Source organism: Alcanivorax sp. UBA3183, assembly GCF_002364155.1.
GTDB lineage: Bacteria > Pseudomonadota > Gammaproteobacteria > Pseudomonadales > Alcanivoracaceae > Alcanivorax > Alcanivorax jadensis.
This window is the reverse complement of the sequence record NZ_DEXN01000006.1, coordinates 197,966-252,218: the sequence shown is the minus strand read 5'-3', so window position 1 is coordinate 252,218 and position 54,253 is coordinate 197,966. Positions and strand designations below refer to the sequence as shown.

The 54,253-nt window shown below is 56.8% G+C and carries 52 protein-coding genes and 4 tRNA genes; 15 read left to right on the top strand and 41 right to left on the bottom strand.

The genetic code is table 11. The features are described from left to right. Window positions 1-42: 42 nt before the first annotated feature. On the bottom strand, window positions 43-1,587 hold the full coding sequence (locus tag B3Q33_RS02600) for an adenylate/guanylate cyclase domain-containing protein (protein ID WP_273008861.1): 1,545 nt from the start codon (window positions 1,585-1,587) through the stop codon (window positions 43-45). A 298-nt stretch (window positions 1,588-1,885) separates the two neighbouring features. On the opposite strand from B3Q33_RS02600, the gene B3Q33_RS02595 reads away from it, so the two are divergent. From B3Q33_RS02595 to B3Q33_RS02580, 4 genes are all read left to right on the top strand, one after another. Then, on the top strand, window positions 1,886-2,443 hold the full coding sequence (locus B3Q33_RS02595; protein ID WP_035246814.1) for a nitroreductase family protein: 558 nt from the start codon (window positions 1,886-1,888) through the stop codon (window positions 2,441-2,443). Next, the gene (locus tag B3Q33_RS02590) at window positions 2,440-2,883 is read left to right on the top strand and encodes a YiiD C-terminal domain-containing protein (protein ID WP_035246812.1); all 444 of its coding nucleotides are present in this window, start codon (window positions 2,440-2,442) and stop codon (window positions 2,881-2,883) included. Before B3Q33_RS02595 ends, B3Q33_RS02590 begins: the two co-directional genes overlap by 4 nt. A 128-nt stretch (window positions 2,884-3,011) precedes the next feature. Then, a tRNA-Ser gene (locus tag B3Q33_RS02585) sits at window positions 3,012-3,099 on the top strand. A 244-nt stretch (window positions 3,100-3,343) separates the two neighbouring features. After that, entirely contained in the window at window positions 3,344-4,822 is a 1,479-nt protein-coding gene (locus B3Q33_RS02580; protein ID WP_273008860.1) for an AbgT family transporter, read from the top strand. 147 nt (window positions 4,823-4,969) lie between these two features. Here the strand turns inward: B3Q33_RS02580 and B3Q33_RS02575 are convergent, their stop codons facing one another. From B3Q33_RS02575 to B3Q33_RS02545, 7 genes are all read right to left on the bottom strand, one after another. Further along, the gene (locus tag B3Q33_RS02575) at window positions 4,970-5,338 is read right to left on the bottom strand and encodes a DUF4870 domain-containing protein (RefSeq protein ID WP_273008859.1); all 369 of its coding nucleotides are present in this window, start codon (window positions 5,336-5,338) and stop codon (window positions 4,970-4,972) included. A gap of 39 nt (window positions 5,339-5,377) precedes the next feature. Next, on the bottom strand, window positions 5,378-6,217 hold the full coding sequence (gene queF / locus B3Q33_RS02570; RefSeq protein WP_273008857.1) for an NADPH-dependent 7-cyano-7-deazaguanine reductase QueF: 840 nt from the start codon (window positions 6,215-6,217) through the stop codon (window positions 5,378-5,380). A 55-nt stretch (window positions 6,218-6,272) separates the two neighbouring features. Beyond that, complete coding sequence (locus B3Q33_RS02565; protein WP_035246803.1) at window positions 6,273-7,046, bottom strand: ABC transporter permease; 774 nt, start codon at window positions 7,044-7,046, stop codon at window positions 6,273-6,275. Beyond that, window positions 7,043-7,975 (bottom strand): ABC transporter ATP-binding protein, encoded by a 933-nt coding sequence (locus B3Q33_RS02560; protein ID WP_273008856.1) that lies wholly within the window; start codon window positions 7,973-7,975, stop codon window positions 7,043-7,045. Before B3Q33_RS02560 ends, B3Q33_RS02565 begins: the two co-directional genes overlap by 4 nt. A gap of 44 nt (window positions 7,976-8,019) precedes the next feature. Then, on the bottom strand, window positions 8,020-8,691 hold the full coding sequence (locus B3Q33_RS02555; RefSeq protein WP_273008854.1) for a histidine phosphatase family protein: 672 nt from the start codon (window positions 8,689-8,691) through the stop codon (window positions 8,020-8,022). A gap of 204 nt (window positions 8,692-8,895) precedes the next feature. Beyond that, window positions 8,896-8,971: transfer RNA gene (locus tag B3Q33_RS02550), tRNA-Gly, on the bottom strand. Window positions 8,972-9,005: 34 nt separating this feature from the next. Then, window positions 9,006-9,081: transfer RNA gene (locus B3Q33_RS02545), tRNA-Glu, on the bottom strand. Window positions 9,082-9,258: 177 nt separating this feature from the next. Between B3Q33_RS02545 and B3Q33_RS02540 the strand changes: the two genes are divergently transcribed. Beyond that, entirely contained in the window at window positions 9,259-9,918 is a 660-nt protein-coding gene (locus B3Q33_RS02540) for a glutathione S-transferase family protein (RefSeq protein ID WP_273008853.1), read from the top strand. A gap of 145 nt (window positions 9,919-10,063) precedes the next feature. Here B3Q33_RS02540 and B3Q33_RS02535 read toward each other — a convergent pair whose 3' ends face one another. The 8 genes from B3Q33_RS02535 to ccmA all read right to left on the bottom strand — a co-directional run bounded on the left by B3Q33_RS02535 (window position 10,064) and on the right by ccmA (window position 16,555). Next, entirely contained in the window at window positions 10,064-10,567 is a 504-nt protein-coding gene (locus B3Q33_RS02535) for a GDYXXLXY domain-containing protein (RefSeq protein ID WP_273008852.1), read from the bottom strand. Then, the gene (locus B3Q33_RS02530; protein ID WP_273008851.1) at window positions 10,564-11,880 is read right to left on the bottom strand and encodes a DUF2157 domain-containing protein; all 1,317 of its coding nucleotides are present in this window, start codon (window positions 11,878-11,880) and stop codon (window positions 10,564-10,566) included. Before B3Q33_RS02530 ends, B3Q33_RS02535 begins: the two co-directional genes overlap by 4 nt. Before the next feature lie 237 nt (window positions 11,881-12,117). Beyond that, on the bottom strand, window positions 12,118-13,605 hold the full coding sequence (locus B3Q33_RS02525; RefSeq protein WP_035246790.1) for a RimK family protein: 1,488 nt from the start codon (window positions 13,603-13,605) through the stop codon (window positions 12,118-12,120). A gap of 232 nt (window positions 13,606-13,837) precedes the next feature. Further along, window positions 13,838-14,296, bottom strand: a complete 459-nt coding sequence (ccmE, locus tag B3Q33_RS02520) for a cytochrome c maturation protein CcmE (RefSeq protein ID WP_273008850.1) — start codon at window positions 14,294-14,296, stop codon at window positions 13,838-13,840. Next, on the bottom strand, window positions 14,293-14,481 hold the full coding sequence (gene ccmD, locus B3Q33_RS02515) for a heme exporter protein CcmD (protein WP_035246784.1): 189 nt from the start codon (window positions 14,479-14,481) through the stop codon (window positions 14,293-14,295). The genes ccmE and ccmD overlap by 4 nt, the downstream gene beginning before the upstream one ends. Further along, window positions 14,481-15,239 (bottom strand): heme ABC transporter permease CcmC, encoded by a 759-nt coding sequence (gene ccmC, locus B3Q33_RS02510; RefSeq protein WP_035246781.1) that lies wholly within the window; start codon window positions 15,237-15,239, stop codon window positions 14,481-14,483. Before ccmC ends, ccmD begins: the two co-directional genes overlap by 1 nt. Continuing rightward, entirely contained in the window at window positions 15,240-15,908 is a 669-nt protein-coding gene (ccmB, locus tag B3Q33_RS02505) for a heme exporter protein CcmB (protein ID WP_035246779.1), read from the bottom strand. It lies immediately after the preceding gene. Next, the gene (ccmA, locus tag B3Q33_RS02500; RefSeq protein ID WP_052042636.1) at window positions 15,905-16,555 is read right to left on the bottom strand and encodes a cytochrome c biogenesis heme-transporting ATPase CcmA; all 651 of its coding nucleotides are present in this window, start codon (window positions 16,553-16,555) and stop codon (window positions 15,905-15,907) included. Before ccmA ends, ccmB begins: the two co-directional genes overlap by 4 nt. A 268-nt stretch (window positions 16,556-16,823) precedes the next feature. Here ccmA and B3Q33_RS02495 point away from each other — a divergent pair, with 268 nt between their 5' ends. From B3Q33_RS02495 to B3Q33_RS02460, 8 genes are all read left to right on the top strand, one after another. Continuing rightward, on the top strand, window positions 16,824-17,375 hold the full coding sequence (locus B3Q33_RS02495) for a lipocalin family protein (RefSeq protein ID WP_273008849.1): 552 nt from the start codon (window positions 16,824-16,826) through the stop codon (window positions 17,373-17,375). Window positions 17,376-17,378: 3 nt separating this feature from the next. Further along, window positions 17,379-17,792 carry a DUF4279 domain-containing protein gene (locus tag B3Q33_RS02490; protein ID WP_035246772.1) on the top strand — a complete coding sequence of 138 codons (414 nt, stop codon included), beginning with the start codon at window positions 17,379-17,381 and terminating at the stop codon, window positions 17,790-17,792. Further along, a complete protein-coding gene (locus tag B3Q33_RS02485; RefSeq protein ID WP_286826745.1) occupies window positions 17,776-18,249 on the top strand; it encodes a CYTH domain-containing protein in 474 nt (157 codons plus the stop codon). Before B3Q33_RS02490 ends, B3Q33_RS02485 begins: the two co-directional genes overlap by 17 nt. After that, complete coding sequence (locus B3Q33_RS02480) at window positions 18,242-18,412, top strand: hypothetical protein (protein ID WP_286826743.1); 171 nt, start codon at window positions 18,242-18,244, stop codon at window positions 18,410-18,412. Before B3Q33_RS02485 ends, B3Q33_RS02480 begins: the two co-directional genes overlap by 8 nt. A 75-nt stretch (window positions 18,413-18,487) precedes the next feature. After that, window positions 18,488-19,333, top strand: a complete 846-nt coding sequence (locus B3Q33_RS02475) for a CHAD domain-containing protein (RefSeq protein WP_273008846.1) — start codon at window positions 18,488-18,490, stop codon at window positions 19,331-19,333. A 115-nt stretch (window positions 19,334-19,448) separates the two neighbouring features. After that, complete coding sequence (locus B3Q33_RS02470) at window positions 19,449-19,766, top strand: DMT family transporter (protein WP_035246767.1); 318 nt, start codon at window positions 19,449-19,451, stop codon at window positions 19,764-19,766. A gap of 95 nt (window positions 19,767-19,861) precedes the next feature. Further along, window positions 19,862-20,326: a DUF1456 family protein gene (locus B3Q33_RS02465; RefSeq protein WP_035246765.1), complete on the top strand. Its 465-nt coding sequence runs from the start codon at window positions 19,862-19,864 to the stop codon at window positions 20,324-20,326. A gap of 71 nt (window positions 20,327-20,397) precedes the next feature. Further along, window positions 20,398-20,784 carry a DUF6713 family protein gene (locus tag B3Q33_RS02460; protein ID WP_273008844.1) on the top strand — a complete coding sequence of 129 codons (387 nt, stop codon included), beginning with the start codon at window positions 20,398-20,400 and terminating at the stop codon, window positions 20,782-20,784. Between the two features lie 134 nt (window positions 20,785-20,918). On the opposite strand, the gene B3Q33_RS02455 is transcribed toward B3Q33_RS02460, so the two are convergent. After that, window positions 20,919-21,842 (bottom strand): LysR family transcriptional regulator, encoded by a 924-nt coding sequence (locus B3Q33_RS02455; RefSeq protein WP_286826740.1) that lies wholly within the window; start codon window positions 21,840-21,842, stop codon window positions 20,919-20,921. A 134-nt stretch (window positions 21,843-21,976) separates the two neighbouring features. On the opposite strand from B3Q33_RS02455, the gene metE reads away from it, so the two are divergent. Beyond that, on the top strand, window positions 21,977-24,268 hold the full coding sequence (gene metE, locus B3Q33_RS02450) for a 5-methyltetrahydropteroyltriglutamate--homocysteine S-methyltransferase (protein WP_286826738.1): 2,292 nt from the start codon (window positions 21,977-21,979) through the stop codon (window positions 24,266-24,268). A 123-nt stretch (window positions 24,269-24,391) separates the two neighbouring features. Here the strand turns inward: metE and B3Q33_RS02445 are convergent, their stop codons facing one another. The 7 genes from B3Q33_RS02445 to B3Q33_RS02415 all read right to left on the bottom strand — a co-directional run bounded on the left by B3Q33_RS02445 (window position 24,392) and on the right by B3Q33_RS02415 (window position 31,358). Then, complete coding sequence (locus tag B3Q33_RS02445; protein ID WP_273008841.1) at window positions 24,392-25,564, bottom strand: CmpA/NrtA family ABC transporter substrate-binding protein; 1,173 nt, start codon at window positions 25,562-25,564, stop codon at window positions 24,392-24,394. Further along, window positions 25,561-25,710 (bottom strand): hypothetical protein, encoded by a 150-nt coding sequence (locus B3Q33_RS02440; RefSeq protein ID WP_156964863.1) that lies wholly within the window; start codon window positions 25,708-25,710, stop codon window positions 25,561-25,563. Before B3Q33_RS02440 ends, B3Q33_RS02445 begins: the two co-directional genes overlap by 4 nt. A gap of 37 nt (window positions 25,711-25,747) precedes the next feature. Continuing rightward, window positions 25,748-26,335: an ANTAR domain-containing response regulator gene (locus B3Q33_RS02435; protein ID WP_035246751.1), complete on the bottom strand. Its 588-nt coding sequence runs from the start codon at window positions 26,333-26,335 to the stop codon at window positions 25,748-25,750. A gap of 172 nt (window positions 26,336-26,507) precedes the next feature. After that, window positions 26,508-27,686: an alginate export family protein gene (locus tag B3Q33_RS02430; protein ID WP_273008840.1), complete on the bottom strand. Its 1,179-nt coding sequence runs from the start codon at window positions 27,684-27,686 to the stop codon at window positions 26,508-26,510. A gap of 127 nt (window positions 27,687-27,813) precedes the next feature. Next, on the bottom strand, window positions 27,814-28,653 hold the full coding sequence (locus B3Q33_RS02425; RefSeq protein ID WP_272961924.1) for an ABC transporter ATP-binding protein: 840 nt from the start codon (window positions 28,651-28,653) through the stop codon (window positions 27,814-27,816). Window positions 28,654-28,954: 301 nt separating this feature from the next. Continuing rightward, window positions 28,955-29,956, bottom strand: a complete 1,002-nt coding sequence (locus B3Q33_RS02420; RefSeq protein ID WP_272980380.1) for an ABC transporter permease — start codon at window positions 29,954-29,956, stop codon at window positions 28,955-28,957. A gap of 28 nt (window positions 29,957-29,984) precedes the next feature. After that, complete coding sequence (locus B3Q33_RS02415) at window positions 29,985-31,358, bottom strand: CmpA/NrtA family ABC transporter substrate-binding protein (RefSeq protein ID WP_272974528.1); 1,374 nt, start codon at window positions 31,356-31,358, stop codon at window positions 29,985-29,987. Window positions 31,359-31,978: 620 nt separating this feature from the next. On the opposite strand from B3Q33_RS02415, the gene B3Q33_RS02410 reads away from it, so the two are divergent. After that, window positions 31,979-33,130: a YbfB/YjiJ family MFS transporter gene (locus tag B3Q33_RS02410; protein WP_272974527.1), complete on the top strand. Its 1,152-nt coding sequence runs from the start codon at window positions 31,979-31,981 to the stop codon at window positions 33,128-33,130. Window positions 33,131-33,157: 27 nt separating this feature from the next. Here B3Q33_RS02410 and B3Q33_RS02405 read toward each other — a convergent pair whose 3' ends face one another. The 17 genes from B3Q33_RS02405 to B3Q33_RS02325 all read right to left on the bottom strand — a co-directional run. Beyond that, the gene (locus B3Q33_RS02405; protein WP_273009405.1) at window positions 33,158-33,745 is read right to left on the bottom strand and encodes a hypothetical protein; all 588 of its coding nucleotides are present in this window, start codon (window positions 33,743-33,745) and stop codon (window positions 33,158-33,160) included. Window positions 33,746-33,879: 134 nt separating this feature from the next. After that, on the bottom strand, window positions 33,880-34,845 hold the full coding sequence (locus B3Q33_RS02400) for a type I restriction enzyme HsdR N-terminal domain-containing protein (protein WP_273009403.1): 966 nt from the start codon (window positions 34,843-34,845) through the stop codon (window positions 33,880-33,882). Between the two features lie 141 nt (window positions 34,846-34,986). Continuing rightward, window positions 34,987-35,751 carry a hypothetical protein gene (locus B3Q33_RS02395; RefSeq protein WP_273009402.1) on the bottom strand — a complete coding sequence of 255 codons (765 nt, stop codon included), beginning with the start codon at window positions 35,749-35,751 and terminating at the stop codon, window positions 34,987-34,989. 761 nt (window positions 35,752-36,512) lie between these two features. Continuing rightward, window positions 36,513-37,235 (bottom strand): endonuclease NucS domain-containing protein, encoded by a 723-nt coding sequence (locus tag B3Q33_RS02390; RefSeq protein ID WP_273009400.1) that lies wholly within the window; start codon window positions 37,233-37,235, stop codon window positions 36,513-36,515. Between the two features lie 195 nt (window positions 37,236-37,430). Continuing rightward, a complete protein-coding gene (locus B3Q33_RS02385; protein ID WP_273009398.1) occupies window positions 37,431-39,176 on the bottom strand; it encodes an ATP-binding protein in 1,746 nt (581 codons plus the stop codon). Continuing rightward, window positions 39,169-40,245: a dsDNA nuclease domain-containing protein gene (locus tag B3Q33_RS02380; RefSeq protein ID WP_273009397.1), complete on the bottom strand. Its 1,077-nt coding sequence runs from the start codon at window positions 40,243-40,245 to the stop codon at window positions 39,169-39,171. Before B3Q33_RS02380 ends, B3Q33_RS02385 begins: the two co-directional genes overlap by 8 nt. A gap of 202 nt (window positions 40,246-40,447) precedes the next feature. After that, the gene (locus B3Q33_RS02375; protein ID WP_273009395.1) at window positions 40,448-40,687 is read right to left on the bottom strand and encodes a hypothetical protein; all 240 of its coding nucleotides are present in this window, start codon (window positions 40,685-40,687) and stop codon (window positions 40,448-40,450) included. Window positions 40,688-41,168: 481 nt separating this feature from the next. Further along, complete coding sequence (locus B3Q33_RS02370; RefSeq protein WP_286826728.1) at window positions 41,169-42,167, bottom strand: DUF5924 family protein; 999 nt, start codon at window positions 42,165-42,167, stop codon at window positions 41,169-41,171. Between the two features lie 288 nt (window positions 42,168-42,455). Then, window positions 42,456-43,754, bottom strand: coding sequence for a sodium ion-translocating decarboxylase subunit beta (locus B3Q33_RS02365; protein WP_273009391.1), 1,299 nt, complete (start codon window positions 43,752-43,754; stop codon window positions 42,456-42,458). Beyond that, window positions 43,747-45,543, bottom strand: a complete 1,797-nt coding sequence (gene oadA, locus B3Q33_RS02360; RefSeq protein WP_273009389.1) for a sodium-extruding oxaloacetate decarboxylase subunit alpha — start codon at window positions 45,541-45,543, stop codon at window positions 43,747-43,749. Before oadA ends, B3Q33_RS02365 begins: the two co-directional genes overlap by 8 nt. 13 nt (window positions 45,544-45,556) lie before the next feature. After that, complete coding sequence (locus B3Q33_RS02355; protein WP_272962066.1) at window positions 45,557-45,799, bottom strand: OadG family protein; 243 nt, start codon at window positions 45,797-45,799, stop codon at window positions 45,557-45,559. A gap of 318 nt (window positions 45,800-46,117) precedes the next feature. After that, window positions 46,118-46,186, bottom strand: a tRNA-Arg gene (locus B3Q33_RS02350). A 211-nt stretch (window positions 46,187-46,397) separates the two neighbouring features. Continuing rightward, entirely contained in the window at window positions 46,398-46,598 is a 201-nt protein-coding gene (locus B3Q33_RS02345) for a hypothetical protein (protein ID WP_273009387.1), read from the bottom strand. 152 nt (window positions 46,599-46,750) lie between these two features. Further along, complete coding sequence (locus tag B3Q33_RS02340; protein WP_273009385.1) at window positions 46,751-47,971, bottom strand: hypothetical protein; 1,221 nt, start codon at window positions 47,969-47,971, stop codon at window positions 46,751-46,753. Then, on the bottom strand, window positions 47,971-48,603 hold the full coding sequence (locus B3Q33_RS02335; protein WP_273009383.1) for a hypothetical protein: 633 nt from the start codon (window positions 48,601-48,603) through the stop codon (window positions 47,971-47,973). Before B3Q33_RS02335 ends, B3Q33_RS02340 begins: the two co-directional genes overlap by 1 nt. A gap of 12 nt (window positions 48,604-48,615) precedes the next feature. After that, entirely contained in the window at window positions 48,616-53,589 is a 4,974-nt protein-coding gene (locus B3Q33_RS02330) for a hypothetical protein (RefSeq protein WP_273009382.1), read from the bottom strand. A gap of 208 nt (window positions 53,590-53,797) precedes the next feature. Next, on the bottom strand, window positions 53,798-54,253 hold a 456-nt coding region (locus B3Q33_RS02325), incomplete at its 5' end, for a hypothetical protein (RefSeq protein ID WP_286826723.1).

The window sequence follows — 54,253 nt, the reverse complement described above, 5'->3', positions numbered from 1 at the left end:
TCGTAGCTCGTAGCTCGTAGCTTGTAGCTTGTAGCGACTCCCTCAAACCCGCACTTCGGTCTGCACCTTTTTCGCGGCGCGGCCCATCATCTCGATGATCTTTTCCCGTTCGCGTTTTTTCAGTTCGGCGCTTTTGACATGCAGGCTGAAACCTTCGGCTTCGAAGTCCACCTCCACCGGCTTTTCCTGTTTCAGATCCGTGGCGGACCGGGCCAGGGTCTTGAGGATGGAGTTCTTGTCGAAATTGCGAATACGCTCCAGATCCAGATGGATGCCGAAGCCCTGGGTCTCCGCAGAAACATAACGATTTCGGGCACCCGCATCCTTCTTGGCCCCCATGGCTTCAAATACGGGAATCGGTCGATTGAACCCCTTGACCTGAATGTCGCCGATATTGCGGCACTGGATGCGATCTTTTACCAGGTCCTGGGTGGCTTCGGAAATCAGCACGCCGCCAGGGCGGCAAGCGGATTCAAGGCGGCTGGCCAGGTTCACATCGGTGCCGAGAATAGTGTAGTCCATCCGGGAATCGGTACCGAAGTTGCCCACCGTCACGTAGCCAGTGTTAATGCCGATGCGGATTTCCAGCTTGTGGTCAATGCCCTCACGCTTCCAGCGCTGGCGCAGCAATTTCATCTGCTCCTGCATTTCGATGGCCATCATCACGCATCGGAAAGCATCTTCCTGGGCGCCAGCACTTTTCGGGTCGCCGAAAAATACCATCACCGCATCACCGATAAACTTGTCGATGGTGCCGCCATGGCGCAGGGCAATGCGGGTCATCTCGCTAAGGTAGGCATTTAGCATGCTGGTCAGGGTTTCCAGCGGCAGCTCTTCTGAAATGGCGCTGAAACCCTTGATATCGGAAAAGAATACCGTCAGCCGCTTGCGGCGGGTTTCCAGCTTGGCATCACGCTTGCCGGAAAAGATCGAGCCCCATACCTGCGGTGGCAGATACTTGGCCAGCTTGCGAGACATGTCCACCGCCTGTTTCTGCTGACGACGCACTGCATCCTGGGCCTGTTTCAGGTAACGGGCCTGCAGGTGCGCAAAGGCGGAGGACGCGCCCACATAAATGCCCAGCCCGAGCAGTGAGATGACTGTCAGCAGCACTGGCGACTGTTCCACCGGCAAGGCGGGGAAACCCAGGATCCAGCCCATCAGCAGGGCGCCAATGGCTGTCATCAGCAGGTTCAGCAACCAGGGTTTCAGACCACCGCTGCTGACCGCATTGGCGTGGACAATGATCAGCAATACCAGCGAAGGCACCAGGGCAAAATGCAGCAGAGCGCACACCACCCCGATGATCATCGCATCAGCCTGCATCAACAGTTGATGCACCGGCTTTTGCGGTCGATCCTGTCTCTCCGCCAGGAACAGCAGCCCCTGGGCTATCAACGGATAGACGAGCAGGCCCGCCACGCCAAGCATATACAGCTGGGGATACAGTTCCAGCTTCAGACCCGCCATGAGAATCGTGGCGGCCACAAGGAAAGCCAGTAAACGGATGTAGTTAGCCTGACGGCGTGCCCGCTCCATTGGACCGATCTGGGATCGGCGGGCTTTCTTTTTGGTTGAACTTGTCATGTGAACCGATTCACGTCATTTGCGAGAAGCTTATCTCTTTCCCATCTAAGAAAAAAGACTGGCATGATCAAAGGTGGCTTGTAGCCTACCTAATGCCTTTACACCGCTGAGCCGGGTTGCTCGCCATGCAGAGCCGTGAACCTTGAACGTGGCCCAGCAGGCCTTACGGCCCACGCCGTACCTGGAGATATTTTCAGCGACAACTCAGTGATGTAGAGGCATTAGGTAGGCTCCCCCCTTTGACTGGGAGTTATTTTCAAATCGGGCTACCATGGCGCCCCTGTACAAGGAGCCCTGAATGGACACCATCACCGCCCTCACTACCCGTGTTTCCAGCCCGCGACTGGACCAGCCCGGTCCCAGCGACGAGCAGCTCGACCTGTTGCTGCGTGCTGCCATCCGTGCACCGGATCATGGTCTGTTACGTCCCTGGCGCTTCATTGTGCTGGAAGGCGAACAACGGGAACGGCTGGGCGACATCATGGAAGCGCAGCTGCTGGAAGATCAGCCCGAGGCCGACTCGCGCAGCCGGGCCAATGCCCGCAACAAGGCCCTGCGCGCGCCCACCATTCTCGTGGCGGTGGCTGAAGTCACTGAGAACCACAAAATTCCGGTGTGGGAGCAGGTGCTGGCCGTGGGGGCTGCTGTGCAGAACATGATGGTAGCCGCCTACGAACTGAACCTGGGCGCCATGTGGCGTACCGGCGCTCTGGCCAACTCCGATCTGGCCAAACGCATGCTGGGCTTTGCCCCCAAGGATCAGGTGGTAGCCTATCTGTACCTGGGCACCCCAGTGGGCAACCTGAAGAACCTGCCCGACGATTCCCCCGCCGACTTCATTCGTACCCTGCCATGATGGATCTGGATGCGTTGGCAGAACGGGTCCGCGACGCCATACCACTGACGCGGCATCTGGACTTCACCTTCGCCGGGTTTGACGGCCTCAGTCTGGTCGTCACCGCCCCCCTGGGGCCCAACCACAACGACAAGGGCACCTTCTTCGCCGGCAGCCAGTCCGCACTGCTGACGCTGGCCGGCTGGGGCCTGACAACCCTGCTTGCCCAACAGAGCGGCCACCCGGCCGATGTGGTGGCTGTGGAAACCTCGCTGGAATACAAATTACCTCTGGACGGTGATCTACAGATTACTGCGTCCATCAGCGAAGAGGATCGGGAGCGTTTCGCTCAGCGCCTGAGCCGCCGGGGCAAGGCCACACTACGCATTCACGCCAAAGGCACCGACGTCGACGGCAAGGTGGTTTGCCTTTATCAGGGCCTGTACCTGGCAAGAACCTGAGCCCCTGACGCAGAAATGCTCAAACCCTGACCAACCAGGCGGTCGGGCGCTTGCCTCAAGCCCCACCCTCCGGTACTCTACGCGCCCTCAAGAGTTGGCCAGAAGGCTCTTGAGCACAATCAGTTTAAGGTGGGGTGTCCGAGTGGCCGAAGGAGCACGCCTGGAAAGTGTGTATACGGAAACGTATCGAGGGTTCGAATCCCTCCCCCACCGCCAAATAAAGAAAGCCCCGCAATGCGGGGCTTTTTTGTGGGCGCATAACCCTATGACGGTTTCTCCCTGCAAAACCGCTACTGATGAAAAGTCTTCCGCCATCCGTTGGAGCTATGCTTGCATGGCGAACCTTCTCCACCCCTTCGCCATGCAAGCATAGCTCCAACGAAACACTCCCCCTCGAACGCCCTTGTTCCCGCTACCTGCTACTCGCTAAAGTGATCCGATTACAACAGGGGATCGCATCATGACCAACACCACCGGCTGGCTGGGCCGACTGGAAACGCTGGGCAATAAACTGCCCCACCCTACCCTGCTGTTTGTCTGGCTGTGCCTGTTGTTACTTCCCCTCACCGCCGTACTCGGAGCGCTGGAGCTTTCCACTCAGCATCCGCTCAGCGAGGAGACAGTGACAGCGCGCTCGCTGGTGGACGGAGACGGCATCCGCTATCTGTTCACCTCACTGGTGGGAAACTTCACCGGCTTTGCGCCCCTGGGTATTGTGCTGGTGGCCATGCTGGGGCTGGGCGTCGCCGAGCAATCCGGGTTGCTGTCAGTGAGCCTGGCCAGCCTGGTACGCCGGGCCTCCGGCCGCACCCTGGTGATCACGGTAGCCTTTGCCGGAGTCCTCTCCAGCCTTACCGTGGACGCCGGCTATGTGGTTCTGATTCCGTTGGCCGGGCTGGTGTTCCAACTCGCTGGCCGCTCCCCCATTGCCGGTATTGCCACCGCCTTTGCGGCAGTATCCGGCGGTTTTAGCGCCAACCTGCTGGTGGGTCCGGTGGATGCCACCCTGGCCGGCCTGTCCACAGAAGCCGCCCGTATTGTGGACCCGACTCGCACCGTGGATGCCACCGGCAATTACTGGTTCATTATCGTCTCCACCTTTCTGGTTACAGCGTTGGTGACTCTGGTCACCCAGCGCATCACCGAACCCCGGCTGGCCAGCCAGCCAACGGCAGAGACCTCCGCCCCCCAGGTGCCAACCAGCCACCCCAGTGCCATGAAATGGACTCTGGCAGCACTACTGATCCTGCTGGTAGGCATCGCGTTACTGGTGCTCCCGCCAGAGGCTCCCTTGCGCCACCAGGACACAGGTGGCGTGCTCGGCTCGCCGTTCATTCATGGACTGGTGGTGATAGTGGCGCTCATCGCTGGGGTGTGTGGCGCGGTGTATGGACGTGTCAGCGGCCAGTTTCGCAATGCCGGCGATATCATTACCGCCATGGAAACCACCATGGCCTCCATGGCCGGTTACCTGGTGCTGATGTTCTTTGCCGCCCAGTTCGTGGCCTGGTTCAACTACAGCCAGCTGGGCTTGCTGTTGGCCATCGAGGGCGCCGCCTGGCTGGGCAGCCTGACAGTGCCCGACGTGGTGCTGTTACTGCTGTTCCTGCTGCTCACCACCATGATCAATCTGTTGATCGGTAGCGCTTCCGCCAAATGGTCCATCCTGGCCCCCATCTTCGTGCCCATGCTGATGCTGCTGGGCATTTCCCCGGAAGCCACCCAGGCGGCCTACCGGGTAGGCGATTCCAGCACCAATATCATCACCCCGCTGATGCCCTATTTCGTGCTGGTACTTGGCTTCGCCCGCCGCTACCAGCCAGACACCGGCATCGGCACCCTGATCGCCCTGATGCTGCCGTATAGCCTGACGTTGTTGTTGGGGTGGTCGGTCTTGCTGGGGGTGTGGATCGGGTTTGGCTGGCCGTTGGGGCCGTAAAAGCAGCGGCTAGCTACTAGCTGCGACCCGAAGAAACGCTAGCGGCAAGCTCCAAATTGGGTGCCCGCGCTGCAATGCCCCCAAACCAAAAAAACGCGCCAGAAGGCGCGTTTTTACTCGTAGCTAACAGCTAGAAGCTCGTAGCTATTATTTAATCAACCGAATGGTCAACGGATAACGATAGCGCTCCCCACCATTGGCTTTGACCGCAGCAATGATGGTCATCACCAGCCAGAAGATGCCGATGATGGGCAGCAGAAGACCGCCAATGACCACGAACATCAACAGGAAGGCGATAAAGCCGGCAATGGAGATGGTGATGTTGAAGTTCAGTGCTTCCTTGCCCTGATCATCAACAAAGGCACTGCCATCTTTCTTTACCAGCCACATGATCAGTGGCCCCAGTATATTGCCGAATGGCACTATCAGACCCGCCAGTGCCAACAAGTGGCAGGCAAGGCCCAGGCTTCGCTCTTCCTGTTTGGGTTCACCCTGGGTCTGTTCCAGATCGGACATTGTTCGCTCCTTGATAACGATGTTGGCTTGTTGGCGTTGTTACTGACGGATGGTGCGTCGGTTCGGTAACGGCTGCTCGCTGTTGGAGCGGAACGGGTTGATATCGATGCCACCACGGCGGGTAAAGCGACCGTAGACGGTCAGGTGACGTGGGGAGCACTGGCGCATAAGATCCACGAACATCTGCTCGATGATCTGTTCATGGAAGCCCTGATGATTACGCAGGGACACCACGTAACGCAGAAAACTGGCCGGGCTGATGGCTCGGCCGGTGTAGCGCACCACTACCGTGGCCCAGTCCGGCTGGTTGGTCACCGGGCAATGGCTGCGCAGCAGATGGGAATAGAGTTGCCCGGTCTGTTCGGCACCCTGGTCACACAGCAGCAGGTCGGGCCGGTATTCATAGTGCTCGAAACCGATATCGATGTTGTCCACGCACTGGCCGCGATCTTCCCACACCGGAAAGCCGGCGGATTCTTCCAGGGAATGCAGCAACACTTCCATGTTGCCACCCACCGTCTGCGCCACATCCTTTTCAATCGTGGCGCGCACCTTATCCCGGTTTTCAAAACGGGTGTTGGCAAAGGAATTCAGATACAGCTTGAGTGATTTGGATTCCACGATGTTGGGGGTGGTGCAGGGGATGCGCAGCTCGCACAGGGCCACCACCGGTTTGCCCTTTTCATTGAGCCAGGACAGCTCGTAGGCATTCCATATATCCGTGCCGTGGAACGGCAGGCTGGTATCTTCATCGCCCAGCTCCTCCAGCTCCAGGGATTCCCGCGCATCCCAGCGCGGCACCGGGCACAGTAGCGAGGGCGTGTACTCATCTACATAATCGCTGGATCGCCCCAGCGGTGTTTCCTTCAAGTAGCTCATGGCAACCTCTTGGTACTTCCGTCCTTGGCTTGGATCTTCATCATAATCCGAATGTTCAATGGCGAATACCCGTACCACGCTGCAATAACCAAAGCGCCAACAGATAGAACGCCACCACAAATGCCATGATCGCTGCCAGCGAGGCATAGACGTTCACATCACTGACACCCAGAACGCCATACCGGAAGGCGTTAACCATATAAACGATGGGATTGGCCAGGCTCACCATTCGCCAGAACTCCGGTAACAAGTCGATGGAATAGAACACCCCACCCAGGTAGGTCAGCGGCGTCAGAATGAAGGTGGGAACAATGGAAATATCATCGAACTTGTTGGCGAAGATGGCATTGATAAATCCTCCCAGGGCAAACAGGGCTGCCGTCAGTATCACCACGGTGATGGTGATCAGCAGGTGCTGCATGGATAGCTGGGTGAAAAACAGACTGAGCAGGCTGACGATCAGCCCCACCAGCATGCCGCGCACCATACCGCCAACAATAAAGCCGTTAAGGATCACATGAGCCGGCATAGGCGACACCAGCATCTCTTCAATGGAATGCTGGAACTTGGTGGAAAAGAACGAGCTGACCACATTGCCGTAGCTGTTCTGTATCACGCTCATCATGATCAGGCCGGGCACGATGTACTGCATGTAGTTGAAACCGCCCATCTCACCAATGCGACTACCGATGAGGTTACCGAAGATCACGAAGTACAGCGTCATGGTGATCGCCGGTGGCAGCAGGGTCTGCGGCCAGATGCGGGTAAAACGTCGAATTTCCTTGGTAACGATGGTGAGAAAGGCCACCCACTGTTCGCGTGCACTCATGATGCCTGCTCCCCGGGCAGATTCTGCTCTACCAGTCGCACAAACAACTCCTCCAGCCGGTTGGCCTTGTTACGCATGCTCATCACTTCAAAGTGCTGTTCCTGCAGCGCCACGAACAAGGTATTGAGGCTTTGTGATTTCGGCACAGCCACTTCCAGCGTACGAGAATCTCTCAGCCACACCTCGAACCCTTCCAGTACCGGCACCTCGGTGACCGGCCGCGCCAGATCCAGAATGAAGGTTTCCACCTGCAATTTTTCCAGCAGGGATTTCATGTCGGTATTTTCCACAATGATGCCGTGATCAATGATGGCAATGTGGCGACACAGGGATTCCGCTTCTTCCAGATAGTGCGTGGTAAGAATGATCGTCTTCCCCTCGCCGTTGATACGGGTGAGGAAATCCCACATGGAACGGCGCAGCTCGATATCCACCCCGGCGGTGGGCTCATCGAGAATCAACAGCTCAGGCTCATGCACCAGCGCCCGGGCAATCATCAGCCGACGCTTCATGCCACCGGACAGAGTCCGCGACTGCTTGTCGCGCTTTTCCCACAGGCCCAGCTGGCGCAGGTATTTTTCCGCCCGCTCCCGGGCCAGGGGCACAGGGATGCCATAGAAACCCGCCTGAGTGACGACAATGTCGAACACCTTTTCAAACTGGTTGAAGTTGAATTCCTGGGGCACCACACCAATTTTCATCTTGGCCAGGGCACGCTGGGTATCCAGGGAATGGCCAAAGATGCTCACCTCCCCCGCGGTCTTGTTCACCAGGGAACTGATCACACCAATGGTGGTGGACTTGCCTGCCCCGTTGGGGCCCAGCAGGGCAAAGAAATCGCCCTTCTCCACCTGCAGATCGATGCCCTTGAGCGCATGCACGCCATTGGCATAGGTCTTGGTCAGATTACGAATCGTCAGAGCAGACAAGGATCACCTCGCCAAAATAGTCGAATGGATGATGAAGAGAGGGATCAGTGATCCAGAACCCGGTGGCCATGCTCACCACGCCAGACCCAGTGCATCTGCCCGCCGCTGAACCATACCCAGAGGCCTTCCATCATCCAGGGCCAGTCTTCTTCGCTGATGCGGCGACGGCCATGCAGCTCGGCCACCAGCACCGCGAGGATAGTGTCATGGGTGACGTGAACATTGAGATGCCCACTGGCTGGTTCACGAGCCTTGAGGTAAGCCGCCAGCTTGGACCGGCCTTCCGCCGGTGACAGCATGCCCTCAAACGGCTCTTGAAGGTGGTGGTTGAGGAACTTGAAGGCCCCCATTTTCAGGAAGGTGGGCCCCACCTGATTCAGATCTTCCACATAGCACCCGGGCTCCACCAGCGTGGTATCTGTGGTCACCTCGGGGATATCCGCTATCAGTCCGGCCTTGCGCGCCCCTTCCGCCATGGCGATGGCGGTATTCACGCAGCGCCCCACCGGGCTGGAATAAAACGCCTCCACTGGCCGCGCCAGCTGGGTGCCCCATTCGCGGGCCATTTCGATGCCCTCCGGAGTCAACGGCAGCCGATAGTCGGCAAAGCCGTTCTTGGCCAGCTCACGCACGGAATGACGCGTCAGCAGATGGACAGGCTTGTCCTTCGGCAACAGGTTAAGGGCTTCCAGCAATCGCGGGTGTAGGCGCGCCATAGTCTCTTCACTTAGGGTCAGGCCTTAGTGTACGGAGCGCTATAGCGAAAGCAAACCATGAGGGGAGATTCATCGTACTACTGGTGAGCACAACACCCACCGCAGACCGGATTAGCCAAGCCTGTGCGTGTTGCCTGTTGCGTGAACCGTGTCGCAGCCGCAGAACGGCATAAAAAAAGGGACCCGAAAGGGTCCCTTTTAATTTGGAGCGGGAAACGAGATTCGAACTCGCGACCCCGACCTTGGCAAGGTCGTGCTCTACCAGCTGAGCTATTCCCGCTTAACTACTTGCCAGCTAATCGCTAGCGAATTAGTGGCGTCCCCTAGGGGAGTCGAACCCCTGTTACCGCCGTGAAAGGGCGGTGTCCTGGGCCACTAGACGAAGGGGACCCGGGCTTGACGTGGTACGTCAAAGCGGCGCGTAGAATAGGTATCTGATCGCCCAGCGTCAAGGAAAAATTTTGTCCCAGTCCGTCATTGACCCGAAAAACCTGTGCTGCTCTGATAATGCCTTTACTGATTTCAGAAAATTGGCGAAAAAACACACACTTATCGGGAGAGTAACGCATGACCATCAAGCTGTACGGAGCCGCCCTGTCGCCATTCGTCCGCAAGACTCGGGTTGCCCTGGCACTGAAAGGCATTGAGTTTGAATCTGTCCATGTGGACCCCACCAGCCCCCCTGAGGGCTATGAAAAAATCAGCCCCATGAAACGGATTCCCGCACTGGAAGTGGACGGCCAGTACCTTGCCGACTCTGCAGCGATCTGTGCCTGGATGGAAAAAACCCAGCCGGAACCGGCGCTCTACCCCAGCGATGCCATGGAAATGGGTCAGGCTATCTGGTTTGAACGTTTCGTGGATTACGACCTGGCCATGCGCTGCACGTTTGCGGTCTTCCGCAACCGGGTGGTCATGCGGCTGCTTGGCAAGGAATGCGATGAAGAGAAAGTCCAGCACGCCCTCACCACCACGATTCCACCGCTGTTCGCCTATCTGGACAAGGCGTTGGACGGCCGCGAATTTCTGGTCGGCGACAGCATCACGATTGCTGATATTTCTCTGGCCAGCCAGATGGTGAACTTCAAACACGGCGGCGAAAGCATCGACCCGGCCAAATACCCCAACCTGGCCGCCCACACCGAGCGCATGCACGCCCTGGAGCCTTTTGCCAAGACCATCGAGAAGGAGTCCGGGTTTATTCAGAAGGTGATGGGGGGAGGCTAATTGATAATTGAGAATGGATAATTGATAACTGCGCGCGAAAGCGTGCAGGTGTCTTGAACGTAAGAGGCCGCGCCCAAGCTATGGGAGCGGCCTCTTACGTTTTAAATACAAAGAATATGGATCGCGCGTTATCAATTATCCATTCTCAATTATCAATTGCTTGCGTCTCCACCTTCACCAACGCCGCCCGCCCATTCGGTGCCACCTTCACCACCGCCACGGCGCCATCGCGTAATTCCCGCTCCAGCTGCAGGGCCTTTTCCTTGGGTGCGAATAGCGCCTCGATGCCAAAGGTCACCCGGCTGGCGCCGCCCCAGGGCGAACCGCTGACTCTGCCGCGCAGATAGATGCCTTGCTCCGGGGGCTGGTGAGCAGGAGTCTGCCCGCGCCACACCTGGCCGTCCTGTTCCAACGGCAGGTAAATCAAGTCACCGGGGCGGAACCCTGCGGTGGGCAGGGTGCTGAAGTCATAGCCCAGGCGGGCATAGTTACCGCGAAACAGATCCCGCGGGTCCACCGGGCGGGTTTCCAGACGGATTTCCTTGCCCAGCCATAACGGGTAGAAACCGTTGACGAATACCCCGGCGAGAATCGCCACCTGCAGGGTAAGAGCGGCCAGCAGGGCCAGCCTCAGAGTGCGCTGTTTCATGCCTGCCCCTCCCCGGATTCCTGGCCCGCAAGACGCTGCTGGCGACGCCAATACCGCGCCGCCCCATAGAGTACCGCGGCCGCCACCAGAAACATGGCCGCTGCGCCCAGATAGTCGCCGAACAAGTCCAGATAACGCATCACCGCCAGCGCCAGTACCAAGGCAATGCCGCTGTAGAAGAACTGGCTGAGGCCTCGTCGCAAGCCCTCCTGAATCAGCACAATGGCCGACAGCAACGCCAGCAGGTTCACCACCACCGCAAACAATATGGCGTCATCGCGACTCAACAGGCCATGAACGCCCAGCATGGCGAACGGCAGCAGCATCACCAGCAACCGCCCTCCGGTCTGCCCCAGGCGCCGGAACACCAACAGTGAAGACGCCAGCAAGGCGGCCAGCAGCCCCAGCCACAACCCCGGGTCCGTCAGTCCCGCCTGCTCATGCAGGTAGCCTTCGGCAAAATCACTGAAGGTGAACGGCAGCAACAGCAGCAGATAGCCACGCAAGGTCCACAGGCCGATCAGGCTGCCAGCCCGTTGCCAGTGCAATGCACTACGACTGCCCAGCCAGCACACCAGCGCATAGAGCAACGCCAACAGGCCCAGATTCAGGGTCAGATGACCGGCCTCGAAATCCGGGCCGCGGGGATAGCCATAGGCCCAGCCCAGCAACAGGTTCAGCCAGCTCACCCCCACCGCCGCCAGCACCAGCATCAGGCCAGCGGAGCGGGCCTGCACCGCCACGGTCAGCCCCACCGCCATAAACAGGGCCATGGCCCAGGGCGGTGAAAACTGCCCTTCGGCGAACAGCCAGAGCATGGCCACCGCCAGCATCAGCAGGGTGACCACCCGGCTGCGCACCAACCAGGCCATGGGTGCCACGCCCAGCGCCCAGTAGAACAGGCCGTCAGGGAAATGTTCACCCAGGTGGTAGATCTGCGCGATCAGCATGATGGAGGCGCCATAACTGATGCCGCCGAGAAACAGCCAGCCGATACCCTCACGGCGCTGCAGGTATTGATAGATCCCCACCCCGTTCAACGCCACGGTGGTGGCAATCAATCCCAGCATCCGCACTGCCCGGGGAATCGTCTCCCAGTTGGCCGACACCAGCAGCAGGATGGCCATGCCGACAAATAACAAGGCCACCGTCACCAGCACCTTGTAGGCCAGTGAGCTATCCGAATCGTCGTCCAGACGGGTGCCGTAGCGAGCCAGAATCCGGTTGCCCTGGTCTTCGCTGATATCGCCGTCATCCACCCACTGGCGACATTCGCTGCGTAGTTCGCGACGCAGTAAACCGAGAAGTTGCATGCAAAGTCCCTTGTGCTTTTTTTCGATCAGACCTGACGAGGTGGCGAAAGGCAACGCCAGGGTGTTGCGAGAAATGAGCCAAGCCGTTCAATAAAGCCCCCTGTAGGAGCGGCGCTCGAGCCGCGAACCCGAGCCCTGGCGAGGAACACCAGAGGAAGGAAATGCCGCGCGACGCGCGGTTCGTCCCTCAAGCGGAACTCCTACAGCACCCGGCGGTGTTTATCGCTTGCCCCCCAATCACACCGGCAGACCGATGCGCTTGGCTTCCATGCGACGCAGGAATTCCAGCATTACCTGGCGGTAGAGATCTTCTCCCAGCCAGGCATCTTCCACCCCGGCATCGATGTTCGGGTTGTCGTTCACCTCGATCACCACCACCTGATCGCCGGACTGTTTCAAGTCCACGCCATAGAGGCCATTGCCCATCAGCCGCGCGGCCTTGAGGGCGGCCTTCAACACCTTGGGCGGCACTTCCTGTACCGGCAAGGTACGGCTGTTGCCGGATTCGGTCTTGCCACCGCTCTGGTGGTGATAGATCTGCCAGTGTCCCTTGCTCATGAAGTACTGGCAGGCAAACAGGGGCCGGTTGTTGAGCACGCCGATGCGCCAGTCGTAATCCGTGTACATGAAGGCCTGGGCCAGTACCACCGAAGACTGCTTGAGGTAATCACGCAGGCTGGCGGCCAGCTCTTCGCGGGTCTTCACCTTGCTGATGCCACGGGAAAAGCTGCCGTCGGGGATCTTCAGCACCATGGGCAGTTTGAGTTCCTCGATCAGCTGATCAATCTGCTCATCGTCATCGCTGAACACAAAGGCGGTAGGCGGCACCGGCACGCCGTTGGCCTGCATCAGCTCCGCCAGATAGATCTTGTTGGTGCAGCGCAGGATCGAGCCCGGGTCATCCATCACGACCATGCCCTCCTGCTCCGCCTTGCGGGCGAACTGATAGGTATGGTGATCCAGCGCCGTGGTCTCGCGAATAAACAGGCCGTCGTATTCCCCCAGGCGGGTATAGGCATCGCGACCAATCTGGTCCACGCGAATCCCCAACTGGCGGCCGGCACGGATAAACCGTTTCAGCGCCGCCTTGTCACTGGGCGGCAACGCCTCTTCCTCATTGACCAGCATGGCCAGCTCGTAGCGATCGCTGCGGCGACGGCGGGGGTTGCGCCAGACACGGGCATTGAACTGCTCCAGAGACTGGGCAAAGGCATCTTCTTCCGCGCCTTTCAGCTGCTTCAGGGCCAGCGGCTTCAACGCTTCGATAGTCCACTGCTCGCGGCGACGAAAGTCCACCTTCAGCAACGGGCAAGGCAACTGATCGAAAATCTGTCGACCCAGATCGGCCAGGCCTTCCTGGGTGGTATGGCCGAAGTACAGCATCAGCGAGAAGTGATCACTGCCACTGCCCTTGCGCTTCATGGCCTTGTCCAGCGCCGCCTCGAACTGACCGAAATGCAGGCCGTAGAGCGCCTTGCGGCTCAGATCGTTTACCGTGCGCACGGACGGCAGTACCCGCTGCCCACGAGCTTCCGCCAGCAGGGAGCAGTAGTAGCCGGGGCTCAGATATTTATAGCTGCGGCACAGGTTGATCACCTGCACTTTCTTGTCGGTACAGACCGATTGCTGCGCCTGCAGATACTCCCGGGCAGAGAGCAGATGGCGGGCGGGATAGTAGGCGGCCCAGTCTGCGGGGTCGTCGACAAGAATAATGACCTGACTCATGAAAAGCCCTGAAAAAGGGAGGCACCGGAAGCGGTGCCGATAACCGCGAATGTAGGGCCAGAGAGGGAGGGGTAGCAAGCGGTTTTATTCAGTTAACAGTGAATAGTGAACAGTTAACAGCGGCGCGGTCCAGCGCCGGTTCAACTACAAGCAAAGAGGCCGCGCCCATGCCATGGACGCGGCCTCCGATCTTTCAAAGCAAGACAACGCTCACTCGCGAGCTGTTAACTATTCACTTTTCACTATTCACTTTCTTCGCCCCCGGATGCCCCGCCTTTTCCAGCGCGTCCTGCACTTCCGGTGGCATGTAGGTTTCATCGTGCTTGGCCAGCACTTCCTCGGCTTCAAAACGGTTGGTGCTGATCAGGGTGCCATTGGCGACGATGCCCTGCCCTTCACGGAACAGGTCCGGCAGGATGCCCTGGTAGTGCACGGTAAAGCTGCCCTTGCCATCGGTGAGCACGAACTGTACGTCCAAGGTCTGCTGGTCGCGTACCACACTGCCCTCTTCCACCAGACCACCCACGCGCATCTGGGTATCCAGAGGGGCCTCACCGGCCATCACCTGCTGGGGAGTGAAGAACAAGTTGATGTTCTGGCGAAGGGCGTAAAACATCAGCCCGCAGGCGATGGCCAGGCCCACCAGAATCGAAACCACCAGGATCAGTCGCTGCTTGCGTACCGCGTTCATTGTTCAGAATCTCCCAGAGTGTCACGACGCTGTTGCCGTGCCAGACGTTGACGCACCTGTCCCTGAGCGCGTATCGCCAACGCCATGTTGGCGATAATCAGAAGCGCACTGACTCCATAGGCGCTCCAGACATAAAACCCGTGTTTTCCCATGGCCAGGAAATCGGCAAAGCTTTCAAAAGCCATCAACGATCGCCCTCCTTCACCAGTTTGTTCACCCACTTGCTGCGTCGTTCCCGCCACATGACTTCGGTGCGCGCGCGCAGCAGCACATTGACCGCATACAGCAGCCACAGCCCCAGCATGCTCAACAGCAGCGGATACTTCATGGCCGGGTCGATGGTGGATTCCCCGAACATCTTCAGGGTGGAACCCTGATGCAGGGTCTGCACCCATTCCACCGAATACTTCACGATCACCACATTGATCACCCCCACCATGGCCAGCAGGCCAGCGGCACGAGCAGCCTGGCGAGGATCACGGATAACCGCCTGCAGGGCAATCACCCCCACATACATGAACAGCAGGATCAGCATGGAGGTCATGCGCGCATCCCACTGCCAGTAGGTGCCCCAGGTGGGCTTGCCCCACAGAGCACCGGTTACCAGGGAAATGGCCGCCAGCCCTGCACCGAAAGGCGCAATGGCCTTGAGCATCACTTCCGCCATCTTCATGCGCCAGACCACTGCCACCAGGCCAGACACACCCAGGGCCATATAGCCCATCAGTGCACCGCTGGACGCGGGCACATGGATAAAGATGATCCGGTAACTGTTGCCCTGCTGATAATCACTGGGGGCGAAGGCCAGCCCCCAAACCAGGCCGGCAGCCAGCGTCAGCACGGCAATGGGAGTCAGCCAGGGCAGCACCCGGGAGCTGAAGGTGTAGAAATAGCGTGGTGAACCCAGCATGTGGTACCACCGCTTCAACGTTTGCCAGACCATTTAATTCCCTGAACTGATTTTGAGACCGGCGCTCACCGCCAGCGGTCCCAGACTGATCGTTAATGCCAGCAAGGCACCCAGAATCGCCAGAATGCCATCCACATTGGCGCCACCGGCCGCCGCACTCACCGCCCCGGCGCCAAAAATCAGCACCGGGATATATAGCGGCAACACCAACACTGCGAGCAGGATACCACCTCGATTGAGTCCCACCGTGAGGGCCGCGCCGATGGCGCCGACAATGGTCAGCGCCGGGGTGCCCAGCAGCAAGCTCAGCATCACCGTCCCCAGGGCCGCGTCCGGCAGTTGCAGCATATGGCCCAGCAGCGGCGAAATCAGCACCAGCGGCAGACCGGTCAGCAACCAGTGGGCCAGCAATTTGGCCAGCACCGGCACCACCGGCATCACCGGGGCTGTGAGCAGCATGTCCAGCACACCGCTTTCCTGGTCCCGACGGAACAGGCCGTCCAGGGACAACATCACCGCCAACAGGGCCGCCACCCAGAGCACCCCCGGCGCCACCGTGGCGAGCAATTCCGGTTTCGGAGAGATTGCCAGCGGAAACAGGCTGATCACCATGACGAAGAAAAACAGCGGATTGATAATCTCCGCCGGGCTACGCCACAGCACCAGTAATTCCCGACCCAGCGCGGCACGGAAGGCATTCATGACAACACCTCGGCACGGCCATTCTCCAGATGCAGACGCTGCACGCCGTCGCCCACCCGGTGGTGGGAGGTATAGATCACCAGGGAGCCGGCCTCCGCGGCCTGCTGCATCTGCGCGTCCAGTTGCGCCACGCCGTCCTGGTCGATGGCGGTGTAGGGCTCGTCGAGTACCCACACCGCTTTGCGCTCCAGCCACAACCGCGCCAAAGCAACGCGCCGTTTCTGCCCCGCGGACAGATGCGCCGCCGGCACATCCTCAAAGCCACGCAACCCTACCGCCGCCAGGGCTGCCATGGGGTCGCCGACCTGATGATTAAGGGCGCAGGCATAGCGCAGGTTTTCCAGCGGATTGAGCTCTTCGCGGACACCGGGCTGATGCCCCAGATACAGCAGGTCCTGCTGCCATTGGGGCTGCCACCAGCGTCGCTCGCCCTCAAAGAAACCATGCAGCCCCACCAGAATCCGCAACAGGGTGGTCTTGCCGGCGCCGTTGGCACCGGTAATCTGCCAGATTTCCCCGGCGCGGGCGGTCAGGCTCAGGCCACTGAACAGCATGCGATCGTCGCGCTCGCAGCCCAGTTGCACAAGCTCCAGTCTGATGGATGAATCGGACAAAATTGCCTCCCTACGAACCTGTTCAGGCGCCATACGCAGCCGCGTTGCCCCTGAAAATGGCGCCAGGCAATACCTGCAACCCAAGGGCCGGGCCACTTTTTCCGCCAGCCCGCGATTGCTCTTATTTATGTAGAGTCACTACACCGCATAATCGCAATCACGAGCTGGCGAAAAAATTGACTCCGGCGCGGCCGCGTATAGCCCCTGAACAGGTTCTTACAGCGCGGCAGTATAGCATGCCCATTCATATCAGGCTTGATTCAGGCTAGCCTGTCACTCTACCCAAGAAGAGGAAGTCTCCATGCGCCTGATACCGGGATTTTTCACTCTGCTGCTTGCCGGCCTGCTCAGCGCCTGCGGCGCAGACAAGCCACTGGCCACCGTCGACCAGGTAGACCTGGTACGCTACAGCGGCACCTGGTATGAAATCGCCCGCCTGCCCCAGTGGTTCCAGCGCGGTTGCTACAATTCCACCGCCACCTACTCCCTCAATGAGGACGGCACAGTACGGGTGGTCAACCGTTGCCAGCGAGACGACAAGGAACCCAGCGAAGCGCAAGGCACCGCCCGGGTAGTCCCCGGCTCCGACAATGCCAAACTCAAGGTGCGTTTTGACAGCTGGATCTCCAAGCTGTTGCCCACCATCACCGAGGGCAATTACTGGATCATCGCCCTGGACAAGAACTACCAGACCGTAGTGATCGGCGAGCCGAGCCGGGAATACCTGTGGATTCTGGCACGCACCCCGCAACTGCCAGATGATCAATATCAAGCTTTGCGGCAGCTGGCCGAGAGCAAGGGCTTTCCGGTGGACGAATTGCAACGCAACCGCGACCTGCAACCGGAACAGTGATCCATGGAACACCACGTCTATTTTGCGGTTTTCGGTTTTGACCACGACCCCCGTCAACTGGATCTGCTGCTCGGGCAAAGTGCCGACGACTACTGGCATGAGGGGGAAAGTTTCAGCGAGGCCTTCCCCGATGCCCGTCGCCGGGAAAACCGCTGGATCCTGTCCAGCCAGCTGGACCATACGGCCAGCCACCGGGACCATTTCGAGAAACTGCTCTACAAACTGAAACGCCTGGCCCCGCAACTGCAAGCTCTGGAAGCGGACTACCGTTTCGGCATCGGCGTGTCACACTACTTCGTGATGGACGACCCCGCCTTCTATCTGCCCGCCGAGATTCTCGACGGCTACGATACGCTGGGCTTTGCCATCACCTTCGATCAACTGGGACTGGACGGCAGCCATGGCACAGGAAATTGAGCGCAAGTTTCTCATCAGGGACCCAGGCATTGTGGATTCGCTGGCCGGCGAACGTCTGACGCAGGGTTACCTGAGTCACGACAAGAACGCCACCGTACGGGTTCGCATTGCCGGCAACAGCGGCTGGCTGACCATCAAGGGCAAAACCGTGGGCGCCACCCGCAGTGAATTCGAATACCCGGTGCCTCAGGAAGACGCCCGGCAAATGCTGGATGAACTGTGTGGCGCCGGCGTCATCGACAAGACCCGTTACCGCCTACCCCAGGGCGAGCTGTGCTGGGAGATCGACGTCTTCCATGGTGACAACGATGGCCTGATTGTCGCTGAGATCGAGCTGCCCAGCGAAGACACCCCCTTCGACAAACCCGACTGGCTGGGCGAAGAGGTCACCGGCGATGCCCGCTATTACAACAGCGCCTTGAGCAGTACGCCCTTCAACCAGTGGGCCGATGACTGAGCAGCGCTTTACCCTCTGGCGCCAGGACGATAACGGCATCAAGGCCAGAGTGGCTGACTACCCGACCCGCCAGGCGGCGGAACAGGCCCGGGCGGATTACGAATCCCTGGGTCACAAACAACTCTACTGGGTGGAAAAAAACCGTCAGCGCGACACTGAGTGAATTCACAGATTGCCGCAGGTCATCACGACGGGGTCATAATCAGCCGGGACACTCAGGCTGAGGAGGGAGGGCATCATGGACGACCACTCGCTGATTGAACGGCTCTGCCAACAGGCCATCCGCATTAATGAGCAAGCACTCACGGATTTGCAGCGTCAGCCCCTGACCGCCAACGCCGTGCATGACTGCCGGGTGGCGGTGAAACGGTTGCGTGCCCAGTGGCAGCTGCTGCGGCCCTGGCTGAGCCGAGACGATCACCGCACCTGCGACCACACCATCCGTAACGCTGCCCAGGCTCTGGCCGGTGCCCGTGACACCCATGTGATGGCCGCCACCCTGCAAACACTGGCCAGCAAGGCCGACAAGCCCAGGCGTCACTCCCTGAGTCGGGTAGCCAACACGTTGTTCAGCGACCCGGAACCACAGCCGGAAACCAGCCATCACCAGGACGCCATCATCGCCTTCACCCAGGATCAGCAGCACTGGCAGTCGCTGGCCCTGGGCATCAGTGACCATGAACTGCTGGTCAGCGGCCTGGCGCGCACCTACAAGCAGTGCCGCAATCGCACCATCAAGGCCCAGGGTGGGACCGACCCAGAACCCTGGCACGACCTGCGAAAATGGGTGAAATATCTGCTCTATCAGCAGCAGAGCCTGGCGGATCAGCACATCCACACACCCTGCCACGATCAGGACCTCACGCGCCTGGGCAAGACTCTCGGCAAACTCCACGACCTCCACATGCTTCGCGAATATGTGCTGGCACAAAGCCACACCATAGAGAGGCAGAAGGATCTGGCCCATACCCTGGACGCCATCCACGGGCGGGAAAAGCGCCTGCTGAAGAAGTGCCAGACGGAAAGCCAACGCCTGTTCCAGATGCCCACCAAAAAATGGATCGTCAGGGTGTCTGCTACCTGACCGCAAGCAGAAACCTGCTTGCCCGCCCCGACCGGCTTGCTACAATATCCGGCGTGCCCGAGGACGACCTCGATCCTGGCACCCACTCGGGGACGACCCCATGCAGGAGTTTCTCATGGCATGGGCACTGGTCATTCTCGCCGGCATACTCGAATCCGGATGGGCACTGGGGCTGAAAGCCAGCCACGGCTTCACCCGCCCACTTCCTTCCCTGTTAACCGTCATCGGCATGGCCGCCAGCTTCTGGCTATTGGCCAAAGCCATGCAGACACTGCCCGTGGGCACCACCTACGCAGTGTGGACCGGCATGGGCACTATCGGCACCGTGCTGCTGGGGATTGTGCTGTTCCAGGATGCCGTCAACGCTCCTCGCCTGCTGTGCCTGGGGCTGATTCTGGCCGGCATTATCGGGCTGAAAGTTTTCAGCCCGTAGGCCCGACCCTCTGAAGCCATACAATAGGGGCGTGTCCCGGTTACCGGTTCCCTGTAACATGGCGGCCACGTCCCTCCCGCTGATACAGGTTTTTCATGCTCAATAATGACGTTCTGCGCCGCGCTCGCTATATCTTCGACTTTGACGATAACCGCATGATCGGTGTCTTCGCCGAAGCCGGCGAAACCGTGACCCGGGAACAGATCAGCGACTGGCTGAAAAAGGATGACGATCCGGCCTTCCAGAAGTGCAACGACCGCACCCTGGCGATTTTCCTCAATGGCCTGATCAATGCCCTGCGCGGCAAAAAGCCGGGCCCGCAACCGGAGCCCGAATCCCGCCTGACCAACAACATGATTTTCATGAAGCTAAAAATCGCGTTGAATCTGCAGGCCGAGGATGTGCTGGCCGTGCTGGAGCTGGCCAACTTCCGCATGAGCAAACACGAACTGAGCGCCTTCTTCCGCAAACCCGGCCACAAGCATTACCGGGAATGCAAAGACCAGATCCTGCGCAATTTCCTGGCAGGCTTGCAGGTACAGTTTCGCGACGGAGAGTAACCGCTTACCTGAGGGGTAATGGCGTTACCCCGCCATAACGGGTTTCATGGCAGTGACACTGGAGACCTGCCATGAAACCCGACCTGCCCCAGACCCTTTTCCTGCTTAACAGTACCGTGCTCATCACACATCAGATCGACGCCGCCTACTGGCATGAGTGGAATCTTTTCCACTTACCCGGCGGCAATCAGCTCAACCTGATACTGAACCTGCCTATCATTGCCCTGGTATTACTGGCCTTCCTGCACGTCGCCACCCACAGTCCGCGGCAACGCCTTTGCCACCAGTTCCTGGCTGGCCTGGGACTACTGACGGTGGCGATTCACAGCGGTTTTTTCCTGGCCGGACATCCAGAATTTCAGCAGCCCATGTCACTACTACTGCTGGCCGCCACGTTGGTGTTGTCTGTGGCTCAATGGATGGCGCTGCCACCGGCAAGCCACAGCAAGCAAACCTGAGGAAAATCGCGCCGCAAGCGACGCTATTCGCTATTAACCAACCGACATTTCCATGGATTGTAGGAGCTATGCTTGCATGGCGAACTTCTCTTACGTCGTGTTCGCCATGCAAGCATAGCTCCTACAGGAACGGATCAACTGCCTTTCACCGCCCTCACTCCGCTCAAGGTCTTGAAGCACAACTCTTTGGCGGTTTCCCAGAATTCCTGCATGTAAGGGGTATGATCGTCCTGCACCCGCACGGCCGCATACAGCGTGCGCCACACGCCCTTCTCGCCCAGCCGCACGGTTTTCAGCAGGTCGTGCTCGGTGTACTCGGTGAGTGCCCAGTTGGGTAGTGCCGCCACGCCACGGCCCGCCGCCACCAGTTGCGCGGTCATGGGGGTGAGTTCCGCAGTACGGATGGCGGCGGGTTCGGCGTTGGCCGGGTTGAGGAAGGCGGTGAACACATCCAGCCGCTCCCGCTCTACCGGGTAGGTAATCAGGGTCTGGTCGGTAATATCTTCCGGTTCAATCCATTTGCTTGCCGCCAGCGGCGACTGCCGCGACACCGCCAGCACCAGCTCGTAGCGGAACAGGGGCAGGTATTTCACCGCCTCGTTTTCCACCGGGTCGGAGGTGATCACCATATCCAGGTCACCCCGCACCAGCGCCGGTAACGGCGCAAAGCTGAACGCCGCGGAGAGATCCATCTCCACCTCCGGCCAGTGTTCGCGGAACGCATCCAGGGCCGGCATCAGCCACTGGAAACAGGAGTGGCACTCAATGGCGATGTGCAGGCGCCCGGTCTGGCCTGCGGCAAGCCGTTTCAGCTCCCTTTCGGTTTGCTGCACTCTGGGCAATACCTCCCGTGCCAGCGCCAATACCCGCAAACCGGCAGTCGTGAATCGCACCGGTCGCGTGCGCCGTACCAGCAAGGCTGCGCCCAATCTCCCTTCCAGATCCTTGAGCTGATGAGACAGGGCCGACTGGGTCACATGAAGGCGCTCCGACGCTTCCATCAGAGACCCGGCCTCTTCGATGGCCAGCAAGGTGGTCAGATGTCGCACTTCCAGCATGAGAGAATCTCATATTCATAATTAGATATTTGATTTTGCCTCAACTACACCTGTCCCCACAATAGCCATCAATCGCACTGGCCCCGAGTACAGGCAGGCCAGTGCCCACCCTGTCAGAATGAAAGGACGACACCATGACCACCCTCCACAACCTCGGCTTCCCCCGCATTGGTGCCCGCCGTGAGTTGAAGCAAGCCGTGGAAGCCTACTGGGCCGGCGATCTGCAACAGACCGAACTTGAGCATGTGGGCAAGAGCCTGCGTGAGCGGCACTGGGCGCTGCAGGCCGATGCCGGCCTGGACCTGGTGCCGGTGGGCGATTTCGCCTGGTACGACCAGATTCTTGAATTTTCCTGCCTGCTGGGGGTGGTACCCAACCGCTTCCAGCAAGACAACGACCAACCGGTAAGCCTGGACACCCTGTTCCGCATGGCCCGTGGCCGGGCCCCCAGCGGCACACCGGCGGCAGCCTGCGAAATGACCAAGTGGTTTGATACCAACTACCACTACATCGTGCCGGAACTGGCGGCAGACCAGACCTTCCACATTGCCCGGGAAAGTCTGTTCGAGCAGGTGGAAGACGCCAAAGCCCAGGGCCACGCCCCCAAGCCAGTGATCCCCGGCCCGCTCACCTATCTATACCTGAGCAAGGGCGAGAGCTTTGATGGCGCCGACGACAGCAACAAGCTGACTCTGCTGGACAGCCTGATTCCCGTGTACCGCCAGATCCTGCAGCGGTTCGCCGATCAGGGCGTGGAATGGGTACAGATCGATGAACCGATTCTGGTACTGGACCTGCCCGACAGCTGGCAGCGCAGCTACCTGCGTGTCTACGATCAGCTCGCCGCCGCCAGTGAGTGCAAGTTGCTGCTGGCCACCTACTTTGGCGGCCTGGAAAATAATCTCTTCACCGCCCTGGAACTGCCCGTGGATGGCCTGCATCTGGACCGGGTACGCGGCAACGATGATCTCGGTCAGGTGGTGCCGCGGCTGGGCGACAAGGTGTTGTCGCTGGGCTATATCAATGGCCGTAATATCTGGCGCACCGATCTGGATGCAGCCCTGGATGCCCTTATTGCCCTGCGCAACGAACTGGGTGATCGCCTGTGGCTGGCGCCGTCCTGCTCCCTGCTGCACAGCCCGGTGGATCTGGATCAGGAAGACAAGCTGGATAGCGAACTGAAAAGCTGGCTGAGCTTTGCCAAACAGAAACTGCAGGAGCTGGCGCTGCTGGGCGGCGCCCTGGACGGCGACAGCAGCGTCAATGCAGGTCTACAGGCCCAACGCGACGCCCTGCAAGCCCGCGGCCTGTCCAATCGTATCCATAACCCGATCGTGGGCAAACGGCTGGCCGCGGCCGGCGACGTCTCCCGCGACCGCCACAGCCCCTTTGCCGAGCGTATTGCCAGGCAACAGCAGGCGCTGCAACTGCCGGCCTTCCCCACCACCACCATCGGCTCCTTCCCGCAAACCCGGGAGATTCGTACCGCCCGCCGCGACTGGAAAACCGGCCGCCTGGACGATGCCACCTACAACGAGCAGATGAAGCAGGAAATTGCCCGCTGCATCCGCTATCAAGAAGAGGTGGAACTGGATGTGCTGGTGCACGGCGAAGCCGAGCGCAATGACATGGTGGAATACTTCGGTGAACTGCTCGACGGCTTTGTCTTCACCCGCTTCGGCTGGGTGCAGAGCTATGGCTCCCGCTGCGTAAAACCGCCGATCATCTTTGGTGACGTCCAACGCCCCGAAGCCATGACCGTGGCGTGGGCCGAATACGCCCAGTCACTCACCGACAAGCCCGTCAAAGGCATGCTCACCGGGCCGGTGACTATCCTGCAGTGGTCTTTCGTGCGCGATGACCAACCCCGTGCAGACACCTGTCGCCAGATCGCCCTGGCCCTGCGCGATGAAGTCCAGGATCTGGAAGCCGCCGGCATCCAGGTGATCCAGATCGACGAACCCGCCCTGCGCGAGGGCCTGCCACTGCGCAAGGCTGACTGGGGCCAGTACCTGGACTGGGCCGTGGACTGTTTCCGCCTGGCCACAGTGGGCGTGGCCGACGATACCCAGATCCACACCCACATGTGCTACTCGGAATTCAACGACATCATTGAGGCCATCGCCGCTCTGGATGCGGACGTGATCACCATCGAAACGTCCCGCTCCAACATGGAACTGCTGGATGCCTTCCGGGATTTCCAGTATCCCAACGACATTGGCCCAGGCGTGTACGACATCCACTCCCCCAATGAACCGGACGTAAGCTGGATGGTGCAACTGATGGAAAAAGCCGCCGAGCGACTGCCCAGGGAACGGCTGTGGGTCAACCCGGACTGCGGCCTGAAAACCCGCAAATGGGAAGAGACCCGCGGTGCGCTGGCCAACATGGTGGATGCGGCCAAGCAACTGCGCGAAGCGGTTTAAACGCCCTCTGCCGAAACCAAATAAAGCCCCGTTGGAGCCTTGCTCGCAAGGCGAAGAGCAAAACGCTGGCATCGTGCCAGACCGAGCACCTTCGCTTTGCAAGCAAAGCTCCAACGGGCTGTTTTATTCGTTTGAGGTCGCGTCCGCTTCAATCACCTTCAACAGCCGGTCCGGACCCAGCTCCACCGGCTTGGGTTCACCGGGTAATTGCCAGTGGCCCGCGTGTCGCTCGTCCGGTTTGCTGTCCATTAATGGCAGGCTGGTGAGATCTGCCAGGGCGTCGCGGAACAGATCTGTTCGGTAGCATTGGGCAGCGAAGGTCTGGGTTTCTTCCAGGCTGCACTGACGCCAGCGCTGCATTTCCTCCAACAGAAAACGGGCATCGGAACGCCAGGGGAAGTTGGCGTGAAAACCGGCAAACACATGGAAGTGATGAGCCGGAAACGGTTGCCCGGTCAAGCCGCCAGGCAGGCGCTGGCTGAACGGTGCGCGAATGATTTCCGCGGGTACATCCAGCCAGGCCGGGTGCGCCAGTAGCGACAGGCTCTCCAGCAGATGCTCGTCGGCATGGCGAGCGGCCTTATAGAGCGCCCGCAGCATGGCGCGGTGAGGCCCGGGATTACGGGCCGCCCAGTCACGGGACACCGCCAACACTTTTTCCGGGGCGTTTTCCCAGATCTGGTAACCGGAAAGAATGCAGTGTCCGGCACCAGTGAGCGCCGCCAGACTGTTCCAGGGTTCGCCCACACAGAAACCATCGATATGCCCCATGCGCAGGTGATCCACCATCTGCGACGGCGGCAATACCACCAGCTTCACGTCGTGATCCGGGTCCAGCCCGGCCACACTCAGCCAGTGACGCAATTGGTAGGCATGGCAGGAAAACGGAAACACCACCGCCAGTACCAACGGCGCCTCGCCACTGCTGGCACGGGCCGCCACCAGCTTGTTCATGGCACTGGCCATATCGTTGGGCGTGGGCCCTTCAGACAAGGCACACAACCCCTGGAACAACATGGGCGACACGGTAATACCGTTGCCGTTCAGCCCCATGGAGAACGCCGTAGCCAGGGGTTTCTTGATGCATCCCAGCCCCAGCGAGGTGGCCATCATCATGGGCGCCAGCATGGGCGCCGCATCCAGCTGCCCCACCAGCAAACGATCACGCAGGCTGGCCCAGCTCCACTCCGGTTGCAGCTCCACATCCAGCCCTTCGGCGGCGAAGTAGCCCGCTTCCTGAGCCACCACCAGCGGCAGGCTGTCGGTCAGCGGCATATAGCCGATACGAATTTTCATGGGGCTTGCTCCGCAAGCTGACGGCGAACGCTGGATACCTGACGCTTGACCACCTGCACACCGTCAGCCGGTGTGGCGCGCCACACTTTTTTGCTGGGTGCCTCGATCAGGCTGCGCGATTTTCTCAATGGGCTCACTCTTCTCATGCTCGCTCCTGTTCTGGCGTCAGGCGCCTGGGTTTTTTCACCCCTGCGCTTTCAGCATCTCGGCATAATCCAGCACTGACCTGGCCACCTGGATTAATGGCTGGCCGGTATTCATGGCCTGCCGCCGCAGGGTGCTGTAGGCATCCTGCTCATTCAGGCGACGGCGTTGCATCAGCAACCCCTTGGCCCGTTCGATGATCTTGCGTTCAGCCAATGCCTCTCGCGTCTGTTCCAGCTCTTCGCGCAAGGCCTGGTATTCCCGGAAACGGGCGGTGGCCACGCGCATCACACCACGCACCCGGGCCAGATCCGTTTCCCCGGCCACATAGGCACTGACGCCAGCACGCAGGGCCGCCACGATCAGATCCTCGTCGTCCTGGTTGCAGAACATGACCATGGGCCGCGGCATATCCCGCTGCACCAGTGCCATGCTTTCCAGGGTGTCCCGGTCCGGCGCGTCCATGTCCACGATCACCACATCCGGGTTACTGGAATGCACCTTCTCCGCCAGCCCGGCAGCACTGGTCAGACGACAGAGGATCTCGTGCCCTTCGTCGATCAGGGCACGCTCCAGAATCGCAGCGCGCGGTGGCTGGTCATCCACCAGCATGATTTTCAGGGCCATAGTGTCGGTAGCATCCAGGGATTGAGTGTTACTTGATTGGTTTGCAACGGTTGTGCCAGTCATGGGGTTATTAACTCACTGTTTTTCTTTGCGATTCCTTATTCACCACAACAGACCTCGCGGAGCGCACCATAGCGGTGCACTCCGCGGCGCCAAAACGGCGCTGTTTTGCTCAGAGTTTCAGTTCTGCCCAGGCCCACAGTTTTTGTGTGTCGGCGCCGAAATCATCAGCGCTGTAGTCGGCGTATTTCAGGCCCACCACGTAGTGCTTGCCGATGGGCCGGGCCACCAGCAGGTTGGTTTCCGTGCCGTAGTCACTGCTGCCCTCTTCGGCCTGAAAGTCGTGATACACCGCCGCCAGTTTGAAGCCGGCCAGCTTGGTGCCGACGCTGACAAAGCTGTCTTTCAGGCCATCCGCCGGGGTTACCAGGAACTGGTCCGCCCAGCCATTGAAGGCATGCTTGGTGGCCAGCGGGGTCTGGAAAGCAATCTTGCCGTCATCAGAGCCCAGCACTTCCTGCGCCACCTTGACGGTGACCCCGGCCATTTCTGCGCCCACTTCGGCGAAGTAGTACTCGGTATCGCCGGCTTCCACCTCTTGCTGGGCGCCTTCCAGGGTGAGAAGCAGCTTTACGGCATCCAGATCGAAGGCACCGGCATACCGCAGGCCATAGGTGTCGTTATCGGAATCGGGCACGTTATCGGTTTCCAGCAGGTAGCCATAGGCGGTGAGTGATCCCCCCGGCGCCCCGGCCCAGCTGGCGTTGAACAGGTAATTGGAGACATTGGCATCGAACTTTGGCGTGAAGCCGTTTACCTGGGTGAGATAGGCCGTGGAGAAAGAAAAATCACCGGTGCCGTAATCCAGCTTGGCGCCATCGAAAGTCTGCTCATCTTGGCGCCAGCCTACGTTACCGACGAAGCGGGCATTGTCGTAAATGATGCGCTGACGACCATAGGTGGCCACCAGGCCATCGAGGGCGTCGCTACCGGTATAACGGACTGCAGCGCGGTTCAGCTCGGTCACTTCCGGATCAGCAATCACCGGGTAACCGGCCATGTGCGGCGCAAAGTTATCCACGTTGCCGACAATGCGGGTGTCTTCAAACTCCCCCAACACATCAAAGCCGTGCAGCGTGCCGCTCTGGTAGCCCAGTCGGGTGCGCAGGGTGAGTGCCTGGGCATCTTCCGCGGCACCGTCGCTATCCACTTCCTCATGGCGCAGGCGCAGGTTCAGCAGCGGCTTGCCTTCTTTCAACGCAGTGATAAAGGCATCGTCTTCGGCGTGAGCCGTCCCCGAAAAACCGAGCGTGGACAGGATGACGCCGGCAGCAATGGCAGAATATTTCATGGTCTTTTCCTCGATGTAACGTCCCAAAATTAAAAACAGTGATGTGCTGAAATCAGACACACCTTCCCCCTGCCCGCTTTTCCGTGTGCGAAAAAAGCAGGCGAATCAAATCAGTCATAAACGGTTATCAGGCCCGTTTTCGAGCCGCGCCAGTCTCAGCGTCAGCACGCTTGGGCAGCGGCTCCACCTTGCGCTGTTTCTCGTACAGGAATTGCAGCACCTGCTGACGACAACGGACGAAGGTGGGATCGTCGGCCAGAGCCAGACGGTCCCGTGGACGCGGCACATTGACGTCAAGAATCTCGCCGATGGTGGCGGACGGCCCATTGGTCATCATCACAATGCGATCGGACAGCAACACCGCCTCGTCCACATCGTGGGTAATCATGATCACCGTGGTGCCCAGCTGGGCATGGATATCCATCAGGGAGTCCTGCAGGTGAGCACGGGTCAGGGCATCCAGCGCCCCGAAGGGTTCATCCATCAGCAACACCTGCGGTTGCATGGCCAGGGCACGGGCGATACCCACGCGCTGTTTCATGCCACCGGAGATTTCATCCGGCTTCTTGTGCATGGCATGGGCCATGTGCACCAGCTCCAGGTTGTGCTCGACCCAGTCGCGAATTTCCGCCCGGCTCTTGGTCTTCTTGAAGACCTGCTTCACCGCAAGCTCTACGTTTTCAAACGCCGTGAGCCAGGGCAGCAGTGAATGGTTCTGGAACACCACGGCCCGCTCCGGGCCGGGTTCGGTGACTTCCTGCTTATCCAGAATCACCCCGCCGTCGGTGGCCTGTAGCAGGCCGGCGACAATATTGAGCACCGTGGATTTCCCGCAACCGGAATGGCCGATCAGGGACACGAACTCACCATCGGCAATTTTCAGATTCACATCTTTCAGGGCTTCAAAGCTGCCCTTCGGCGTCTCGAATTGCATGCCCACGTTGGACAGTTCCAGTAAGGCTTTCATGTTGATTCTCCTTTAGCAGGCTGTTGTATAGCCCGTTGCGTACTCAGCGTGGCCTGAAGGGTGCAGCTGTTGTGTTTTGTCGCGACGGACAGGGTGGTTCCCTTTCCTAGCGTCAAAGCGCAGCAGATGTGCCCTTCAGGCCGCGCCTTTATGCTCTGCGAGTGCTCCCGGGTCTTCCAGGCTGGCCCGCACTCGTTGTTGCAATTTCTTGATGGGTCGGCACACACCTTCAAAATTGCGCCTAGATTGCGGGTCAGCCTGAAAGACTGAGCACGCAACGGGCTTTACAGCAGCTTGCTAACTAGCGTTGAGCTGAAGCTTTGTCCCAGACCAGCGCGCGCTGCAGCATCAGCATCAGGCGGTCCAGCAGGAAGCCGATCAGGCCGATGACGATCACCGCCACCATGATCCGGCCCAGGGATTGGGAACTACCGTTCTGGAATTCATCCCAGACGAATTTCCCCAGGCCCGGGTTCTGCGCCAGCATTTCTGCGGCGATCAACACCATCCAGGCGATCCCAAGACTCAGGCGCAGGCCGGTGAACATCATCGGCAATGCCGACGGCAGCACGATCTTGCGCACATGGCTGAGGGCGTTCAGTCGCAGCACACGGGAGACATTGGTCAGATCCTGGCTCACCGAGGTGACCCCCACCGCCGTATTCATCAACGTGGGCCACAGGCAGCACAGGGTTACCGTGAACATGGAAGTGAGGAAGGATTTGGACACCATCGGATCGTCGCTCACATACACCGCACTCACCACCATGGTGACCAGCGGCAACCAGGCCAGCGGCGACACCGGCTTGAACAGCTGCACCAGCGGGTTCACCGCTGCATGCACGGTGCTGCTCAGACCGATGACAATGCCCAGCGGAATGGCGATCATCGATGCCAGCAGAAAGCCACTCATTACCGTGATCAGGCTGGTACCGATCTGATCAAAGAAGGTCGGCGCACCGGTGTAATCCCGGGTGACCGGCTGCCAGTCCGGCTGCTGTTCCAGCCGGGCGGCGATGTACTTCTCCTGCCGCTCATGGAACGCCACTTCCCGCTCGCGGGACTGCTGGTGTTCGCTGACCAGATTGCCCGCCTGCTCCCAGACCTGGGCCGGGCCGGGAAACTGACCCAGCGAGGTATCAATACGCTGGGCCGCGAACTGCCACATGAGCAGGAACAGGCCTATCCCCAGCACCGGCCACAGCAGCTGGCGCATCAGTGCTTGCCACTGGTCACGGGACACCTTGCCCGTGGCCAGTGCGCGGTAGGGTTCCATCCAGGTCGGGAATGTCAGGGTCACCATGATTGTCTCCTTCCTCTCGCGTACCCGGTTACAGGGTGTCGCCATCTTTCAGGCCGATGGGGAACTTGCTCAGGTACTCGTTGGGCTTGCGGCCGTCATAAGTGACGTTGTCGATGAACTCGCTCTGCGGCGGCTTGAAGCCGTCTTCGCTGGCGAAGTCCGGGAATTCATCGGCGCTGATCTTGCCTTCGGCAATCAGCGACTTGGCCGCCTGGGTGTAGATGTCCGGGCGATAGACTTTCTTGGCGATATCCATGTACCAGCTATCCGGCTTGCTCTCGCTGATCTGCCCCCAGCGACGCATTTGCGTCAGGTACCAGATGGCATCGGAGTAGTAGGGATAGGTGGCGTTGTGACGGAAGAAGACGTTGAAGTCCGGAATCTCCCGCTTGTCGCCCTTCTCGTATTCGAAGGTGCCAGTCATGGAATTGGCGATCACGTCATAGTCGGCGCCCACATAGTTGGGCTGGGACAGGATCTTCACCGCTTCCGGTCGGTTGGCGTTGTTGTTCTCGTCCAGCCACTTGGCCGCACGGATCATCGCCTTGACCACACGAATATGGGTATTGGGATATTCTTCCGCCCAGCCCTTGCTGACCCCGAACACTTTTTCCGGATTGTTTTTCCAGATTTCGTAATCGGTAATCACCGGCACACCGATGCCCTTGAACACGGCCTGCTGGTTCCAGGGCTCACCCACGCAGTAGCCATGAATAGTGCCGGCTTCCAGGGTGGCAGGCATTTGCGGGGGCGGTGTGACAGAGAGCAGTACGTCCGCCTGCAACTGGCCGCTGGTGTCGCCCCGGTGCGGCGCGTAGTAGCCCGGGTTCAGCCCACCGGCAGCAAGCCAGTAACGCAGCTCGTAGTTATGGGTGGAGACCGGGAACACCATGCCCATCTTGAAAGACTTGCCGGCGGCCTTGTATTGCTCCACCACCGGTTTGAGCGTATCGGCCTTGATGGGATGCACCGGTTTGCCATCCTTGCTGGGAATATGTTTTTTCATTTCTTCCCAGACGGAATTGGAAACGGTGATGCCGTTGCCATTCAGGTCCATGCTGAAGGCGGTAATAATATGGGCCTCGGTGCCATAGCCGATGGTCGCCCCCAGTGGCTGGCCTGCCAGCATGTGAGCGCCATCCAACTGACCGTCAATCACCCGGTCCAGCAGCACTTTCCAGTTGGCCTGGGCTTCCAGGGTCACGAACAGGCCTTCTTCCTCGAAATAGCCTTTCTCGTAGGCAATGGCGAGTGGCGCCATATCCGTCAGCTTGATAAAGCCGAATTTCAGGTCGGCCTTTTCCGGCCAGCCCACAGCATCCTCCGCCAGGGACGGGGCCGACAGGCCCAGTGTCATAGCGGCCAGCACACCACGAAATATTTTCTTGAAACCTTTCATCATCCTTCCCTCTTCTGCCCGTTTTTTTCGGGCATAAAAAAAGCGCTCAAAGCGTCCCGCCACCATTGGCAGGAATCTTTGAGCGCCTTTGCTCGCATCGGAGTGCAGTCTCCATTGACCACACGGATGGTTATCTCGCGCACAACGCAGTGGTTGTGCTTACCCTGTCTTAAGGCAAATGCTGTGCCAGTTTTTAAAAGGCTGATTTTTCATGACGTTATCAATAACAGGCACAAGCCGAGCCGGCTTCGACGCCCGGTTTTCGCTCAGCCGGCACTGTTGTGAGTCAGTCCCGCCTCACCAAAATGCATCACGCTTTTGGTGCAACATCACTTTCTTGCCGAAAACCCCGCGTTTTGCCCTTCCCTGGTGAAAAAACCACGCACTGCTTGGGAGCCTTTGCGACCAAGGCCGCATTTATCACTGCGGTGAATGATGAACATCATTCGAAGAAGGAAGCCGAAAACGCCATGGCCTGTTAGGCTGCGCGCTGGATTACGGCAGTGGCCACACCCACAATTGCTCAAGACACTGTAGGAGCGTGCTTGCACGCGAACCACTTCCAGGCCTAGTGCCATTCGCGTGCAAGCACGCTCCCACAGAAAGACAAAGCGGAACCATTGATGACCACCGAAAGAGATCACCTGCTCACCGCCATCGCCGGCGCCTTCAGTCTGGTGATTGCCCTGGGCATTGGCCGCTTCCTGTTCACCCCGGCCCTGCCCGACATGATTGCGGAAAGCACCCTCACCGCCATCAGCGGCGGCTACCTGGCGGCCATCAACTACGGCGGCTACCTGGCCGGCGCCATGCTCGCCATGGCAGTGCCCGCCCACCGGGCCCGCACGGCGTTCTGGCTGGCACTGTGGGTGAGCGTGGTCACCAGCATCCTCATGGGCCTGAGCACCACCTTCACGCCCTGGGCCATCAACCGTTTCCTGGCCGGTGTGGCCAGCGCCATCATCATGGTCAACGGTTCCGCCCTGGTGCTGGGCGCCATGCCCAATCATCTGCGGGCCCGGCTCGGCAATATTCACTATGCCGGCATCGGCCTGGGCATCAGTATCGCCGCCCTCACCGTTGCTTTTATTGAAACCCTGCACGGCAGCTACGCCACCATGTGGCTGGCCTGTGGCGCCCTGGCCCTGGTCCTGCTACCACTGCTGCGCCGCATCCCCGCCCTGCCCCACGCCAAACACAGTCAGCACGAACGGGCGCCGGTGAACCGCTCCGCCCTGGGCTTTCTGATCGCCAGCTACACCTTGGCCGGCTTCGGCTACATCACCAGCACCACCTACCTGCCGGTGATCGCCAAAGCGCAATTGCCGGGCCTGGACAGCGCCGCCTTCTATACCTGGCTGGCCGTGGGCCTGGCCGCCGTGCCCGCCAACCTGCTGTGGGGCAAACTCGCCAGCCACACCAGCGAACGCAACGCCTTGATGACCGCCCTTGTGGTTCAGGCCCTGGGCGTCAGCGCCCCCGCCTGGCTACCGGGTCTCACCGGGCTGGTCATCAGCGGCCTGCTGGTGGGCGGCACCTTCACCGCCGTGGTCGCCCTGAGCATGTACTGCGGCCGCCAACTGGCCCCCCACGCCGCCAGCGCCGCCCTGGGCGCACTGACGGCCTGCTATGGGGTCGGGCAGATACTGGGGCCGGTGGTCACGGCGCGGTTACTGGAAAGCAGCGGGAGTTTTGCGCCCGGGTTACTGGGGGCGGCAGCGGCGCTGATTGGGGCGGCGGTGTTATTGGTGCCGTTGGGGAAGGTGCGGTTTTAGGGTGAAACAAAATCACCAACCAGGATGCTAGCCACTAAGTTCCTGTTGCCTGTTAGCACACCCTCTCAGGAAGGCAATTAAATCTACAGCATCTCCCTCTGCCGGAGATGCTTGAAAATCGAGCGGCCCAAACCCCAATACCTTTCCGACTTCATCGTTGTAGATTTGAATGTCAACGTAGAACTGCTCTACCTCTTCTGGAGAGTGTTCCCCTAATGTCTCCCCGCTCAATGAAACCTTCAAATCAAAATGTGATAGCCCCTTGTTTCTCGCCTTTACCACCAGTTTTCTATATTCTTCGATCCGGCCAGACACCTCAGTTATATCGTTCGTTAGAAGACCGTACTCGGTCAGCCCTTCGTTGATAAACCTCATGCTTAGATTCTTAGACGAGCCGAATCCCGGGGGATCTGTTAAGCTACAAATTCTCTGCAAAACATATTCTTGAAGGACGCGACTCAAATCGTAAAAGAAGCTTCCTGCCGTTGACATTAGCAGCTCGTCTACCTCATCACCTCCACCAAAAAGAGTGCAATGCGTGTTGTAACATCGTCGGAGCCAAATACATTCAATTCGGAACTGTTGAAAAGCTTGTTTGAGAATGCTTAATTCCATCTACTCCCCACCCAAGTACCAACCCACGATTCACAGGCTAAACAAAACAGACAACGGGGGGCGGCCTCTCATTTTCCGGCCATACCCCCTGAAAACCAGAAAAACGGGAAATGGGAGACCTGACTCCGCACTCTTTAAGTGTCTTTCCTGTTAAAGAAGCTGCTGGCAACCATACTCAAAACACTTAAAGCAATAGTAAACATTATCCCGATAAACCACTTGTTTTGATCGTACATTCGGTCTATTTCCGCTCTTGTCTGCGATAATTCTGCCTTAAGGTTCTTTTCCGTGTTATCAAGGTCCTTTCTTAATATAGGAACAGCCAAGGCCTTAGCCGGATTCACTGTTAGCGCACCTTCAAGTGCGTCTAGCCTTGCTGATATTAAAGATATATTATGCTTAATTTCGACAACTTCCGCTTTCCACTCATGCCCCTCTGGCAGCGATGCCAAATATGATAGACCGTTCTTGAAAGAAGACAGCTCATTTTCAAGCAGTAAAATTTCTTTGGCCAAGCTCTCGCTTTTATTCTCTATAGATAGTAGCTCTGACGTAATCTCAGTGTTACCAAGCGTCTTCTTCTCGGAAAAGAAAAGCCCCATAGCCATTACAATAGCAATGGCTATAGCAACCGACGAACTCATACCCGCAACAATATTTGACCAGGCTCTAGCCGCAGTCTTTTTACTATTTACCTTTTTAGACCACTCTTTTCTTGGTTTAGAGCACGAGCTTTTTAAAGACTCAAAAGATGGCAACTCATATAGCTGAGAGGCGCTGTTAGTTTTAGGGTCAACGGAGTATATGTGCTCCCCTTTTTCATCGAGAGTATATACATAGGCCTGAATGTTATCAGGTAGCGCTTTCACATATGCAAGCACCTGCTTTATCGCACCCCCGACATTTTTCGAATCCCTTTTAACTTCAAATATCGATAAAATTTTATTGCTGCCTGGATTCAAAACAGCGAGATCAATGCGACCTTCGCTCATGCTTCCAACCTTTATGCCAAGCTCAAGCACAATTGACGACTTTGGATAACCTAACTCCAATAGTCTAGATATTAATTTATCTCTTATGTCAGATTCTGAATATGTCACATTATCTCTCTGTGGGTAACTCGGACACTTAACGCCCGGCTCACCGAGAAAATTTTTGATGGCGACTTTTGTACGTTTTTCTTGCACAAAAGGTGACAACAGGAATTTTTCCGGGGCAGCCGTTTTTATATATGCGCCCCTTCATTTTTTTCTATTAACCTTTCTGGCATTACCCTGAGCCTTTCTATTTGCTTTTCTCTTTGCCTTTTTCTTATTTTTTTGCGGCAGATTAATGAGTGGCTCACTGTCAAATATATCATAAAGATTAATCTTCTTCCCAGCAGGGAGGATTGCTCCAGAAATCCTAGTCACTCCCAGCTCTTTGTCGGGATCGCGCTCCGGGGGAGCTGGCGCCGGGATATTTTTATCATAAACAAGAGCAGCATCCCCGTGTTGCTTGCATACAAAAATTACTTTCGAGAAAGGAAATGATTTTTCTTTTAAGAGGTGCCATGTCCATGGCTTATGATATGAATTAAAATTCCTGCTTCTTATTTCAAGGACCTCACTGAATGAAATAAGAATAACTTCTTCATATTCACCTGACTCTAAGTAATCAGAGTGCTTGTCGTATTTTTTTAACACGCCATCAGCGATATAGCTATTCCGAAAAGGAATAGAAGCTTTTTTTTCTGGGTGATTACTATAATCACCACCGAAAACCAAATCGTTTATTTTTTTTACCTTAATAGCCTTTCCAAATTTTTCGTCGTTAAAATATTGCTGAAAATCTTCTCCATCTACAGATGTAATCTCGATCCCGATTCTACCATCAGTGGTGCCTAATATTATTGCAGCATCGGGACGATCTGTTTGTTCGGGATCAACATGAAAATGGCCATAAAGCTCACCTAGGAGTGGTTTTGCTAATCCTAAAATATTTCGCTCTGCTGAGATCTTATTCACGGATGGAACCTCCTTAACCTCCTAGGTGTCGAGCGCATGCACCAAGCTACGAATAGTAAACCGATCGCATAACAGCGCATTCAGTAGAACTGATTCGACATAACTTACTTCGATATAATTCTTTTATGGCCTTCGGGATAAACACAGAAAAATGAAATAAATCAGATTATTACAGTAAAAACAAGAACCCTTTTCGCCTGACAAAACTCGAAAAAGCGGCCTATTTCCTGACTTTCCCGGTACTCCCCGTTCCGAAAACCACTCTATATCAACCGTTTAGCATTTTCTGTAAGCCATATCCTACAAAGATATGGCTCGTTTTGTTGAGCACGGCATATTCGGGATAACCGTTTGGAGGGGGTACGGCCCAAGAGGGCCAGGATAAACCACTGGGCCTCGCTTGCGAAGACGCAGAGGGTCGCGAAGGCACGGCAGCGCGCGAAAACAACGGGGTCATATCCTTGGCCGCCGTGCCCGCCAACCTGCTGTGGGGTCGGGCAAATACTGGGGCCGGTGGTGACGGCGCGATTACTGGAAAGTAGCGGGAGTTTTGCGCCCGGGTTGTTGGGGGCGGCAGTGGCGTTGATTGGAGCGGCGGTGTTGTTGGTGCCGTTGGGGAAGGTGCGGTTTTAGGGTTTGGTGCGGGAACGAACTTACAGGGGAGAAGGCTTTCGGCTGTGAGCGCCAAAGTTCAACGGCTTTTGAGGCGGCGTGACAAGCGCCCGTTGCAACGAAATGTCAGTGCACCATGCCAACATTCTTCATTCAGGGAAAAACTGAAAGGAAAACTGATAGCGCATCAAGGTCAAGTTCGGGACAACTTTTGCGGCAGCGCGTGCCTTTCGGTCGAATTCAGACGCTATCAAGATACCGCGGACCCGATCCGTTCCTTCCTCTTCCATCACGCTCCCGATATAACTCAATATCTGAGCGACAGCTCGATGCCCCGCTACTCCAGTCTTTAGCTCTATAACTACCGGCACTGAATCGGAATCTTCAGCTGTGATATCAATGAATCCAGTTTCAACAGAACGCTCTCGACCATTGTCGGTAATGCGAAGACCTTGTTCGACTTGCCCGATATTATGACGAATGGCTGCTTGCATGTCTTTTTCCAGCCCGATGGTTTTTGGCGACAATTCAGGCTCAATGGTATCGACAGGCAACACATCTCCAGGCTCGATACTCTCTATGTCGTCTTCAAGAAATCTTCGATAACGTCGAACTGCGTCGCGGTAAGAGGCCAAATTGTTATATGCATTACCATCGAACGGAATTCTTGTTTCATTTGGCCTATTGTTTCTCCGATCTTGGGTGGTATAGGTTAGTTCTTGGATCAGCGACTCCAAATGATCCTCGGCATAAAGAGCATCAAGATCGCCATAATGCTCCTCGACCCTTCCGACTCTATGCATCTGAGCTGTGACGGTGCCACCCTGATAGTTCTGTGCTGCCAGCCAATTTCTGAAGTTTTCAGTTTGCATAGTTCCTCACAAAGCAGTTAACACTAACCATGGGCCTCGCAAGGCACGAGCGCCGGCTAGATGACTCAGTTAAACGAATATAGTTATTATTACAGAATAAGAAAGGAAGCGGATTCCTGGTCTCTCATTTCTCAGCCCAGCACTTCTGGGCGCGAATAAAAGGGACATGAGAGACCGGGCACCGGGATCGTTTTATCAAACTGTTTCTAGCAATCCAATTGAGTCTTCAATTAAAGCGTCATCGATCGAGGATGAATCAGATAAGAATGACCGCTTTGTTTTACTATCCCCAATGCAAATTAGCTTAGTATCACTTGAAAAATATTTACTTTTAACCATTTGAATATTGAAAAGAGGACCAAAAGACGCATCATCTCTATTGTATTCAGCAACAGAAAAAATAACTTGACCAGATTTTTTTGTTTCACGAGATAAAAAATCGAAGATTCCACTTCTACTCGCAGGGTCAATATCCTCTTTAAAAACAGCATCCAATAAAAATGGAAAACTGTGAACATTAGGATTTTTCATAACCATTTCATAGAAGGAGAAGTTATAGGCCATTAACAACAGATGAAGCTCAACCCCCTGACAAGGAAATGAGTTCAAAGCATACAAATCCCGATATTTTTTCTCTTTCGGGAGGTCGACACCTAATGACTCAGCTTTTATTTTAAAAATCCCTAAAAACTCTTCCTCCTTCTTAATTCTTTTTAACTCAATACCATCTTCGCCTCCAATACCACCAATCTCACTCTTTAAATCTTCCATCCTTTTTTCGCAAGAAGCTTTTTTTATAGAAATATTCTTTAACAACCTTAAATTGGCATTATGGTCAAGCCATGAATCAAATGTGATATTTTCAGCCTTTAAACGCCGCAAAACACCGAAATTCTCTTCGATTTTTATTCTTAATTCAGACACAGCACTCTCAATGGAATTCAGCTTTGCAACAGCACTCTTTATATCATTTTTGACCTTCTCGTTTTCCTTTAGAGCATCATTAATATCCTGGCTATAATTATAAAAATCCTTTAAATCACCGGGAAGATTTTGCTCACATGTTGGACACTGATCAATTTTAGGTCTCTGCTTTTTGATGTTAGCAATAACCTGTGAAAGTACTTTTTTTCTGCCTCTCAGAAGACTAATCTTATTGCATAATTTAGTATGCTCAGCCTCCCGAGCGAATAGGTCACCATTTAACGCTTGATATTCTTCCAAAAAACCAACAGCTTGACCTTTGAATCGCTCGTGCAATATTTTTGAAATTTTCAAGCCTTCGTCCTTGGTTTCATAAGAGCTGAGCTGATTCAGCTCGAATGCCAACTCTTTCTTCTCTTTCTCAAGATCATACTTCTTGACTCTATCGTGTAAATTTTCTATACCACAGTAGTAATCTAAATAATCGAATTTGAAGTCTTTATAGAATCTGTAATCACCAATTGATTCCCGTATATACACCCACCCTACAGACTGTGATACATAATATGGCAGAATCGCTGCCTCTAGCGGTGCATCTACTAATTCAGACTGCTTTTGTAACTTCAAACTGAAACCGATTATTTCAGAAAAGGCTTTCTTATACCTAGCGTATTCATATGAGTTATTACTACTAATACCATCAAATCGAATAGGCCCATCAGTGCCTTTCTTTAAAACCAAAGAATCATGTGTTCTTACAAAGGTTAAATTGCAGATTTCGTCACTGTCGCGCAACTCACAGTTTAGGCGAAAAAAAACATCATCTTTATTTATATCATTTAAGTTATCTTTTAAATCATTCACCCCCATTGCATAAACAATTGATTGAATAAGGGTGCTTTTCCCTGATGTATTTCTTCCGTGCACGATATTCACTGATTCGCTGAAATCTGTATAAAACCCTTTATCCAAATTCGGGGAAAAAACCAGCAAGCTCTTCAATATTAATTCAGACACACATCCCCCTTGTCTCAACGTAAGCAGCAATAACAGCGAATGCAATCATATGACTTTCTAATCTAGGGCTAAATTCCTTCAAATAGCGATTATATAGATCAACTATACATTCCGCTTCGCTGTTGTGATTCTCATCAACGTCAGTTCGCTTCTCTACGTATTGATAAATTTTACGATACTCAACCTGCTGCATATCTTTAAAATAATCAAAGCAATTTTCTAGCAGCTCATTTGCCTTTCGCTGTATTGGCAAGTGTAACTTGAGGCCATTTGATAGCTGCTCAGAATACCGCCTCCAAAAATCAAAGGATTTTTTGCTTTCTATAAACATATTAAAGGTTTCATCAATCTTTCTTTTTGTTACTCTCTTGCCAAGATCAGATAAAAGCACTTTATTGTCATCATTATAAGCTTGTTCAGCATCCTCCAGTAATCTCATTAAAGTAGAGATGACCGCCTCATGATCATTAATTTCTTTACCAAAGTGCTCTATAGAAAGCCCTTGCAATTGTTGCTTCCAGCTTCTGTAACTTTGAGCGAGGTCAATGTATTTAAATTGAACATTTTCCAGCTCCGTCTCTTCCAGTATCTCTTTACTGATTCTTGATATGATATTTTCCTTAATTTCATCATGTAGATCGGCGTATTTTTTTATTTTATTTGACACCTGTACTTTTTCTTTCTCTTGCTTAGCAGACCTCTTTTTTTTACTCGTTAAAACAACATTTCGATTAGTCAGAAAATTCAAGGTATGCTGATAGTCATCAGACTTACGTAGGGGATCTTTGAGAAGCTCCTTACCTACAGAGGTGATTTTCCCGATTATTTCGCATAAATTATTATCTGTCTTCCAGTCATCTCTTGATTTTTTTGCTTGATAGGTATCTATTTTTTTCAAGTGGCCATTTTCATCTAAAAAGGCAAATAGAAAGTCTTCATGGTGCTCCAAGCATATGAAGTAATCTTTTAAGCTAATGGTTTTGTAACCTTCAAATAATAGAAAAACAACGCAGCAACGCTGAAATGAATACCCAGATCCACCTTCTACACCCGAATTGCTACTTACCATTATAATTTCCTATTTTTCGGTTTAATTCATCTTCCATTCAGTGACAACGGGGGCAGGTCTCCGATTGCTCAGCCCAACCCCTAGTGACTCGAACAACAAGGGAAATGGGAGACCTGACGCCGCCCCCTTGCTCCCCGATGCACCCAGTTCGCTTGATTTTCCGCCCGTAGCTTTGTCGAACCCGTTGTTATGTGACTAGTTGCTATATGCTACGCAGCTCGGCGAAGAAGTTTTCTGCAATCTTTTCATCTTCTGTGATAAGGCCCTTTTTCAGCAGAGAATCAATACCGGCTAGAAAGTCATCCCTCGTATAACCATTTTTATCCATGTTCAACATCACGTATCTGGCTGGAAAAGTGTGGCCTTCTCTGGCCTTGGATGAGACTACTAGTTGATAAATCTCATTCTCGATCTCTTCTATGCTAAAAGGTCCTGACATCATTTATTTCTCCTATTCTTCTGTAGCAAATCGATAGTCTCTCGGAATACCTTTCATCAAAATAATTATCTTATGGGTTGCAGGAGCAACATAGAAGACCTCTACGCCGCCAGAAATTTACCGAAAAACAAGAACCCTTCGCGTTTGACAAAACTCGAAAAAGCACCCTATTTCCTGACTATCCCCGATATACCCCGTTCTGAAAACCACTCTATATCAACCGTTTAGCATTTTCTGTAAGCCATATCCTACAAAAATATGGCTCGTTCTGTTGAGCACGGCATATTTGGGGGTAACCGTTTGGAGGGGTATGGCCCAAGAGGGTCTGGATAAACCACTGGGCCCAGCTTACGAAGACGCAGAGGGTCCCGAGGGCACGGCAGTGACTTCAGCCTCTTCGCCTTGCGAGCAAGGCTCCAACGAGGGTTGGGGGTTGAGGCGTTGAAGGGCTTCGGGGCAAGGGGCGGCTGGGGAGCCGCAGGGCTCAGGGTGTGATAGTGAAGCGCATGACGCCGATGATCTGGCGGTCTTTGGTGCGCACTTCCACTCGCCAGTGGCCGGCGGCGGGTTGCGGGATATGGCTTTTGTGGGACCAGGTGCGGAAACCGGATTCGCGGCCGCCGTAGACTGTCAGGGGAATCCGGTCCACTTGCTCGCCGTTGCGGAACCAGTAGTGGAAGACTTCCTGCCCCAGCCCCAGCGGTGCCTTGATGGCGGTGTAGGCGTAGAGCCCTGCCGCTACTTCCGCTTCATCGAAAACCTTTCCGGTCACCAGGGGCTGGCGCTGTTCACGGTTGAATGACAGCGCCATGGCCCGCTCTTCCAGTGACAGGGTAAGCGGCGGCACCAGCGGTGCCAGCCAGCGCGGGGCGAAGGCGATTACGCAGGACACTGCCAGCAACCCTAGCCAGCGAAACCATTTTCGTGGCCCGCCCACGCGCCAGAAACTGGGCAGCGCAAACAGGGCCGTTAGCCAGCCGGCCCAGGTGAGAGCTGAATCCGTGCTCCAGTGGAAGATCAGCGGCAAAAGTACCAGCAGGGCCACAAACAGTGCCCAGGCGTGGAAGCCGAAGTACAGCGCCCGGTGCCGTGCCAGCCAGAAGTACAGCGGGTCGATAATGCTGACCAGCGCTGCACTGATCACCAGGGTGGTGAAGAAGATGTATTCCGCCCCGCCGGACCACTGCAACAGCACGAACGGCAGACTGAAGAAGAAGGCTTCCTGATGGACTGCCTGCAGCAGCAGTTTGAGCATGCCCTGGGACATGCCCTCCATGGCGGTACCGGCCAAGCGCCGTTGCCAAAGCCCTTCGGTGAGCAGGAGCAGCCAGCTTAGTACCAGAAAGCCGGTGAGTACCGCGGCTAGCCAGGGTTGGCGCTCCACCAGAAAGTAACTGGACAGACCCAGTGCAAAGCTGATCACCGCCCACAGGTGGCGGATCCGGTAGAGCTTGTTGGAGAGGGTTTGCAGGGTGGGTGGCAAGGGTGAGGCTCCGTGGGGGTTTGGCTGTTCGACGTACTATAGGCGTTGGGGTTCCCGGTGGCTGTAGATCAGCGGGCCGTTGGTCGCCTCTTGAGGTGCGAAGCACGTTTTTGTTTATTAAGAAGGTAGTGGAGGGATCGGGTGTGCCTGATCGCCCTGCGGGCGATTTCCGCGCTGCGCGCGGTTCGCGGCTCAAGCGCCGCTCCTACAGGGTGGGTGTAGAAGGGTTGGGGGTAGAAGGGTTGGGGGTAGAAGGGTTGGGGAGGCGCGGCCTGGGCCGCGCCGGGGTTAGCCTGCGAAGTTGAGGAGGACGCCGGCGGCGACGGCGGAGCCGATGACGCCGGCTACGTTGGGGCCCATGGCGTGCATGAGCAGGAAGTTGTGGGGGTTGGCTTCCAGGCCCACCTTGTTGGCCACGCGGGCGGCCATGGGTACGGCGGAGACGCCGGCGGCGCCGATGATGGGGTTCACCGGGTGGTGGCTGAGGCGGTTGAGCAGCTTGGCCATGAGGACGCCGGTGGCGGTGCCGATCATGAAGGCCACCAGGCCCAGTACCAGGATGCCCAGGGTTTCCATGACCAGGAACTCTTCCGCGCTGAGTTTCGCGCCCACTGCCAGGCCCAGCATGATGGTCACCACGTTGATCAACGCATTGCTGGTGGTATCCACCAGACGGCTGACCACACCGGATTCCTTCATCAGGTTACCCAGGCAGAACATGCCCAGCAGCGGCGCCGCATCGGGCAATACCAGGGCCACCAGTACCAGCAGCAGGATGGGGAAGAGGATCTTTTCCGTCTGGCTCACCGGACGCAGTTGCTCCATCTTGATGGTGCGCTCCTTGGCGGTGGTCAGGGCGCGAATGATGGGGGGCTGAATGATCGGCACCAGGGCCATGTAGGAATAGGCCGCCACGGCGATGGCACCGAGCAGTTCCGGGGCCAGCTTGGTGGTTACGTAAATGGACGTGGGACCGTCCGCGCCGCCGATGATGCCGATGGCCGCCGCATCCGCCAGGGAGAAGTCCATACCCAGGAAGTTCAGCGCCAGCGCCCCCAGCAGGGCCGCAAAGATGCCGAACTGGGCTGCGGCGCCCAGCAACAGGGTGCGCGGGTTGGCCAGCAGTGGGCCGAAGTCGGTCATGGCGCCCACGCCCATGAAGATCAGCAGCGGGAAAATGCCGGTCATCAGACCTACGGTGTAGATCAGGTAGAGGATGCCATCGCCGTAGTTGGCTTTTTGCGCCAGATGGTGGAGTTGGTCCTGTACTGCCGGCCCGGCGCCTTCAGCGGCTTTATAGAGGGCTTCTCGCCCGGCATCCGCATCCATGCCCAGCACCTGGGCCATGCTGGCGAGCAGATCCTGGCTGCCGAAGTGCATGGCCTGGCTGATGGCGGACTCCGCCAACCCGGCCACGGGGATATTGGCCAACAGGCCGCCAAAGCCGATAGGCAACAACAACAGCGGCTCGAATTTCTTGTTGATGGCCAGCCACAGCAGGCCAAGGCAGACCAACAGCATGATCAGCTGGCCACCGGACAGATGAAACAGGCCGGTGCTGTGCCAGAGCGTCTCCAGTTTATCCATGGGCCGGCTCCAGGCTAAGCAGGGTCTGGCCGACGGTGACCGCATCACCCTCTTTCACCGCCATCTCGGTGACGATACCGGCTTCCGGGCTGGACACGTCGGTTTCCATTTTCATGGCTTCCAGCACCATGATCTTCTGGCCTTCAGTAACCCGGTCACCGGGTTTCACCAGCACCTTGAAGATGTTGCCCGCCAGGGGCGCGGGGATCGGGGTGCTCTGGGACGGGTTGTGGACCACCGGTGGGTTGGACTCGGCGGCACCCGCGCTGTGCCCGAGCGCCTTGATACCGGTCACGTCGCCACCGTCACTGACTTTGACGGTGTATTCCCGGCCATCCACGTCCACGGTGTAGACACCGTCGCTGTTGCCGGCAACCGGCAACGCCTTGCCGTCCGGCACCGGCTCGAACGCCGAGGCGTCGCCGCGATGCTCCAGGAAACGCAGGCCGATCTGCGTGAACAGCGCATAGGTCAGCACATCATCAATGCGGCGCTTGCCTTCCGCCAGTTTCAGCCCTTTCTCGCTGGCCAGGGTTTCCACTTCCCGGGTCAGGCTGTCCATCTCGTCATCGATCAGGTCGGCGGGGCGACAGGTGACAGGCTCGTCACCGTCCAGGGCACGGGCCTGCAGTTCGCTGTTGAAGGCCGCAGGCGCCGCCCCGTATTCACCGCGCAGTACGCCACGGGTTTCCTTGCTGAGCGCCTTGTAGCGTTCGCCGGAGAGCACATTGAGCACCGCCTGGGTGCCGACGATCTGGGAAGTTGGCGTGACCAGGGGAATAAAACCCAGGTCTTCGCGTACGGCGGGAATTTCCTGCAGCACTTCGTCGAACCGGTCGGTGGCGCCCTGCTCTTTCAACTGGCTTTCCATGTTGGTGAGCATGCCGCCGGGCACCTGGGCCACCAAAATGCGCGCATCCACACCGCGCAGGCTGCCTTCAAACTGGGCGTACTTCTTGCGCACTTCACGAAAGTAACCGGCGATGCGATTGAGTTTTTTCAGATCCAGGCCGGTATCCCGGTCGGTGCCTTCCAGCATGGCCACCACAGACTCGGTGGGGCTGTGGCCATAGGTCATGGACATGGAGGAGATGGCGGTATCCACATTATCAATGCCCGCCTCGGCGGCTTTCAGTGCCGTCGCCGTGGAAAGACCGGTGGTGGCGTGGCACTGCATGTGGACCGGAATAGACAGCGTCTGCTTGAGGCGGCTGACCAGCTCAAAGGCCACATTGGGGCGCAACAGGCCGGCCATGTCCTTGATGGCCACGGAGTGGGCGCCCATCTGTTCGATCACCTTGCCCTGCTCTACCCACATATCCAGGGTATGCACCGGGCTGACGGTGTAGGCGATGGTGCCCTGGGCGTGTTTGCCCTGTTTGATGACGGCGGCGATGGCGCGCTCGATGTTGCGCATGTCGTTCATGGCATCGAATACCCGGAACACATCCACGCCACTTTCGGCGGCGCGCTCCACAAACGCATCCACCACATCATCCGCATAGTGACGATAGCCGAGCAGGTTCTGGCCGCGCAGCAACATCTGTTGAGGCGTGTTGGGCATGGCTTTTTTCAGCTCGCGGATACGCTCCCAGGGGTCTTCGCCCAGATAACGGATGCAGGCATCAAAAGTCGCGCCGCCCCAGGATTCCAGGGACCAGAAACCGATGTCGTCCAGTTCTGCGGCAATGGGCAGCATGTCGTCCAGACGCATGCGGGTAGCAAACAGGGACTGATGGGCGTCGCGCAGCACCACATCGGTGATGCCCAGAGGCTTGTGATCACTCATGGAAAAATTCCGGTTATTGCTGGGACTGCCGGTGCTGACGCACCGCCTTCTCAATGGCCTTGATCACCGACGGAGACGGCAGGTCTCCGGCGGGGGCTGGGCTAGCCGGCGCGGGGATGACTGCGGGCGCCTGCCCGAAGCGTTTCACCAGCAACGACATCAACGACGTCACGGCCACGAGAATAATCAGAAAGGAAAAGACCACACCCATGCCAATCAGCATGAGCTCCAGGCCCTGGGCCATCAGTGTGTTCATGGAACACTCCTTTACGGTTCCGGTGGCGGTTTGCATTACCGCAGGCGAAAGCGGGACAGCCCACCGTGTCAGCAGGCATCCCCGGAAGGCTCCCTGGGTTATTCGGGAGATTTCCGAGTCTCTCTCGTCGATTTCTGGGAATGTAGAGGGATTGTCGACAACCTGCAATGAGGCCTGTGTACAGGGGGTGTGATTGATTTGATCAATTGGTGCGGCTCAGACGGCGCCGAACCTCCACTGAAGGAAGATGACGCGGTTTGTTTTGTGCCAGGCCGAAACGAAAAAGGGCCCGCTAACTAGCGGGCCCTTTTAGGGATATGGCGCACCGGGGAGGATTCGAACCCCCGACCTACTGGTTCGTAGCCAGTTATATTGGCCTTATTTATCATGGCGTTGCGGCTTGTTTGGCATCAAAAAAAGGCCGATTCATGCCTAATACAATCAATGGCTTAGCTATTATTTTATGCCGATCTTAGCGGCTTTCGCACACCACCATCAGCCATAGCTGACAGACGCCATCCCTGGCATTTGCCACTCTGACCCTGCCCGCCGCCGGCCACCGATCTCCATTCTCCGGCCAGCGACAGACGTGTCAGCGCTATGCGGCGGGCTCATCCTCAGCGATTCGCAAAAGGTCAGGATGCTCACCTACCAGCACGTTATTGCAGAAGGCCTCCACGTCTTCCAGCACCGGATCTTCTCGCCCGTAGACTTCGGCAAGGTGGGTCAGTGCTGGCATGACCTGTTCCGCGTCTTGCAGCACCGACACATATTCAGGCTTGATTACGGTGCTAGCCATGATATGCGTCGCCGGCTCTTGCCCTGTAGCAGACAAGCGACACGCCTTGAACGTCTCCGCGCCACCAACATCAAAATCAAAGATAGCAGCGCAACGGTTTGCCGCTGCTGCGTGCTCTACAGGGATGGTCATTGTTATGGTTGTGAATAGGCTCATAATGTTACCCCGGCCTTTACAGAAAAGAAGCTCTCCGCTTCCTGCCGCTGCCTTTCGCTAATAACTGCGTTGTTTATAACGAGTCCGTAGAAATTGCCTTGGAATTGATTTACCTGCTGTAATCCTCTGATCCCAAGTGCCAGCGCTACGGGGATGGACTTGTCTCCCACGGCAGAATTGGATGCCACATATCCAGTGCTAAGAGAAAGGTCGACAGTCTCTTCCGATCTGTCGAATACCGAAGAGGCCACAATCTTTGTCCCAGAATCGAAAAGCCCGGTCGCAAAGCCCACAAGTCCTAACGGTGAAGTATGAACAGAAACCCTGAATCCAGTTTCTCCAGGCAAAACATTAAATCCTTCATCCGCACTGCCCCCCATCAAGTAAAAACCACCTCCGGTATTGAGGCTGGCTGAGATCGCAGAATTGCTATCTGATGCTGCCCCCAGCAAAATCGGCGGAAGCGAGAGATAATCGTCAATCCCGTCCAGTTCAAGCCAATGAAGCGTGCCGTCAGTTCTATAGGTGGGCTTAGCCGCTGTAGTAGCCTGGCTCGCGTGGTTGTCGTTGCCTGACTTATCCAGAATCAACCCTACCGGGTCGCCATCGGCGGTCACAGGGGTAGTGCCCGCCGCGTCTTGGAACAGCGTAGTCAGGTCACTTGGGTCATACCATGCGCCCTGCTCGCCATCAGAAAACAGCAATTCAGGACCGAAATATAAAGAAAAGCTTCCGATTGCATTTTCTGCAGATCTTGAATCAGAGAACGCAAATGGGTAGTAGGTGGCCTCCTTTATTTTGGCCAATCCGCCGCTTGACAGAAAACCTGGCTCAGCAGCTGAAAAGGAATCGACAGTGAAGAGGACTTGGCCATCTGACCAGCACTTCCCCGATCCGCTGGTATAGACAAAAACAAGCGTGCCAGAGCCTTCCATGAATTCGCCAAAACCTGAGCCCGGGATCAGCATGGATTTATCAAGATCCGCCTTAATCACCCAGGTTCCCTCAGATGCGTTGAAGGCGGGAATATCATTGATTGCTGCCGTTTCTGAAAGGCTAGCGTCCAGCAGCAAGCCCTCACCAACACCTTCGCTATAATTGAAGCGAGGAACATCGGTGCCAGCTGTCTGGGTGTCACCATTGACGTCCTCGTAATCAGCAGGATCAGGGCGCGAGAAATCGAAGGCAACATTGAACGGGACGGTTTTAAGCGCCATTACACATCCTCCTGGATATAGGACTGGGCTACAAAGTCAGCGTAAAAGGTGGTGCCGAGCAGCTCAGGGTGAAGGGACTGGATCAGAGCAATAATTCTGGACTCGCCCCCGGTGAAAGCATCAATGGCCGTCTGCAGGGCTGTGCTGTTCGGGTATTCGCCCTGCTCCACGCCTGTGCCCGTTTGATTCTGGTATAGCTTCAGGATGCCACTATCAGACACCCAGAAGTATTCGGTGTCGCTGGTTGCAGACTCGCCGGCCGCAATGCTCGGGTAAATCGTTGCGCCGGTTCCGGCCACGCCGCCAAGCTGGCCAAGGAGCCCCTGTAGTTTTCGCATAGCTCGGGTGAAGATCGCCGCCGTCTCAATATCACCCTGGGCCATCTCAGGTATGCCATCGGTTGTGAAGTCACGCTGGATGGCATAAGCGCCAGTCTTGCCGGTGCCGCCGTAGGGTGCGGTCAGCGTGATCTGGGTATCACTGTCCACGCTGGCCACGTCATAGACTAGGCTGGCGCCAGCCATGACGAAGCTGTCACCGGCCTGCACATTGGCCAGCCATTGCGTCCCAGATCCAGACACAACTGGACTACCGTTCACCACCGTGGCGGTGCCCGCTTTATATTGAGCCATTGGGTACTCCGGTTATTCCTGCATGAAATAGAAATCGCTGAGGTGGGCTTCCGCTTCCATTACCCGGTTACCTGTGGTCACAAGAGAAACCTTAAGGGCATCCCCGGGGCTGAAGTCGTTTATTGTGTAAGTGCTGGTCAGAGAGAAGGTTTCATCACCCTTCGGCGTACTTATCGTGACCTCATCATTTTCCAGATCAACAAAGCACTCAACCCCATAGAACTGCCCCAGCGCCGGGGCAATAACAGCAGCTGGCGGAGCAGTGCCGGTTTCCGTTGTAATAACCCTGGTTTCCGTTGTTACCCCTTGGCGGAACCTGACACGGTAAGTGGTCGTGAATTCTCTGTCGCTTCCTGATCCCGCATAAGACCAATCGCTCTCCACTTCATATTGCGCCTGGCAGAAGTTGGCTCCGCTGTCTCTACAGGAAAACAGCTTCATATTCATAATGGTGTTTACATTGTCGCCGGAGCTATATGAGCCGTTTGCAGCATGTCCGAACGAGAAACCCACCTTCATTCTGAAGTTAGAGCTGGCCTCTGCCTGGTCAATGATGTACTGGGGAACATAGTGATAAAAATCGACCTTATCGCCATTTCCTGCCGTCTCAAGCCAAAGGGAATACCTGCCTCTATTTAAAGCTGCACTACCCCCGCCAACCACGCTGAAATTGTCATCAGGCACAAATGCTGTGAGGAAGTTATCGTGAACATAGAGCTTCCTGCCGTTGTAGGAATCCACCCCAATCAGGGTTGTTTCTCTCCCCGCAGTGAAGTCTGTTCCGTCAAACTGAAGGTACTTCTGGTCACCGTCACCAAAGTAGAAAGTGCCATCGTTTTCGATGAACGCCCGCCAGTTGGTGCCATCGTAATAGCCCAGATGGGTGGCTGTGAGGTTCAGGCCCGCAGTCGGTGTATCTCCAAGGCGGGAAGGTATGTTTTGCAGGTTGCTGGACCAGTCAGCGCCGGCAGTAGCGCCAGACTCGACCCCGCCCAGCTTTGTCCCTTCCCCGCTGTTGATGTCGCCTAGAGAGCCTGGCTTGTCACTCAAGTTGGCATAACCGCTGCCGCCGGTGATCGTCACCGCTCCGGAAAAGGCCGCGCTACCATCGCTGTACACAGCAAACAGAGTTACACCATCGTACTGATAGGTGATCATGCCGGTCTTGCTGTCAGCTGACTTGGGCCCAATAGTGGCCACGGCATCGCCGACAACGCTTTCCACCTGACCGGCTACGCTGATTTTTTCGGTGGCGGCCAGGGTGCCGGTGACGATCTTCGAGGCGGTCAGCTTGACGATCTTGGTGCCTTCGATAGCGTTATCTTCCAGATTCGCATCGATAAAGGCTTTGTCAGCGTCGGTAACCGTGGCCCAGGGGCTCAGACCCTCCACCTCGGCAGCGGCAAGGCTAGGAGTGGTGACACTGAATTCCTGGCTGACACTTCCCTGCCCGAACGCGTCATAGGTCGCGAACCGGAGGAAGTACTCTGTGTTGTCTGCCAGGCCAGCGATAATCACTGGCCCGCCGTAGGCTTGCGCCACCTGGTTGGCCGGGCCGGGAGTGAAGCCTGTGGACTGGCTCAACCATACCCGGGTGTCCTTGTAGTCCAGATCCGCCGGCGCGTCATAGTCGATCTGCAGGGACCGGAAACTGGCGGACACAGTGATAGCGTCGGGCAATTCTGGCGCCACGTTCTCCACGGCCAATTTGGCCGCCTGTGGGCTCAATTGGTTCTGACGCCCCCGACAGTACACCCGGACCTCAAAAGCCCGCCATGCGCCAGTCTGACCCTGCTCTCGCGCATAGTCTTCGGCGTTCTTCTCGTAGGTGTAGACAAAAGCGGGATCAACCACCCACTCCGTGCGCACCAGGGAGCCATCCGCCCAGACTTCCACCTGGTAGTCCTTGAAGTACAGATCCAGAGAGCCACGGGACGCACCCAGCTGCCCCTCACTGCCCATTTCCAGCCATTCGGTAACGCTGGTCTTGCGCCACACGAACTTGGCGTCACGGCCACCAAAAACGGCATCGTTGCCTTGCTCGAACAACTCAAGGCCGTGGACGCTCGGAACTTCCACCACATCATCCACTTCCTCATCACCAGGGTCGGCGTTCAGAATCTTGGTGGTGGTGATCTCTTGGATCGGCGCATCAGGCACTACATTGCCGGACAGGGATACACCACGCGCCCGGATCTCGTAGGTCTTCCCGTCGCTGGGCACGACAAAGCCTACTTCAGGGGAGGCCGGGCCAACTTCGAACCACCCCTGGTCGCCCTTCTCCCGGTACTCAATGACAGCGTATTTGTAGCTGCTAACACCGGGAGGCTGAACTGCCACCTCAATGGTAGAAAGGTTGGCGTTTGCGCTTCGTGGGGTGTTGGTAAGCTCGGCCACGGTCACGGAAACCGGGTTTTCTGTCTCTTCCGGAATGTCAGGGGTAACAGCGATGGTGCCGGTAAGTTGATGGATTACATAGGCTGACTGCCAGACGTTCAGCGGGGTGGGCTGCGGGCTATAAAGAGGTGAAACAATCTCGTTGCTGGAACCCTCATAGAATGAGTAGACGCCAGGGAGAGTAGCCCCCAGAAAGCCGAGGCCGTTGCCGCCACGAGTGCCCTGAAAGCCGGGCACTTCAGATTCACCATAAAAAGCGTGAAAATTAGATTCAGTCAGGTCACCAGGGATGGCGGTCTCACCATCCATGACAAAATAAAGAGCACCGGGCCCGCCCGGTGCCCCAGTGCCAGGGTAAGCCCTCGACCAGCTGTTTGCCTGATAGTAATCAGGGGGCACTTCCGCATCGCCACCAGATAGATCAATCAGGCCGTTTTCACCAATGGCAAAGCCTCGACAAATGATAGCGAGGCCGGCGCCGGAGTTTCCGCCATCAGAGCCAGGCCCCAGATATGTCAACTCCGCTCCAGGCTGAAGCTGAACAGATGGCAGCTTGCCAAGACCGCCGCCGCCATGCCCACTCCCGCCCCAGAGATAGGCGGGCAGCCCCCTCAGTTTTCCGTCCGATACATCAAGGCCGGAACGTGCAGCGCTTACTACCAGGCCGCCAACCGGCTCCAAATCATAAAAGGAATCTGTGAAATCAAAATCCAATATCTGAATGTATGGGTTGGGGGTGTAGGAACGATAAAACCAGCGGTAATTCTCAAAGTTGCTTGCCTGCTGAATGACGCCATCAGACTGGGGCATGGATTCAGCTCGAAGATAACCAGCAAGGCCCTTGTTGTCAGAGTCCCACTTGAAATAGCGAGCCTCATAGACAGGGTCTGTGGTCAGCTCATCGACGCCCGCGCCACCTGGCTGCCCATTTCCTCGGCCATCCAGGGTGCCGTTGTTCTGGAAGTAGCCGGCAACGCGGAGCTGCACGTTCTTGGTGAGCGTGACGGTCACATCCCCGTCGATGGTTAAATCCTCCGGGCACCAATAGATGGCAGTTTCATCAGCAATTGAAGCATGCCCGGCCAGCGTGATGTCTGCCGTAATTCTGCGCTCGCCGGCCTCTTCAAGCACCGCGCCAGGGAAGTTGGCCGCACTGATTTCGGTGCCTTCGCTCTGATACCAGCTGAGCGGCAACGCTGACCCGAACTGGTCCACCGGCAATTCGCTGGCCCGCTGACTGGAGCCAAACAGATCAACGGTGACCTTGCCGGTTTGCCAATCCACCTTGACCTGCTGAACCTCGAAGTTCCGGCTCAGGGTCACGTCCACCTGGTCGGTGCTGTAATCCTTAACACAATCCAGATTGACCCGGACAATATCGCCGACTTCCAGATCATTGTTCTCAGGGGAAAGCTCAAGGGACGTGCGCAGCGGGGGGCCAGCATAGCGATCCCGCAGGCTGTCCAGGATGTTCTTGATGGTGGTATAGGTGTGCCGCTCGGCAGAAAGGCCCCGGAATTCAATCTCCAGAGTTTCGGACTGCCCGTTGCGCTCGATAGAGCCGGAATCAAGCAGACGGTTCACCCGGGTAAAGGCTTCTTTGCGCTGGTTCCAGTTCCAAAACACCAGGATGTCGTTGATCATCCCGCCCATGTCGTGGTTCAGGGTCGGGGCGCTCAGCACATTGCTTTCATTCAGCTCCCGCGAATAGCCGCTTTGGGAGGGAATCAGGGTCATGCGGCGCAGGCCGAGCTGACCATCCGAATAGATGGGTGGGTAGCACCCCATGAGCCGGAAAACCTGCTCTTCTACGAACTTCTTACCGCTCTCCTTCTCAACGCCGGACAAAAGGACGGACAGGCCCTCATCAAAATCATCCAGATCCCAAAGATCGGCGCCAATGTTTAAGTATTCCGATGTGCGGATGAACTCAGGGCCCACGCCCATGTGCCAGTGATCTGGCAGGTATTCGCCCGGGTATCCGTAAATTGAGCCGGTCAGCAGCGCGTAGGCCAGCATCGGCGCCGGCATGTCCAGGTAGACGTATTCGGTCACCTTGGGCGCATTGTCGCGCTTTTCGTCTGGGTCCACCTCAATTGCCAAGGGTGTGGTACCAAGGACGCCGCGTGTCACCTGCCTCAGCGTATTGGTGCTTTCATCAACCTCTTCGGCCATGGCGATTTCAAAGGCGTCATTTTCGCCTTCAAGTCGCACCAGGCAGATGCTTTTCCCGCTGGCCAGCGTCCGCCCTGACGGGCTTACCGGCTGTTTCACCAGCTTCAGGCCATTGACGGAGTAGACCTCAATCTCCGTGTCATCCGCAGCCAGGGAGGCGCTGAGCGTGGTTTCCTTCAGGACAAATATGTCATCACGCATCTGGCGCTGAATATCAGCGCACTTGAAGGTGTATTCCTGCTCTTTGTACGAGGCACCCTGGATCAGCTGGGTCTGGACCAGGGTGAATGAGGACCAGGACAGCTCAGCAAACCCGGCGTAATACCGAACCCGCTTGTTCCGCAGCCCCTTGTTATCGCTCAGCTTCGCTTGCTGAAGCTCGGTCAGTCCTTCATCAGCAATGCGCACCGTCATGGAGCCAATCTTGCTGTTGGCCTTGTCCGGGTCCAGCTTCTGGCTGGTGCTGTCCACCCGGGTCAGCACGCCATCGGTCACATTGGCGCCAGAAAGCCCTTCTATCGGGTGGCTGGTGAAGTAGTGGTAATCCTCGCCGCCAAAATCGAACTCAATAACAAAGCGCGGCTCTCGGACAGCTTGAGCGTTAAGGGAGCCAAAGGCGCTGTTATGCGTTCTCATCGAATACCTTCACTTGCCATGAGTAGGAGTAGAAACCAGCGGAATTAACCAGCCTTTTGGCAGGGCTGCCGCGCAATTTGTAGCTAACCGGGGCAACCGGGCTGCCTGGCTCCCCCATCAGGTCCAGGGTGAACGGCTCGCCGGCGGCCACGGACATCAGGAACTCGCGCATCTGGGCAAGCAGCGTCACATCATCAATGGCCACCGTGCTGAAGCTGTCCCGCTCTTCAATGCGATAGAAAGTGGTGAAATCCTTACCCGACAGCGTGGTGAGAGTGTTTTCCTCACGGTCAAATGATGGAGACACGCTCTCGATTCCCACTTCCATCTCGTAGGCTTCACCGGCAGTGTGGCCCGAAATGACGCCTCGCCTTGCCGTGTAGATGATTACCGCCATGCTTTCTCCGGGCATAAAAAACCCCGCCGAAGCGGGTGATTGGCG

Excerpts from the sequence above, each read along its gene's own strand:
- ccmB (WP_035246779.1), bottom strand. The coding sequence starts at position 15,908 with ATGAATGCCTTCCGTGCCGCGCTGGGTCGGGAATTACTGGTGCTGTGG.
- B3Q33_RS02345 (WP_273009387.1), bottom strand. The coding sequence starts at position 46,598 with ATGGCTAGCACCGTAATCAAGCCTGAATATGTGTCGGTGCTGCAAGAC.
- B3Q33_RS02590 (WP_035246812.1), top strand. The coding sequence starts at position 2,440 with ATGATGGATCTGGATGCGTTGGCAGAACGGGTCCGCGACGCCATACCA.
- B3Q33_RS02460 (WP_273008844.1), top strand. The coding sequence starts at position 20,398 with ATGAAACCCGACCTGCCCCAGACCCTTTTCCTGCTTAACAGTACCGTG.
- ccmC (WP_035246781.1), bottom strand. The coding sequence starts at position 15,239 with ATGGTCTGGCAAACGTTGAAGCGGTGGTACCACATGCTGGGTTCACCA.
- B3Q33_RS02490 (WP_035246772.1), top strand. The coding sequence starts at position 17,379 with ATGGAACACCACGTCTATTTTGCGGTTTTCGGTTTTGACCACGACCCC.
- B3Q33_RS02580 (WP_273008860.1), top strand. The coding sequence starts at position 3,344 with ATGACCAACACCACCGGCTGGCTGGGCCGACTGGAAACGCTGGGCAAT.
- B3Q33_RS02465 (WP_035246765.1), top strand. The coding sequence starts at position 19,862 with ATGCTCAATAATGACGTTCTGCGCCGCGCTCGCTATATCTTCGACTTT.
- B3Q33_RS02480 (WP_286826743.1), top strand. The coding sequence starts at position 18,242 with ATGACTGAGCAGCGCTTTACCCTCTGGCGCCAGGACGATAACGGCATC.
- B3Q33_RS02405 (WP_273009405.1), bottom strand. The coding sequence starts at position 33,745 with ATGGAATTAAGCATTCTCAAACAAGCTTTTCAACAGTTCCGAATTGAA.
- B3Q33_RS02365 (WP_273009391.1), bottom strand. The coding sequence starts at position 43,754 with ATGGATAAACTGGAGACGCTCTGGCACAGCACCGGCCTGTTTCATCTG.
- B3Q33_RS02430 (WP_273008840.1), bottom strand. The coding sequence starts at position 27,686 with ATGAAATATTCTGCCATTGCTGCCGGCGTCATCCTGTCCACGCTCGGT.
- ccmD (WP_035246784.1), bottom strand. The coding sequence starts at position 14,481 with ATGGCTTTTGAAAGCTTTGCCGATTTCCTGGCCATGGGAAAACACGGG.
- B3Q33_RS02330 (WP_273009382.1), bottom strand. The coding sequence starts at position 53,589 with ATGACGGTGCGCATTGCTGATGAAGGACTGACCGAGCTTCAGCAAGCG.
- queF (WP_273008857.1), bottom strand. The coding sequence starts at position 6,217 with ATGAGCTACTTGAAGGAAACACCGCTGGGGCGATCCAGCGATTATGTA.
- B3Q33_RS02475 (WP_273008846.1), top strand. The coding sequence starts at position 18,488 with ATGGACGACCACTCGCTGATTGAACGGCTCTGCCAACAGGCCATCCGC.
- B3Q33_RS02575 (WP_273008859.1), bottom strand. The coding sequence starts at position 5,338 with ATGTCCGATCTGGAACAGACCCAGGGTGAACCCAAACAGGAAGAGCGA.
- ccmA (WP_052042636.1), bottom strand. The coding sequence starts at position 16,555 with ATGGCGCCTGAACAGGTTCGTAGGGAGGCAATTTTGTCCGATTCATCC.
- B3Q33_RS02535 (WP_273008852.1), bottom strand. The coding sequence starts at position 10,567 with ATGAAACAGCGCACTCTGAGGCTGGCCCTGCTGGCCGCTCTTACCCTG.
- B3Q33_RS02485 (WP_286826745.1), top strand. The coding sequence starts at position 17,776 with ATGGCACAGGAAATTGAGCGCAAGTTTCTCATCAGGGACCCAGGCATT.
- B3Q33_RS02530 (WP_273008851.1), bottom strand. The coding sequence starts at position 11,880 with ATGCAACTTCTCGGTTTACTGCGTCGCGAACTACGCAGCGAATGTCGC.
- B3Q33_RS02525 (WP_035246790.1), bottom strand. The coding sequence starts at position 13,605 with ATGAGTCAGGTCATTATTCTTGTCGACGACCCCGCAGACTGGGCCGCC.
- B3Q33_RS02415 (WP_272974528.1), bottom strand. The coding sequence starts at position 31,358 with ATGATGAAAGGTTTCAAGAAAATATTTCGTGGTGTGCTGGCCGCTATG.
- ccmE (WP_273008850.1), bottom strand. The coding sequence starts at position 14,296 with ATGAACGCGGTACGCAAGCAGCGACTGATCCTGGTGGTTTCGATTCTG.
- B3Q33_RS02600 (WP_273008861.1), bottom strand. The coding sequence starts at position 1,587 with ATGACAAGTTCAACCAAAAAGAAAGCCCGCCGATCCCAGATCGGTCCA.
- B3Q33_RS02425 (WP_272961924.1), bottom strand. The coding sequence starts at position 28,653 with ATGAAAGCCTTACTGGAACTGTCCAACGTGGGCATGCAATTCGAGACG.
- B3Q33_RS02340 (WP_273009385.1), bottom strand. The coding sequence starts at position 47,971 with ATGGCGCTTAAAACCGTCCCGTTCAATGTTGCCTTCGATTTCTCGCGC.
- B3Q33_RS02445 (WP_273008841.1), bottom strand. The coding sequence starts at position 25,564 with ATGAAAATTCGTATCGGCTATATGCCGCTGACCGACAGCCTGCCGCTG.
- B3Q33_RS02565 (WP_035246803.1), bottom strand. The coding sequence starts at position 7,046 with ATGAGTGCACGCGAACAGTGGGTGGCCTTTCTCACCATCGTTACCAAG.
- B3Q33_RS02435 (WP_035246751.1), bottom strand. The coding sequence starts at position 26,335 with ATGGCCCTGAAAATCATGCTGGTGGATGACCAGCCACCGCGCGCTGCG.
- B3Q33_RS02420 (WP_272980380.1), bottom strand. The coding sequence starts at position 29,956 with ATGGTGACCCTGACATTCCCGACCTGGATGGAACCCTACCGCGCACTG.
- B3Q33_RS02440 (WP_156964863.1), bottom strand. The coding sequence starts at position 25,710 with ATGAGAAGAGTGAGCCCATTGAGAAAATCGCGCAGCCTGATCGAGGCA.
- B3Q33_RS02470 (WP_035246767.1), top strand. The coding sequence starts at position 19,449 with ATGGCATGGGCACTGGTCATTCTCGCCGGCATACTCGAATCCGGATGG.
- B3Q33_RS02355 (WP_272962066.1), bottom strand. The coding sequence starts at position 45,799 with ATGAACACACTGATGGCCCAGGGCCTGGAGCTCATGCTGATTGGCATG.
- oadA (WP_273009389.1), bottom strand. The coding sequence starts at position 45,543 with ATGAGTGATCACAAGCCTCTGGGCATCACCGATGTGGTGCTGCGCGAC.
- B3Q33_RS02555 (WP_273008854.1), bottom strand. The coding sequence starts at position 8,691 with ATGGCGCGCCTACACCCGCGATTGCTGGAAGCCCTTAACCTGTTGCCG.
- B3Q33_RS02540 (WP_273008853.1), top strand. The coding sequence starts at position 9,259 with ATGACCATCAAGCTGTACGGAGCCGCCCTGTCGCCATTCGTCCGCAAG.
- B3Q33_RS02455 (WP_286826740.1), bottom strand. The coding sequence starts at position 21,842 with ATGCTGGAAGTGCGACATCTGACCACCTTGCTGGCCATCGAAGAGGCC.
- B3Q33_RS02595 (WP_035246814.1), top strand. The coding sequence starts at position 1,886 with ATGGACACCATCACCGCCCTCACTACCCGTGTTTCCAGCCCGCGACTG.
- B3Q33_RS02390 (WP_273009400.1), bottom strand. The coding sequence starts at position 37,235 with ATGCAAACTGAAAACTTCAGAAATTGGCTGGCAGCACAGAACTATCAG.
- B3Q33_RS02495 (WP_273008849.1), top strand. The coding sequence starts at position 16,824 with ATGCGCCTGATACCGGGATTTTTCACTCTGCTGCTTGCCGGCCTGCTC.
- metE (WP_286826738.1), top strand. The coding sequence starts at position 21,977 with ATGACCACCCTCCACAACCTCGGCTTCCCCCGCATTGGTGCCCGCCGT.
- B3Q33_RS02375 (WP_273009395.1), bottom strand. The coding sequence starts at position 40,687 with ATGATGTCAGGACCTTTTAGCATAGAAGAGATCGAGAATGAGATTTAT.
- B3Q33_RS02410 (WP_272974527.1), top strand. The coding sequence starts at position 31,979 with ATGACCACCGAAAGAGATCACCTGCTCACCGCCATCGCCGGCGCCTTC.
- B3Q33_RS02380 (WP_273009397.1), bottom strand. The coding sequence starts at position 40,245 with ATGGTAAGTAGCAATTCGGGTGTAGAAGGTGGATCTGGGTATTCATTT.
- B3Q33_RS02335 (WP_273009383.1), bottom strand. The coding sequence starts at position 48,603 with ATGGCTCAATATAAAGCGGGCACCGCCACGGTGGTGAACGGTAGTCCA.